The organism is Myxococcus sp. AM011 (assembly GCF_013372595.1).
GTDB lineage: Bacteria > Myxococcota > Myxococcia > Myxococcales > Myxococcaceae > Myxococcus > Myxococcus eversor.
Genome location: NZ_JABXEM010000059.1, coordinates 1 through 44,196 on the forward strand (window position 1 = coordinate 1; position 44,196 = coordinate 44,196).

Below are 44,196 nucleotides of genomic sequence, written 5' to 3' on the forward strand. Positions count from 1 at the left end.
CACCAGGTCTTCCCGCGCCCGCCCCCTTCTCACCCGAGGCCGCATCCAGAAGGGCTCCGGCGCGACGCCAATCACGAGGAGACCTGTCATCCAGTACACATCGGATGAACCATGTGCGACAGCCCGCACCCATGTATTGGATTGAAAGCAAGCCGTTCTACGTATGTTCCACTACTTGGGGATGATGGATGTGACACAGCCGTGCTCACGGGAGGGGCCCGGCCTCCCGGAGGGCCCCCGTGTCGTGCCCTGTGTCCGTGGCGACGCGGACCGGGTGCTCACGCAAGAGCGTTCAACGCGTGCGGGGCATGGCTGACTTCAGCTCGGCCACGCTGCGCTTCAGCTCGGCCAGCTCCGCCTTCAGCGCGTCGACCTCCGCGTCACGGACGTGAAGCTCGCGCGTGCGGCGCTCCAGCGCCTGGATGGCGGCCATGTTCACCCCATCGATGTCGAGCATGCCGATGCTGGTGTCATCCGTCCCCAGGCCGAAGGCCGCCCGGAAGTCCTGGGCCACCGGCCCCAGGTGACGCACGCCCGAGGCCTCTTCCTTGTAGCGCCAGGTCTCCACGGGGAGCCGCGCCACCTTCGCCAGGAGCTGCTCGCCGTCGACGTGGCGGAAGTCCTCCTTCTGGTGACGGTCCGACGTGCAGCTGAACACACCGGAGCCCGCGGGCAGGTTGCAGCCCGTGGTCATCGCGGCATTCGTCCGCAGGAAGACGCCGCCCGCGGCGCGCACCATGAACTGGTTGTCCAGGGTGTTGCTGGCAACGGTGGTGGTCGACTCGTCTCCCCAGATGAACGAGCCCGTGCGGCCTCCCGACGTCACCCGGTACCCCAGGGCCGTGCTGTAGTCCGCGTTGGCCGAGACGCGGTATCCCACCGCGATGGAGCCCTGTCCCGTGGCGCTGTTGGTGTAGCCCATGGCCACGGAGCCGAAGCCGCTCGCGATGGTGCTGGCGCCACTCGCGAAGCTCGCGGTGCCAGACGCCTGGTTCTGCGAGCCGAAGCACACCGCCACCGTGCCGCTCGACAGACACTGGTCGCCGAAGGCGAAGCCCCCGTACGCGCTCGCCCGGGACTTCGTCCCACCTGCCCAGGAATACATCCCCAGGTTGGCGTCATTCCATTCGTCGTCCGCATAGCCCGCGCGAAACGCGGCACGCGAGGGAGCCCACATCAGCCGGTACCCCTTGCCGCTCATCGGGACCGCGCCGACGCCCAGCTCGCCACGCGCCAGCAGTCCGCCCGCCGAGTCCACGGTGAAGAGGGGAAACGCGTCCCACATGAGCGTGTCAGCGACGGTGTTCGTCACGCGCAGGAGTGGCGCGGGAGTGGTGACCGCCGCCGCCCCGTCAACGAACATGCCGGACTTCGCGGTGGCCGCGCCCGACAGGGACAGCGACGCGTCCTGGGGCTGCGTCCCATTCTGGATGTAGCTCCCATTGCCGGGCAGGGGTGCACGCGCATCCGTGAGCCGGGGGTCATTGCCCTCCGCCACCGTCCCAGGCCCCGAGCCGTACGCGACGCTGACGACGTTGTCATCAACCAGCCGGAGTCCCGAGCCCACCTCCCAGTTCTTGGCGGGGGGCGTGTCGGAGCCACAACCCACCGAGCCCAAGGCGATACATCCCAATGCGACGAACAGTGTCCCGGTCCTCATGCGTCTCCCGTTCCCGATGGCCTGCGCCGGGTGAACGCACTCAACCTCAAGCCTTCGCGGGTGGGGGGCATTTCCCACCCCGGGTCAACATGACACGCACCGCGCGATTCAGCGCGCGGGTGGGACGCAGCGGTTCAAGTCATACGGCCGGCTCCGCGCGCACCAGTCGGGCCGTCCCGAGGGCGCCCAGGAGAGGACGAGGTCCGGTGCGCCGCCACCCTCGATGGAGCCGGGCCAGGTCTCCACGAGTTGGAGTCCGTCCTTCTGGCTCCAGCGGTACAGCTCCGGCGGCCCGTCCCGCTTTTCGGCCTCCAGGGCGAACGCCATCGTATGTCCGGGCCCGCACAGGACGCGGGGCGCGGCGCGCAGTCCCTTGTAGACGACGACACGGCGGACCTCCGTGTCACTCTCGAACCACACCAACTCCAGGGTGGTGCCCTTGTAGCCCTCCCCCTCGAAGTGCGCCAAGGGCGAGATGACAATCAGCTCCGAGTCATCGCACCACTCCCTGTCCTGCGCGAACACGGGGAAGCGGCTGAGAATCGCTCCGGACCGGGTGTCGACAAGGATGTCGGTGCCGTCTCGCATGCCCACGAACGCCCGCTTTCCGGTGGGGCTGGGGGAGGCGTTGCCCACCTCCGGGATGCGCACCGAGCCGACCGTCAGGACGGAGTCCGTCCGACAGGAGCCGCTCTCCCAGTCGAGCACCTCGCAGGTCCGCACGTGGGTGATGACCGCGGAGCCCACCGTCTCACTGCGCACGGACTCGGTCCGTCTGCACCTGCATCCCGCGGCCATCAAGACGACGAGCAGGAAAGCCGCATGGCGCATGGCGCCGCTGGGACGACGAGACGAGGTGCGGGACATGGAGGAGACTCTAGCGCACGTCGAAGCAATAGAAGACCCGAGGGTGTCCAGAGCCCGTGAGCACGTCGGTGTGCAGCTCCAGCCGGTAGCAGGGTTGCTCTCCCTGCTCCGAAGTGGGCCAGGTCGTGCGCTCCACATGGAACGCGGTCAACAACTGCGGCGTGCCCGGCCGTCGCAACCGGAGGTGGCCGACATCGACGGAGTAGTCATGGACCTGGACCTGCTCCTCCAGGTCGATGCTCTCCAGCTCCCCTTCCCGATAGAACACCAGCCGGTCCGAGACGGGATACCAGTCGGGGTCCCTCACCCACGTGGCGAACGCCACACCCAGTCCCGCCGGGTCGAACAGCTCGCGCTCCGGGCGCTCGTCGTCCTCCACTCCCGTCCGGTCCTGCTCCAGTCGCGAGAGCGCCAGGCGAACTTCCGCGCGCACGTCGCGCCGCGGCTCCGTGGCCTCCAGCGCGAGCAGGTCGGAACGCGCCTCCGACACCAGTCGTCGGCCCAGCGCGCGCACCGCCTTCAACCGCACCTCGGGCTCGGGGTCCGAGAGCGCCTTCACCAGCGCCGCGTCCACCTCCACGCCGGCCCTGTCCGCGAGCACCCCCGCCGCCGCCGAGCGCACCCTCGGGTCCACGTCTCGCGTGAGCGCCACGGCCAGGTCCTCATCAGCCGCCGACGCCGCGCCGGTGAGCGCGAGCGCCGCCTGGGAGCGCACCTGCCAGTCCGGGTCGCCGCGCAGCAATCCGCGCAGCGGGGCGAGCGCCCGCGATGCGCCGACAATCCGAGGCCACGCCACCACCGCCGAGGTTCGCACGCGCGCGGACGCGTCCTGGAGCGCCGCCTGGAGGACCGGTTCCCCGTCTCGTGCGCCCAGGGCCCCGAGCGCGGTGACGAGGGAGGCGCGCTCCTCCGCGTCGGTGGCGCGCCGCGCTTCGTCGATGAGTCGCGGAATCGCCGCGCCACAGCCGAGTTCACCGATGGCGAGGATGGCCATCTTCCGGAGCTGCGGAACCGGGTCCTCCAGCAGTGGAATCAGCGCCTCGAGCCCCGCCGTGGTTCCCCGGCGAAGCAGCGCCTGGAGCGCCCGCATCCGCACGGTGGGCGAGACATCCGCGAGCAGGGCCAGGAACGGCTCCTCGAAAAGCGTGTCGCGCGGGGTGAGGGCCTCGACGGCCGCGACGCGCACCTCCTCGTCCACGTCCTGGAGCGCCGCCACGAGCGCGCGGTCCGCGGACGGACCCTCCACCGCCGCCATCGCCGCGACGGCAGCGACTCGGATGGACGGCAGCTCATCCGCGAGCCCCTGACGCGCGAGGGACAGCCACTCCGGCGTCGCCTCCTCGCTCGCGACATCGAGCAGGGTCAACCGCTCGGACTCCGACACGTGGGCATAACGCTCCCCCAGCAGCGCGCCCGCGGCGGAGGTGTCGATTCGCGCGAGGGACTCCATGGCCTGGCGCCGCACCGTGCTGTCCACATCCGCCAGGACCTGGACCAGCCGCCCCCAGGCCACCTGTCGGGGCGCGAGGGCGAGCCCCCGTGCAGCCATGGCCCGGACTTGCGCGGACCCATCCCCCAGCGCGGAGAGCATGAGGTCCTGGGCCTCGCGAGCCTCCAGTCCCCGCATCGCGAGCAACACCAGGACCCGCTCCAGCTCCTGTCCGCCCGAGAGCGCCGCCCGCGCCGCATCGACCAGGTCCGTGCGAGCCCGCAGCCGCGCGATGCTCTCGGTGAAACCACCTGTCTTGGACTCCGCGAGCTGGCGCACCAACTCCGACGTCGTCAGGGGCTCGCTCATGGCCACCCTCGGATGAGACCACCGGCGGACGCTGGCCCGCACTCTCGCCCCGGAGCTGTTCGCGCTCGTGCCACGTACTCCCCCCTGGCTCCGTGCCCTCGGAGCGAGAGTGTAACCCCTCGCTCCCTCGGCGGGACTCAGGGGTTTCCACGAGGCGGGCCGCCTCCCCCTGGCTCTGGCGCCCCGCACCCACCCAGGCACCGGGAGGGAGACAGTCCGTCGTCCTCCCTGTCAGCAAGGAGGCGAGCGCACACAGCCCCGCCCGGATGCGGGAAGGGCCTCGCGCCCGTGAGAAGGCACCCCAGTCAAAGAATGATGAGTGAGGGCACCGCTGTTCCTCTTCACATGGCCGCCGATGACAGCACCCTCGCAGGTCCGCCACCGCTCGCGTCGGCGGCCCAGCCCGTCGGCTTCACCGCGGACGTCCAGGCCATCACGCGCATCGATGCCGTGAAGACGGTGCTGCGCGTGCTGCTGCAGACCACGGGGCTGCGTCTGGCCGTGGTGGCGCGCGTCACGGCCCAGGAGTGGCGGTGTTGCGCCGTGCTGGATGAGATGAACTTCGGCCTCAATCCGGGCGACACGCTGGCCATCACCACGACCTTCTGCGACACGGTCCGCACCTCGGCGACGCCGCTGCTCGTCAATCACGCGAGCGAGGACCCCCGCTTCTCCGACCACCCCGCGCCCAAGCTCTATGGCGTGGAGAGCTACATCGCCGTGCCCCTCTACCGCAGGGACGGCTCCTTCTTCGGCGTGATGTGCGCGCTGGACGCGAACCCCGCCCTGCTCGCCGACGACAAGCTCGAGGTCTTCCGCCACCTCGGAGAGCTCATCGGCCATCAGCTCGAGAACCAGGACGAGTTGGAGCGCAGGGATGCGCAGCTCTTCAGCGCGAAGGAAGCGGCGATTCTTCGCGAACAATTGATTGGCATCGTCAGCCACGACCTCCGCAACCCACTCAACGCCATCCTCCTCTCCGCCTCCACGCTGGTGCGGCGAACGGACCTGGACGAGCGGGCGCGCAAGGCCATCCGACGCATCGTGGACTCGGCGGACCGCGCGCAGCGCCTCATCCGGGACCTGCTGGACTTCACCCAGACGCGCATGGGCCAGGTGCTGCCCGTCAATCGCCAGCCCATGGACCTGCACGAATTGACCCGGCAAGCGGTGGACGAGGTGCAGTCCGTCATGCCGGAGCGGATGGTGGAGGTCGAGACACGGGGCGATGGGAATGGCGCCTGGGACTCGGACCGCATCGCCCAGGTGATTCACAACCTGCTCTCCAACGCCGTGCAGTACAGCCCGCCCGACGCGCGCATCCAGGTGCTGTGCGAGGGAGTCTCCCAGGAGCTGGTGCTGCGAGTGAGCAACGCCGGGCCACCCATTCCCATGGACGTGATTCCCACCCTCTTCGAGCCCATGCGGCGCGGCACGGAGCACGGAGCGGAGCGGCGCAGCATCGGCCTGGGCCTCTTCATCGTGGACCAGATTGCCCGGGCCCATGGAGGCCGCGTCGAGGTGGACTCCACGCAGGCGCGCGGGACGACGTTCAGCATCCACCTTCCGCGCCGCGACTGACCGCCACGCCCGAGCCCTCGCAATCGGGAATCGCGTCCAGGCGTGTGGGCTATAAGGCGCGCCATGGAGTCAACGCCGGCCCACCTCGCGCCCTCACCCACGGACCCCTGGCGGCTGCCTGTCTTCTGTCTGGCGGCGGCCTCGGTGCTGGCCCTGACGCTCCAGCTCACCAATGGCACGCTCCGCGAGGACTCCCTTCGAGGCCTCACCCTGTGCCTGGGCTTGAGCCTCTTCGCGGTGGTCGGCCCGGGCCTGCGCCGTCCCTGGACGTGGGCGGAGCCGGTGCTCGCGCTGCTCGTGGGCGTCGCGCTGCTGTTGCAACTCCAGGCCCTGCTGTCGGACTACCCCGCGGCCTCGCTGCGGCTCAACGGCCCCTGGCCCTTCGCCCCCTTCCATGAGCGCCTGGCCACCGCGGCGCTCGTCTCGGGAGCGCTGCTGGTGGGCCCGGAGCGACTGCGCCAGGTGGGAGTGCCCGTGCTGTTGGGGGTGTACCTGCTGCTGGGAGGATGGATTCTCCGGCATGCCCCGGCGCCTCACATCGACGTCTTCGTGTTCCAGGTCCAGGGCGCGGACGAACTGCTGCGCGGCGGCAACCCGTTCGCGATGACCTTCCCCAACATCTACGGCCATTCGCTCTGGTACGGGGACGGGCTGGTGAAGGACGGGCGCCTGTTGTTCGGCTTTCCCTATCCGCCCCTGAGCCTGCTGTTCGCGACACTCGGCCGCGCGCTGGCGGGAGACCCGCGCTACGCGCAGCTCATGGCCACGGCGCTGGCGGCGGGCTTCATGGCCTATGCGCGCGGCGGACGGCTGGGCGCTGGCGCCGCGGCGCTCTACCTGCTCACCCCGCGCGGCTTCTTCGTGCTGGAGCAGTCCTGGACGGAGCCGTTCCTGGTGATGCTCCTGTCGGCGAGCATCTTCTGCGCCCTGCGATTCCCTCGCGCCCTCCCCTACGTCTTCGGGCTGATGCTCGCCGTCAAGCAGCACACCGTGTTCCTGGTGCCGCTGGCCTTCCTCCTGGTGCCCGAGCCCCGTCGACTCTGGGGCCTGCTCTGGCGCGCGGGAGCCACCGCCCTGCTCGTGAGCCTTCCGTTCGCCCTGCCAGACGTGAAGGCGTTCTTCCACAGCGTGGTGGCGCTGCACGTACACCAGCCGTTTCGCACGGAGTCGCTGAGCTACCTGGCGGCGTGGGTGGTCCGGGGCCATCCGCCCCCTCCGCTCTGGATTCCGTTCGTCGCGGTAGCCGTCGTCCTGGGCCTGAGCCTGTGGCGCGCACCCCGGTCCCCCTCGGGCTTCGCCGCCGCCGCGGCGCTCACGTACGCCACCTTCTTCGCCTTCAACAAGCAGGCGTTCTGCAATTACTACTACTTCGTCGTGGCGACGCTGTGCGTGGCGGTGGCCTCCGCGCGGCTGCCCTCATCGGAAGTCGCGGGCCGGTGACAGTTTCTCGCGGGCGCGGTGTTCCATCCGCGGCGCGTGAGCGCACGAGACTCTCAACGGAGGCAGGATATGTGGATGCGCATGGCCGCGTGTGTACTCGCGGCGGGGTGGCTTGCGGGGTGCAGTGACTTCGACGTGCACGGCAACGGTGACACCGTCACCGAGGAGCGCCAGGTGGAGGCGTTCCAGTCAGTGGTGCATGAAGGCTCGCTGAACGTCGTGGTGCGCGAAGGAGAGACGGCCAGCCTCAAGGTGACGCTGGACTCCAACCTCCAGGACAACGTGCGCGTGTTCAAGGGCCCGGATGCGTCCCTCGTCATCACCACGGACGGCAACCTCCACCCCAAGGGCACCGCGCGGGTGGAAATCACCGTGCCGCGGCTGGTGGGCGCGACGCTGGAGGGCTCGGGCTCGATGACGGTGGAGGGCTTCATCGGACAGTCCGGAGAGCACGTGCGGCTCGAGTCGACGGGCTCGGGAAGCGTGCGCTACTGCGGCGGAGCCCGCACCGTGGAGGCGAAGGTGGAGGGCTCCGGCCGGGTGGTGATGTGCATGCCGGACTCCGTGCTCGTGGAGCGGGCGGATTTCTCCCTGTCGGGCTCCGGAGAGCTGAGCTGGCTGGGCGCCGCGAGCGACGTGCACGTGACCAGCGAGGGCTCCGGTCTGGTGAGGCTGCGGGGCACCGCCTCCCGGTTGAGCGCGAGGATGGACGGCAGCGGCGACCTGGAGGCCCGCGAACTGCGCACGGTGGACCTGGACCTGGTCTCCGAGGGCTCCGGCGACGCGAGCGCCACCGTCGAGGGAGGCACGGTGAATGTCGCCCTGGACGCATCGGGCAACGTGGACCTGTGGGGCTCCGCTTCCGTGCGCTCCATCCGCGTCAATGGCAGCGGCCGGGTCAACTGGCACTGACCGCCCCGGGCGTGACGGCGGTCCACCCGTCCGGGCCGCCGCGCCTCGGGCGGCCCGCTCGCTGACCAGGCCCCTCGCCCCCCTCCGACGTCGAGGTCGCCAATGGAGGGCCGCCGGAGAGGCGGTGGAGCCCCGCGCCGCGCCCAGGATGGTGGCCCCAGGTCCCGGGGAGGCCCGCTCGCCTCCTCTCCGGGCGGGCCCTCCGCCACCGTCGGCCTTTCTTCGCGGGCGCCTCCGGGATATTCACCGCGAGAATGAAGGACGCAGAGACCTCGTCGCCCGCACTCCCCGCTGATACCGAACCCACGGAACTGCCCTCGCTCTCGGTGGAGGAGGTCCGTCGCTGCACCCAGCTCCTCGAGGCCGCGGCGCAGGACCGCATCCTGCTCACCCGGCTCCCCGAGGAGGACAAGCTCGCCCTCCTGGTCGCCGCCGGCCGCCTGGTGCACCCGGACCGTGGGGCGAAGACGCGGTTGGAGAAGGCCTTGCGGCGTGAGCGCCGGATGGAGAAGGAGACCAAGGACCGCGAGGTCCGGGCGTCCACCCGCATCCGACTGATGCGCCGGGCGCCCGTCCTCAACGTGCCCCTGCTGCCGCCCCCGCCCGAGGAGAACCCGGGACAACTGCTCGAGACGCCGCGCAAGTGCTACGTGTGCAAGGCCGAGTTCCGGCAGCTGCACTTCTTCTATGACTCCATGTGCCTGGAGTGCGCGCACTTCAACTACGCGAAGCGGACCCAGCGCGCGTCCCTGGAGGGCAAGGTCGCGCTCATCACCGGCGCGCGAGTGAAGATTGGCTTCCAGGCCTCGCTGATGCTGCTGCGCTCGGGCGCCACCGTCATCGCGACGACGCGCTTCCCCCAGGATGCGGCGCGGCGCTACGTGCTGGAGCCGGACTTCGCGAACTGGTCCCACCGGCTGCACATCCACGGGTTGGACCTGCGGCACGCGCCCAGCGTGGAGCTGTTCGCCACCTACGTGGAGCAGACGCACCAGCGGCTGGACATCCTCATCAACAACGCGGCGCAGACGGTCCGCCGTCCTCCGGGCTTCTACGCGCACCTGCTCGAGGGTGAGCAACTGCGCATGGACCAGTTGCCGGAAGCCGCTCGCCCGCTGCTCGCCGGACACCAGGCCTGCATCGCGACGGTGGCGCCCGCGCTCGGCGCCGGCACGACGGATGCGTCTTCTCTCGCGACGAACTGGCGCAGCAGCGACCCCGCGCTGGGCATCCACTCGTCCGCCGCGCTGTCGCTCCTCCCCTACGCCATGGAGCAGGAGGGCGACACGCGCGCCCTCTTCCCCCAGGGCCGGCTGGACGCGGACGAGCAGCAGGTGGACCTGCGCCACATGAACTCGTGGCGGATGAAGCTGGCGGACGTGACGACGGCGGAGATGCTGGAGGTCCACCTCATCAACGCGGTGGCGCCCTTCATCCTCTGCGGCAAGCTCAAGCCGCTGATGGCGCGCGAGCGCTCCTCGCCCGGCCACATCGTCAATGTGTCCGCCATGGAGGGCAGCTTCTCGCGCGGGACGAAGACGGACCGGCACCCGCACACCAACATGGCGAAGGCCGCGCTGAACATGATGACGCTGACGTCCGCGGCGGACTACGCCAAGGACCGCATCTACATGAACGCCGTGGACACCGGCTGGGTCACCGACGAGGACCCGGTGCAGTTCTCCGAGCGCAAGGTGCAGGACCTCGACTTCCAGCCGCCGCTGGACATCGTTGACGGCGCGGCCCGCATCGTGGACCCGGTCATCTTCGCGGAGAACACCGGCGAGTACGCCTGGGGCAACTTCTTCAAGGACTACCGCCCCACCGCGTGGTGAGCCAGTAACCGCTTCGCCCGGGAGCAGGGCCCTTACCCCGCGAGCAGGGTACGCCGAGCCCGCTCCCTGGGCCTCGCGGGAAGTACGTAGCCTCCACACCGGCATACCGCCCGCCGGGGCGACGGATTGGGGGTAACACCTGTTACCGTGCTACGCCTCCGCGGTTCCCGGCGAAGGCGCGCGCAGGTGCGACCCGCCGGACGAAGCGCGGGGTGAGCACACATTGATGTCGGCACGACGAGGCATCATCCCATCACGCCTGGCGTCCAATGGCTCTCAAGCCCGGCGTCCACCTCCACTGACGTCACAAACACCCATGCCGATGACTCGCGTGCATTCACGGCCGCTGAGCGCCCTGCTCGCCGCCCTGTTCCTCACTCTCTCCGCGTGCGGAGACGACGACCCTCCCCCCAGAGAGGACGCAGGTCCCTCCCTCCCGGATGCGTCCAATCCAGACAGCGGCACGCCCGACAGCGGTGGCGATGCGGGCACTCCGGACTCCGGAGAGGACTCGGGCACGCCCTCGGATGGAGGCCCTGGTGACGGCGGCGGCTGCCCTGGCGGCACCTTCTCCTTGGACTCCTGCCCTCCCGACGATGGAGGCCCTGGGCCCCAGCCTGAACCCGATGCGGGTCCTGTCGACGCGGGAAGCCCCGGCTGCGGCGATGGCACGCGCGAGCCTCCCGAAGCCTGTGACGACGGCAACACGACGAACAACGACGGCTGCGCTTCGAGCTGCGCCCTGGAGCCCGGATGGGTTTGCCCGGTGGACGGGCGCGCCTGTCTGGCCGCGGGGTGTGGCGACAACATCATCGCCGGCGACGAGGAGTGCGAGGACGGCAACATCGTCCGGGGGGATGGCTGCGACAACGCCTGCCGCCTGGAGCAGGGCTACAAGTGCCCTGTCATTGGCCAGCCTTGCAGCCCCACCACCTGCGGCGACCAGGTCGTCGAGGGCACCGAGCAGTGCGACGACGGCAACAACAACACGGGTGACGGGTGCTCGCCGCTGTGCGTGAGGGAGCCTCGCTGCACCGGCGGCGTCTGTGAGGCCACGTGCGGTGACGGAGTGATGCTGCCCGGCAGCACCGCCGAGGAGTGCGACGATGGAAACACGCGCGCCCATGACGGCTGCTCGCCGACGTGCAGCCTGGAGCCGGGCTTCCGCTGCCAGTCCATCGAACAGGAGCCGCCCGAGGTGGTGGAGCTCCCCATCGTCTACCGCGACTTCCGAGGCTACGACCTGCAGGCCACGGGCCCCCTGCCGCGAGGGCACATCGACTTCCAGAACAAGAACGGCCAGGAGACGGGCATCGTGAAGAACCTCCTGAATGCGGCAGGCAAGCCCGACTACGCGAAGGAGGGCGTGCCCTCCACCACGACTCACGGCGCCACGGCCTTCGCCCAGTGGTTCGTCGACACGAACCTCGTGAACAGGCCGGTGGTCGCGAAGCTGTTGCTCCACCGGCAGCCGAATGGCTCGTACCTCTACGACCAGTCGGGGTTCTTCCCGCTAGACGGCCTGGGCTGGGTGGCCGCCGGGCTCGAGCCGCTGCGCAACGACTCCGGCACGCCCGTCCGGCCGCGGAACTTCAGCTTCACCAGCGAGACGCGCTACTGGTTCGAGTACAAGGGCACCGAGGTCCTCGACTTCCGGGGCGACGACGACATCTGGGTGTTCGTCAATCGCATCCTGGCGCTCGACATGGGCGGGGTCCACACGGCCCAGGAGGGCACCGTCTCCCTGTCGAACCACGCCGCGCGGCTCGGGCTCAGTCCCGGCGGTATCTACGAGGTCGCGGTGTTCCAGGCCGAGCGCTACACCACCGGGTCCTCGTACCGGCTCACCCTCAACAACTTCGCCACCCGCCGTACCGCGTGCATCAGGCTTTGCGGCAACGGCATCCTCGACGTGGGCGAGCAGTGCGACGACGGAGTGAATAACGGCGGCTACGGCCAATGCGGACGGAGCTGCGTGCTGGGGCCTCGCTGTGGGGACGGCACTGTCCAGGTCGTGTCCAGCGAGCAATGCGATGACGGCAACGTCCAGAACGACGACGGCTGCAGCGCCACCTGCAGGGTGGAGTTCGGCTGAAGCGTGAATGCCGCCGGCTCCGGGGCCTTCGGGCTCCGGAGCCGGGCGTGCCTCACGCGCGGATGCGCCGGTACATCAGGTCCGTGCGCAGCACGTACTTCAGGCCCGCCGTGACTTCCGCCCCCTCGTGGTACAGGTGGTGGTTGAAGAGCAGCGCGGCGCCCGTGCGCGGCGTCACGGAGCGCCCGAGGTAGAGGAAGTTCGTCGCGCCTCCATGCGCGCCGTCGTTCAGGTAGACCATGAAGGTGAGCAGGCTTCGCTCATCGCGATGCCGCACGAAGGCCCCGTCGAAATGCGGGGCGAAGTACTGCCCCGCCTCGTAGCGGTAGCAGCGCAGCCGCTCGTTCGTCCCACACAGCTCCCACTCGTGCTCCAGGCGCGGTGGGACGTGGGGTTTGATTCGCTGGAACAACAGGTCCGCCAGCTCATGGTCGTCGAACATCACCCGGGTGTTGTTCCGGATGTCGGGCCGCATCACGAAGCCAGCGGCCGTGGTGATGGGCGCCGCCGTCGGCCCGGCCCCCTCGATTCGTGCCACCAGCGCCCCGCACTCGTCGCCGTTGAGCAGGTCATCGACGGTGATGACCAGCGGGTTGCGCTCGTCCAGCTCTTCATCAGGGTCCGGAAGCAGGGGCGTCATGGGCGTGGATGTGATTCCAGGCGCCGTGAAATGTAAACGGGTCCTCGCCTCCTACATCCTGCCGGTGTCGTAGCTGGACGGCGCATCCACGTGGAAGGCGAGGTCCACGGTGCGCGCCTGCCCGGCCTCCAGCGTCACCCGGCAGAGGGTGATGCCGTCGGCATCGGCGGGTGCGCAGTCCTTCGAGGACTCTGGCTCCACCTCCACCTTCACGTCCTCCAGCTCGGAGACGGGAAGGTGCTCGGACAGCTCCACCGTCTCCGTCCCCGTGCCCAGATTGGAAAGCAGGAAGCGGTAGGCGTAGCGGAAGCGATGCTTGCCACCGAAGAGGCCCGCCCGTCCCACCTCCTGCATCGCGGTTCGCTTCACTCGCAGGCCTTCCGCCAGACCGAAGGTCAGGTCGAAGGGCATCCCCCCCGCGACGCCCTCCACCCTCTGGCGCCCCAGATAGCCCGTGTCACGGAAGAGGCTGACCTCGCCCGGCAACAGGGGGAAGTTCGTGGTGTTGGAGAGCCGCGCCACTCGAAACACCACCGGATGCAGCTTGGGCACCGTGCGCCAGGAGAACCTCGCCGGGAGCGAGTGACGCCCCAGCATCACCCGCACCGCGCTGCCGTCCCCCGGCACCCGCGTCGCCTCCAGCGCCTCCCACTGCACGGACACGCCTTGAGACTTCACGGTCAAACCCGACAGGGACTCCGAAGTGCTCGTCTCGCCAGCCGTCTCCACGTGCCGGACCTGCTCCTCGCGCGGCACCAGCACCTTGCGCTCCTTCGGCTGCTTCGTGGCGTGCACGAGCAAGGGTGACACCTCCGGCGGCGTGGCGTCCTGTCGCGGCAGCGCCGTGGAGAGGAAGAGCTTCGCGCCCGTCCACCCCTCCCCCGTCCACTGCCGCACCGTGGCCAGTGACGTCAGCTCCACGAGCCCCTCCGCCTCGTTCGCCCGGGCCTCGTAGCTCGGCACCCAGGACACGCCGCCCACCAGGTAGGTCAGCTCCACGCGCGTGTGCTTCCCCTGGGGGCAGGACAGGCGCACCTCCACGTGATGCTCGTCACGAGCCCCCTGTTCGCGCAGGCGAGCGAGCTCCACGTCCACCTCGGCGCGGCGCTGCTCCAGCTCGCGCCTCCGCTCCGCCAGGTCCCCTGCCTCCTTCACCGCGCGCAGCCGCACGGCCAGCGCCGCGTCGAAGGCGGCGGCCCAGGTGCTCGTGTCTGGCCTGGGCCCGGTCAGCTCACGGGTGACTCGCGCCACGGCCACGTCCGTGTAGCCCTGCGACAGTCGCGACAGCTCCCGCGCCTGGGCCTCCGCCGCGTCCAATACCGCCTGCTCGCGCCCGAGCGCGATTCCCCGCGCCTCCCATTTCTCCCGCTCGGGCGCGAGCTCCCTCTCGAGCGTCCGGCGCTCGGCGGTGAGGCCCTCCAAGGTGGCCCCCGTCGCGCGAGCACGAAAGCTCTCCCGGGATGCGGACCCGGGCGCCCGCTCGAAGACGACGGTGGTGGCTCCCTGACAGGCCACCTCCGTCGAGCGGGTCACCTGGGCACGGTCTCGATAGATGACGACGGAGGACACCTGGGACACGGAAGCGAGCGCCAGGAACGCCCAGGGAAGCAAGGTCATCGGTGGCTCCGGTGGGACTGCGTCAGGCGCCAGTGCTGCGGACGGCGCAGGGAGTATTCGAAGGTGACGGTCTTCTTGCCGCCGGGCGGGACGACGACTCGCCAGCGCAGCTCTCCCGTCTTCGACTGCGGCTGTGCCACGGGGTCGGTGCGAACCAGCTTCACCTCCAGCTCGCTGCTCCCGCTCACCGACAGCTGGTCCACCACCTGCGTCTGGAGAGGGAATGGATAGGGATTGGGAATCTCCAGGGTGACTTCATAGGTGTTGATTTCATCCTTGGAGATGAAGCCCTCCTTCGACTGCACCAGCCGGACGTTGCGCGCGGTCCGCACCGCCGGGTCCACCCCGAGCGGCAGCGTGAAGGGCTCACCCGGGACAATCACCCTCAGCATCGCGGTGCCCACCGAATCGTTCCCCACGAAGAGGTTCGCCGCGCCTCCGGGCAGCGCGCTGGACGACGGGCTCGTGAGCTGAGCCACCAGGAACGCCTCCGACGCGAGCGCCGGGTAGACATGGCGCTCCACCTGGACCGGCCACGACTCGATGAGCAGGGGAATGCTCCGCTCGCCCCGCGCGCTGGGCACCGACTCCAGGCGCGGCGCGGTGAAGGCCAGGTCATGGCCTCCGGCGAGCGACGCAGGCAGGTCCGCGGACAGGGTCGGCGGCACATAGCCCTGGGGCGGAGCGAGCCCCACGTAACTGTCGACGACGGGCTCTTCCACATAGGGCCGGCTGAAGGTCGGCGGGCCGTTGAGCGAAATTCCCATGCCCGTGGAGGAACTCCCCACGTCGACCTCGGACGGCGCACCGACGATTTCGACCACCTCTCCCAGCGACTCGGGCAGCAGCTCCACCGCGACGCGGAGGGCTCTTCCGGGCCCGAGCCGGATATCGCCGCGGGCGTAGGGCTTGAACATCTCCTTTTCGAACCGCAACGTGTAGGTGCCGGGTGGCAGCCGCGTGAAGCGGTAGTCACCCCGAGCGTCCGTGACGGCGACGCTCTCTTCCCCCAGCACCGGTGAGGTCGCCGTGACGACGACGTCTGGAACGACCATTCGAGACTGGGCGTCGATGACGGTGCCATGGAGGGTGCCCGAACCGAACAGACGCGCACCTCCACCCGTCCTCGACTCCGCCTCTGAAGGCGGCGGCGAAGGAGCGGGCACCGGGGAGGTCTGTGCGACGACGGCCGGATTCGGGCTCGACGACGCGGCCGGCACACCCACCTTCGCCTGGAGTTGTCGACGCAGCGCCTGCTCCACATCCCGGGCGGCGTGCTCGGACGGCAGCGGAGGCGGCGGGCTGGGGGACTCGTCGTTCCTCACCGGCGTCGGGATGAAGCGCTCGACCTCGCCCAGCTTCCACGTGCTCAGCTTCGGCAGCGCGGTGGCGTGGGAAGGAAGGGCGGTGCTGAGCGTCAGCCGGGCGTGGGACCAGTCCTCCCCTGTCTCCTGGCTGACCCGGCCGGAGAGCGCCACCTGGACGCGTTGCTGTTCGGGCTGCAGTTGCAACTCGTAGCGCGGATACCAGCGCACGGCCTGGGTGACGAGATAGGAGACACGCACCCGGACGGGCCCGGAGCCCGTGAGCAGGACGCCCACGGCGACGCCAGCACCCGGGGCCGGCGCGGCGAGCCGCTCCGCCTCGCCGAGCCGCTGCCGACGCTCCTCCCTCAGCACCCGGGCGCGCGCCTCCAGCTCCCGCATGCGCCCCTCCAGCTTCGCGGCCATGTCGATGAGAAACGACGTGGCGGTGGCCCAGCTCGCCGGGGACACGGGCCGGCCCCCGGCACCCTCCTCGTCCTGCGCCGTCGGCTGGATGCGGCGAAGCGCGGTGATTTGGAGCACGTGGGCGGCGCGCTCGGCCTCCGTCCGCGAGATGTCATCATCCAGCCGGTCCAGGGCCGCGAGCAGCTTTCGCGCCTCCCGCGCGGGAAAAGTCAGCGTCTCGGTCGGCTTCACCTCCACGGAGGCAATCCGGGCGCCCTCTGCCTCCACCTGGACGGAGGCCGGGTCCACGAAGCCTGGCAGAGAGGGCAGCTCCAGCCGCCGGGTGCCGGAGACATCGATGGAGGCGGTCCGCACCACCCGGGCCCTGTCGCTGTAGACGGTGACCCCGGTGATGGGCGCCTCGACGGAGGCATGCAGGAGGTGGCTCGCGGCCCATCCGAGTCCAAGAAGGAGCATGGGAGCCAAGGTACCCAGCCCACTGTGCTCACATCTTCACGGAGTCATCACGGCACGGGCATGAATGGTTCAGCCCGGGCCCGTTCCAGGGGATACCGGAGAGTGGTTGGAGCGATGCCCCCAGCCTCCATCACCCAGGTCCCCTCCGGGACTGACGGAAAGGAAGCCATGCTACACATCACCAGCGCGAGTCAGGGAGCCCGGGTGCGGTTGGAGAACATCCCCACGACGCCGCCGAAGAAGGCCCTCAAGGCCGACGCGAAGACGGAGTTCGACGCGCTCGGCGAAGAGCTGTTCGACCTCCAGGACCTGCTCTGGGGCGCGCGCATGAACTCCGTGCTCATCGTCCTGCAAGGCCGCGACACGGCGGGCAAGGACGGCACCATCAAACACGTGGTGGGCAGCCTCAATCCCCGCGGTGTCAGCGTCGCCTCCTTCGCCGCGCCCAGCACGGAGGAGAGCGAGCACGACTTCCTCTGGCGCATCCACCGCCACACGCCCCGGCAGGGCGAGTTCGCCATCTTCAACCGCTCCCACTACGAGGACGTGCTCGCCGTGCGCGTCCATGACCTGGCGCCCCGCTCGCTCTGGAAGGAGCGCTACGGGCACATCCGCGACTTCGAGGAGATGCTCTCCGAGCACGGCACCATCGTCCTGAAGTTCTTCCTCCACATCAGCCAGAAGGAACAGGAGCAGCGCCTGCTGGCCCGGGAGGAGGAGCCGCGCAAGGCCTGGAAGATCAGCGCCGGAGACTGGGAGGACCGACGCCACTGGGCGGACTACACCCGCGCCTACCATGACGTCTTCGCGCGCACGTCGACGAAGACCGCGCCGTGGACCATCGTCCCCTCGGATGCGAAGTGGTACCGCAACCTCGTCGTCGCGCGCGCGGTCGCCACCGCCCTGCGGCCCTACCGCAAGCGCTGGCAGGAGCGGCTGGACGAGGTGGGCGCGACGAAGAAGGTGGAGCTGCGCGCCTGGCGCAAGAAGCAGTAGCGCGACGTCGCCCGCAACGCGGCCCGCAGCCCCGACACCCGGGCGTGCCTCCAGGGGCGCCCCGGTGTCACGTGCGACGCGCTCACTCGATACCCAACTCCTTTCCTGTCGATTGGCGCACGTCCCCTCCCGCCCTGAAACACGACGCGGGAGCGGAACAAGTACTCCGTGCATTCCATGGATTCCGACAGCTCTCCGACAGGCCAAACCGGCCTCGGGGGCTGTCGGCCTGTTGCATGGAATGGAGCGAAACATGGAGTTCAATCGAAGGGCCGCGCCGTGGCGCGTCTTGAGCGCTGTCTGTTTGGCTACCGTCCTGGGTGCCTGTGGAATCAATTCCGAGACACCCGCCCCCACCGAAGAGGAAGTGACGGAGAAGCTGGAGAAGGACCCGGCGGACGAGGTCTCCGAGTTCGCGGTGGACCCCTACGCGGACGCGGTGGCACCGGGCGGTGTCATCGCGGTCCTCAACCCGAACAATGCCGTGGGCGCGCCGGATGGTCAGGTCGCCAGCTTCATCGCGGCGCTGGGCGGCTCGCTGAACCTGGACATGGGTGAAGGAGAGGAAGGCAGCGGCCCGCTGCGCATCTACTACCGCGGACTGACGATTGCGGTGGTGGCGCAGGTGGAGTTCCTGCGCGCCGACATGTCGCTCATCACCACGGGGCAGGTGCGGCTGGTGGAGCTGGGGCTCGGCACCTATACGGCCCTGGTCCCCTACACGAATGCCACGCCGTATCGCTACGTGAAGCTGCGGGGCGGGCTGGCCGCCATCTACCAGGTGGACGCGGTGGAGGCGACGGGGCCCCTCTGCGGCGACGGCAGGGTGACGACGGGCGAGGGATGTGACGACGGCGGCCGCGCGGGGGGCGACGGCTGTAGCGCCACCTGTCAGGTGGAGCCGGGCTACGCCTGCCAAGGCCAGCCCAGCGTCTGCACCGACGTCAACGAGTGCACCAACGGCACCTCGCAGTGCTCCCCCAACGCCACCTGCACCAACACGCCGGGCAGCTACACCTGTGTCTGCAAGGCGGGCTACTCGGGCAACGGCAGGACATGCAACGACGTCAACGAGTGCACCAACGGCACCTCGCAGTGCTCCCCCAACGCCAACTGCAGCAACACGCAGGGCAGCTACAACTGCTCCTGCAAGACGGGTTACTCGGGCAACGGCAGGACATGCACGGACGTCAACGAGTGCACCAACGGCACCTCGCAATGCTCCACCAACGCCACCTGCTCCAACACGCAGGGCAGCTACACCTGTGCGTGCAAGGCGGGTTACTCGGGCGATGGCAGGACGTGCACGGACGTCAACGAGTGCACCAACGGCACGTCACAGTGCTCCGTCAATGCCACCTGCAGCAACACGCAGGGCAGCTACACCTGTGCCTGCAAGGGCGGCTACACGGGCAATGGCCGGACGTGCGACGACATCAACGAGTGCACCAACGGCACCGCGCAGTGCTCCGTCAACGCCACTTGCACCAACACCCGGGGCAGCTTCACCTGCACGTGCAAGGCGGGTTACTCGGGCAATGGCAAGACGTGCAATGACATCAACGAGTGCACCAACGGGACGAACACCTGCACCCCTGGCCAGCGGTGCGTGAACCAGCCCGGCGGCTTCGACTGCGTGCCCGGGAGCTGCCCGCCGCCGCAGGTCAAATGCGGGGGGCTGTGCGTGGATGCGAACACGGACGAGTCCAACTGCGGCTGCTGCGGCAACACCTGCGCCAGCGGGAAGACCTGCACGTCGGGCGCCTGCGGAGGCAGCATCGCGCCGTTCCAGCTCACCGCCACCTGGGAGCAGGAGCAGGACACCCAGCTCATCATCCGGACGCCCTCCGGCGAGTTCGTCAGCTACGAGGCCGGCCTCACCGGCGCGCGGGCGGCGGGCGGCGAGGACGCGGCACCCCAGCGTGGCACCTATGACGTCTGCCTGAGGACCACGAGCTTCGAGACGAAGCACGGCGACGACAGCCCGGTGCCCTACACCCTCACGGTGAAGCGGCCGGGCCAGCCGAGCCGCGTCCTGCGCGGCACCATCGTCGCTGCCGACGCGGAGGCCGCGTGCCACCCGGGCCACCCGTCCTTCATCGAGTCCATCTCCTACCCTTGATGGCCTGAGTCGCTGATGGCCTGAGTCGCTGAAAACCGGGCGCGCGGGGAGCCATCTCCCCGCGCGTCACGGGCGCCACGCGAATGACAGCCGCCTCGCAGGCGCGCGCGGATGACTGCTTCAGGACCTCGCGCATTCAATGCGCTGGCCTGCGCGGCAGCCACACGTTGAAGCGGGTGCCCTCCTCGGATGAGGACACGTCGATGCTGCCGCCATGGCCCAGGACAATCAGCCGGGAGATGTAGAGCCCCAGGCCGATGCTGCCCCTGCCCCTGCGCGCCTCGGGGCCGCGACGGTAGGGCTCGAAGAGGGTGGACTGCAGCGACGCGGGAATGGGAGCGCCCTGGTTGTGGACCTCCAGGCACATGCCCCCCTCGTCCTCGCGGAGCACCACCCGCACACGGGAGCCCGGCTCGCTGTGCTGAAGCGCGTTGCCCACCAGGTTGGTCACCACCTGCGCCAGCCGGTCCTCGTCCGCCTCCAGATGACCGTCTCCCCGCAGGTCCAGTTGGACGTGCCGGTGGGGATACATGAGCAACACCTCGTCCACGACCTGCCTTGTCAGCGCATGCAGGTCCATGGGACGGGGCCGGATGGGGATGCTCTCGCTGACCCGCGCCTGGGTGAAGTCCAGCAGGTCGCGAATCATCCGCGTGGCCCGCTGGGTCGCATCGCGGATGCGGTCGATTCCCTTCACTCCGTCCTCGGACAGCCCGGCGCGTCGGAGCAGCGCGGCGGCCGTCAGGAGGATGGCATTGAGGGGATTGCGCAGGTCATGGCTCACGATGGCCACGACGTCCTCGCGCACCCGCACCGCCTCGCGCGCCTCCCGGTACAGCCGCGCGTTCTCGATGGCCACCGCCGCGCGGTCCGCCGCGCCGCGCGCCAGCTCCACCAGCGCCTCCATCTCCGCGGGCTCGTGAGGCTGGGTCCACACCAGGTTGATGAGGCCCAGCACGCGCCCGCGTGACACCAGCGGGACCAGGGCGGACGACCGGGGCTCCAGTTCCTTCAGCAGCGCGCGGTGTGCCGCGTTGCTCGCCACCGTGTCCAACCACTCCGGCGTCGCCTGCGGCACGGCGACGGACTCGGCCCTCGCCAGCGCCCGGGCCATGGGCGTGTCGCCATCCACGCGCGGGGCGAAGGGCATGATGCGTCGAATCAGCTCCCGGCGCGACGGGTCCTTCGCGGCCGCCTCCAGCCGGACGAGCTGCCCCTCCCCGTCCAGCAGATCGACCATGCAGTAGTCGGACAGGTGCGTCACCACCAGGCCCGCGAGGCTCCGGAGGGTGGCCTCCAGCTCCAGCGAGCCCGACAGCACCCTCCCCGCTTCCAGCAGGAAGTCCCGGGCCGCGTTCGTGCGGCGGATGTCGGTGATATCGGTGGAGATGCCGCAGACGATGGGGCCCTCCCCCTGCGCGCCGGGCAGGGGGAACTTCATGGCGAACCACGTGCGCAGGCCCTTCACCCCCGGAACCTGCTCGTCCGCCATCAAGGGCGCATGAGTCTCACGCACCCGCTCGTCGTTCTCGCGGTTGCGCTCCGCCACCGAAGCGGGAAGGAGCTCATAGTCCGTCCTCCCGAGGATGGCCGAGCGCGGCAACCCCATCGCCTCCTCGAAGCTCCGGTTGACGAGGACGAAGCGGCCCTGTGCGTCCTTCGCGAAGATGACGGGGGGCGCCTGGTCGATGATGGCCTGGAGCCACGACTCGTCCTCGCGCGTCCGGACCGTCACCGAGTGCCGGCTCACCGCGTCCACCGCGGCCTCCGCCAGCACCGCGCCCAGGATTCGCAGCTCGCGGAGGGACACGTCCGCCCCGACCTCATCGAGCAGCTCCAGCAGGCAATCGTGGAACAGGGCGTACTCCCGCGTGAGCAGGCCCGTGTCCGAGTCCTGGCGGGCACGCCAACGCTCCGCCTGCCTGGCGCGCAGGTCCTGGAGCACGCGGGGAGCGGGAGGAACCCGCGCCTCCTGGAGCGCTCGGCCCAAGGCGTCCAGGAGCACGGGGACCAGGTCCACCAGCCTGCTCTCGGCGAGGCCCTGCGGTCCGCGCTCCCGCTCCAGCCGGAGCGCATAGCGGGCCCTCAGCTCGCGCTCCAGACCGAGCAGCAAGTCTCCCATCCGACCCGCGGAAGCTTCCCCCTCCTGCACCAACGCGCGGCTCCTTCCTGACCGACTGGCGAGCGGCCTTGCGCCTCGATGGGCGCCCCATCAGGACACCCTCCCGCCTTCCCCCACACGAACCCCGTCGCCCACCTGGACCTTCCGACGCGAGCACAGGACAACTCTACGCATCGCCTCCCCAGGGGCTCATGCGGCCAGCCAACCAGGATGCCCTCCTCGAAGCGGCGTTCGGGAATCGACAGGCCCTGACCTCAGGCCTCGCGCCGGATGAAGTGCGCCACGAAGTGCATGCGGCGAATCATCTCCAGGCTGGGCGTGAAGGGCGTCACCCAGGTCTCCAGCCCCCGCAGCCTGCCGCCCATGAGGTAGGGGCAGCATGACAGGCCCGTGCGCCGCTCCACGGGCCCCGCGTCGGTGTACTCCAGCAGGTGGAACTCTCGCGGCCGGACGCGCTCCTGGAGGATCCACAGCTCCTCGGGAGCCGCGCCGCCGTCCCCGGACCTCCGCCCCCGGGACTCCAGCAGCGACGACCACTCGTCCTGGGAGAGGTTGCAGCCGAAGAAGACATCCTTCGCCTGGTGCGAGTCCGTCTTCTTCAGGATGAAGTCGCCCCGGTTGCGCAGCACCCGCTCCCGCGCGTCTCCATCCAGCAGCGTCAGCACCCGCGTCCACGGCACCAGCGTGTCCACCGCGCCATGCTCCTCCGCCGTCAGCGTCGCGGGCCGGGCGGCGGAGTCGCTCAGCCACGCCATGAACAGCTTGGACTCCAAGAGCGACAGCATCAGCGGCACGGTGCAGCCGCGCACCACCGGCACCAGGTGCGCCAGCAGCACGGCGAACCGCTCCCTGTCCCGGTTCACCGAATAGATGGAGCAGGCCCGATGCAGCCACGACGGCACATCCGTGCGCAGCGGCGCCAACGGGTCCCCCGCGTAGTGGACCCGGTGCTCGACGCCGTGAGGGTTGTCGTTGAGCGTGGCGATGAGCGGCGCCAGCTCCCCGCGAACCGTGTCGTCGTTCTTCATGGGCCAATGGACCTGACACGGCGAACCCTCCGCCAGCTCCGTGAAGTAGTCCCGCATCCCCGCCAGGGGACGCCCCGTCGCCAGGAAGTCCGGGGACGGCGTGAACAGCTCCGCCGCCATCCTCCAGATATCGTCGGGCCGCTCCTGCCCCCCAATCGCGGTGTCGAAGTTCGTCTCCACCACCTTGGGACCGTCCGCCCCCAGCACGATGTCCGGACGACCGAAGAGCAGCCGGGCGGCCTCGTCCGACAAGAGCAGCGACGGCTCCAGCGCGACGTCCTCGCCCAACACCGGCCAGTCCAGGGACTTCGCGCCCCCACCGCGCTGCAAGCGCACGTACTCCTCCCACGGCCCGCCCTGGGAGGTCCCCACCAGCAACGCATGGAGCACCTTGCAGTGCGCGCGGAAGAGCGCCACCAGCCGCGCCTCGAAGCGCGCCACCGACGAGGCCGAGGACCACACCGGCGCCACCAGCGTGTCCGGCGTCTCGCGCGCCCAGGCCGTCCTCCCCAGCCGGGCGCGGTACGCGTCCAGCAACGCGCGCGCGTCGACGCCCGGCGCCACCGTCAACGGCTGGAGGACGGGGTCCATGGGACATCCTCGATGAGCAAGGGGGGCTGCATGAAGCCGCGCCGGCCCACGTTCGTCGTCTCCTCCACCGAGGTGCGGACGATGAGACCGGAGGGCTCGCCCCGGAAGAGGAAGCACGCCAGGGACGTGAAGACGCGCGTGGGAGTGGCACCCTCCAGGCGCCGGGTGACGCTCGGCTCGGCGAGCGCCAGCTCCTGGACGACATAGTCATCCCCCGCGGGTTCCAGGCGCGCGTCGGCCACCAGCCGCGCCCAGGCGTCCGCCTCCGCGCCCTGGCCGATGACGACGCTGCGGCCCCGCGTGTCCAGCGAGCGCTTGAGCACGTACCGCTCGCGCTTCGCGATGACCTCCACCAGCTCCGCCGCGCTCAGGTGCCGCACCAGCCGCGTGCGCGGAACAATCTCCTCCAGCAGCGCCAGCTCCTCCTTCCCCAGGTGCTTGCGCAGGAGCGGGTTCCACAGGAAGGCCAGCGTGCTCTTCTGCTCCGTCAGGTACATGCTCGGGAAGGAGTTGACCGCGAGCATCGCCCCCGCCTGATAGGCGTCCAGGTACGCCTGGACCTCCGCGGTGGTGCGGCTGAAGGCACACTCGTACGCCTCCGGCCCCCGGGAGTCGTCGTACTTGTTGTACACCAGCGACACCGGCACGCCCTCCAGCGTCAGCCGGCCGCCCTCGAAGCGCAGGTCCTCCACGTGGCCGCGCACCGCGGTGCAGCCCTCCATGCGGAACTGCTCCGCGATGGAGTCCAGCTCCGTGGTCATCGTCAGGTAGCGGCTGTTGAGCACCGCCACGTTGCGGTGGCTTCGCAAGTAACCGGACTGCTCCGCCGAGGCCAGCATGGCCCGGGCGAACGCCCCTGGCTTCTCCAGCGGCGCCTGGAGGGGCCGCAGCCCCAGCTCCCGAAGCCGCGCCAGCGTCTGGCTTCTCGCCAGCGTTTGTCCGAAGTGGAAGGCGTATGTCGCCGCCGCGGGCGCATGGGTGTTGAGCTCGTAGATGCGCGGCGTGCCGTCTGGCGCCAGCGTGAAGTCATAGCGGCAGTACTGGATGCGAGGCCGATATGCCGCTCCCATCCGGATGAGCCGCTCGTGCCGGGACTCGAACCGGAAGAACTCCCGCACCGCCGGGTCCTCCAGGTACAAATCGATGACGCGCTCCAGCACGCCAAAGAGCTGCTGGAACCGCTGCGTCATCCGCTCGAAGGCCGCCTGCGTCAGCACATACGGCAATCCCAGGAAGGGAATGGGCTTCTGCTCCTGACGGATGCCCCGCGCATCCAGATACGCGGTGTGTCGAGCCTGGTCTTCCCGCAGCATCGCCTCGGGAATCAGCGCATCCACCTCTTCCGCCAGCACGTTGTAGCTGCCTTTGCGCCGCAACGCGTCCAGCAGCGGCTGCATGCCGTTGTCAGCCGATTCACTCACATTCACCCCCGCTCGGAGCCGGTAGCGCAAAGCCTCTCTATCCACTACTGTTTTGTCAATTCCTACAGAACAAACACATCCGGCGGAAATATACACATGGGAACCATCCAGATTCTCCAGGGCGAAGGCGCTGCCTTTCGGAAGGGAGCGGAGGACGTCGCCATGTTCGAGCCGCGTCACCGGACGCGGGGCCCTTTCGGCGGCAAGCACCTGGACCTGAGAGATGGGCGCGCGGTGGACCTGTCGGGTCTGGATTACCTGGCACTGGGCTCGGACCCCCGGGTGAAGCAGTTGATGGTGGAAAGCCTGACGCAGCACGACTGCGGCATCCCTGGCAGCGAGGCCATCATCCAGATGGAGCAGACGCACGCGCTGGAGGAGGCGCTGTCGCGCTACCACCTGGGTGGGGGCGCGGCGTTGACGTTCAGCGCCGGCTACGGCACCAACTTCTCCGTCATGGAGGCGCTGGGACTGAGGACGCGCAGCCACTTCATCCGGCTGCACGAGGACGTCGCGCCCATGCGCGCCACCGCGGATGTGCCCACGCTCTTCTTCATGGACGGAGACCTGCACTTCTCCGCGCGGCATGGCATCCGCTTCGCGCGCAAGCTCCAGCCGGAGGCCTGCGCGGCGTACACGTACCGCACCGGCGACGCGGAGCATCTGGAGTTGCTGCTGCGCCAGTCACTGGAGTCGCACGGGGACCGGGCGGTGCGCATCATCCTCACGGACACGGTGGAGTCCGCCACGGGCCGCGAGTTCGACATGGCCACGCTGTGCCGGCTGGCGGAGTCCTACGACTGCATGCTCTACGCGGACGAGGCGCACGCGGTGGGCGCGCTGGGTCCCCAGGGACGCGGCATCACCGCCAAGGTGAAGGACTTCGAGCGCTACCGGGAGCGGCTGATGCTGATGGGCACGCTCACCAAGGTCTTCTGCCAGCCGGGCGGCTACGTGGTGATGCGCGACACGGGGCTGGCCCGCCTCCTGAAGTTCTGCAGTCCGCAGCACGTCTTCTCCGCGCCCATCGCCCCGTGGGTGGCGGCCGCGACGGTGAAGGTGCTGGACCTGGTGGCCGGAGAGCACGGCGAGCGCCGCCGCGAACAGGTGCGCCGCGTGTCAAGGCGGGTGCGCGAGCGGCTGGAGCAGGCGGACTTCGAGCTGGTGAGCCACACCGACACGCCCATCCTCGCCATTCCCCTGCGCAACGCGCGGGTGGGCACCCAGGTGCTGGAGTTCATGCGGCGCGAGGGCTTCATCATCTCCGTCTTCCAGGCCCCGCTGATGCCCGTGGGGCGCGAGGTGCTGCGGCTGGCCATGCGCGCGGACCTGGATGACGAGGACGTGGAGCACCTCCTCCAGGCCTTGATACACTGCCGTGAGACACTGCGCTTCACCGCCCCCGCCTGATTCTCCTCGAGCCCGCGCCATGAACACTCCCGACACCTCCGTCTGCCCCGTCAGCTCGTTCAACGAGTGGGACCCCCTGGAAGAAGTGATTGTCGGCATCGTGGACGGCGCCACCGTCCCGCCCTCCCACATCGCCCTGAAGGCGACGCTGCCCGAGGACCAGCACGACTTCTTCCGCAAGCACGCCGGCCAGCCCTTCCCCGCCGAGCGCATCGCCGCCGCGAAGCGGGAGCTGGACGGGCTGGTGCAGCTCCTGGAGGCCGAGGGCGTGAAGGTGCGCCGGCCGGTGGCGGTGGACCAGCTCAAGCCCTTCGGCGCGCCGGGCTGGACGAGCACCGGCCTGTACGCGGCCATGCCCCGGGACGTGTTGCTGGTGGTGGGCGATGACCTCATCGAGTGCCCCATGGCGTGGCGCTCGCGCTACCACGAGACGACCTCGTACCGGCCGCTGCTCAAGGAGTACTTCCGGGGCGGCGCCCGCTGGAGCGCGGGGCCCAAGCCGGAGCTGCGCGACGAGCTGTATGACTATGACTGGACGGAGGCCCACGACGGCGGCCCGTTCCGCTCGGTCATCACCGAGTTCGAGCCCACCTTCGACGCCGCGGACTTCATGCGGTGTGGCCGAGACATCTTCGCCCAGCGCAGCAACGTCACCAACGACTTCGGCATCGAGTGGCTGCGCCGCCACCTGGGCCCGGAGTACCGCATCCACGTCTTCGAGTTCGATGACCCGCATCCCATGCACATCGACGCCACGCTGGTGCCGCTCGCCCCCGGCAAGCTGCTCATCAACCCGGAGCGCGTGACGAAGGTGCCGGAGCTGTTCAAGGGCTGGGACGTCTTCCGCGCGCCCACGCCCAGCATCCCCGCCGAGCACACGCTCTACATGACGAGCAAGTGGCTCAACATGAACATCCTCATGCTCGACGAGGAGCGCGTCGTGGTGGAGCGCCAGGACGAGCCGATGATCGCCGCCTTCAAGAAGTGGGGCTTCAAACCACTGCTCTGCGACTTCCGGAACTTCAACTCCTTCGGCGGCTCGTTCCACTGCGCCACGCTGGACGTCCGGCGTCGGGGGGGCCTCCAGTCCTACTTCTAGGGACACCGGAAGGCGTGCCAGTCCGCGAGGGGTCCGTTAAAAAGGGCCCCCATGACGGCACTCGCTGACCTCTTCCCGACCGACGAGCAGATTCCCTCCGGCGTGCGTCTCCCCGCCTATCTGGAGCAGCGCGAATACCTCGTCGGCGGTGAGCTGAGGACCTGGGCGGGAGACCTCAGTCCCGTGCGCAGCCCCGTCTTCGTGAAGACGGCCGAGGGCCTGAAGCAGAAGGTGATGGGCGCCACGCCGCTGTTGACCTCCCGCGAGTCGCTGGACGCGCTCGCGGCGGCCGTGAAGGCGTACGACTTGGGCCGGGGCGTCTGGCCCACCATGAAGGTCGCCGAGCGAATCGAGGCTGTCGAACGCTTCGTGGTGGCGATGCGCGCGCAGCGCACGGCGGTGGTGAACCTCCTGATGTGGGAGATTGGCAAGACGCAGCCGGACTCCGAGAAGGAGTTCGACCGCACCATCGACCTCATCGTGGAGACCATCCGCTCGCTGAAGGAGCTGGACCGGACCTCGTCCCGCTTCGTGCAGGAGCAGGGCATCATGGCGCAGATTCGCCGGGCCCCCATGGGCGTGGCGCTGTGCATGGGGCCCTACAACTACCCGCTCAACGAGACGTTCAGCACGCTCTTCCCCGCGCTGCTGATGGGCAACACGGTGGTCTTCAAGCCGGCGAAGTTCGGCGTGCTGCTCATCCGGCCCCTCTTGGAGTCGTTCCGCGACTGCTTCCCGCCCGGCGTCATCAACATCATCTACGGCAAGGGCCGCGAGACGGTGGGCGCGCTGATGGAGAGCGGCCAGGTGGACCTCTTCGCCTTCATCGGCACCAACAAGGGCGCCAGCGAGCTGAAGAAGATGCACCCCCGGCCCCACCGCCTGAAGTCCGTGCTGGGCCTGGACGCGAAGAACCCGGCCATCATCCTCCCGGACGCGAACCTGGATGAGGCGGTGAAGGAGTGCATCACCGGCACGCTGTCCTTCAACGGCCAGCGGTGCACGGCGCTCAAGCTGCTGGTGGTGCACCGGAGCATCGTCGACGCCTTCCTGAAGAAGTTCACCGCCGCGGTGGACCAGCTCAAGCCCGGCATGCCGTGGGAGCCGGGCGTCTCCGTCACGCCCCTGCCGGAGCCGGGCAAGGCGGACTACCTCCAGGGCCTCGTGAATGACGCGGTGTCCAAGGGCGCGCGCGTGGTGAACGCGACGGGGGGCCAGTCGGCGCACTCGTTCTACGCGCCCACGGTGGTGTACCCGGTGACGCAGGACATGCGGCTGGCGAGCGAGGAGCAGTTCGGCCCCGTCGTCCCGGTGATGGTGTTCGACGAGGACGAGGAGGTGGTGCGGCTGGTGGTGAACTCCCAGTTCGGCCAGCAGCTCAGCCTCTTCGGCCAGGACTCGGCGCGCATCGGCCGCTTCATCGACGCGTTCTCCAACCAGGTCGGCCGCATCAACCTCAACTGCCAGTGCCAGCGCGGCCCCGACACCTTCCCCTTCAACGGGCGGAAGGACTCCGCCGAGGGCACGCTGTCCGTCGCGGATGCGCTGCGCGTGTTCTCCATCCGCACGCTCGTCGCCACGAAGACGACGCCCGCCAACACCACGCTCGTCCAATCCATCCTGACCCGACGGGAGTCGGACTTCCTCACCACCGACTTCCTCTTCTGACGAGACGCGCCTCGATGAGACACACCGGCGCGTGCGGCCCCCCGCATGCGCCGTGGACACGCTCAGTCGAACTCGAGCGCCCGCTGGAAGTCGGCGGGATTGGAGGCGGCGCTCTGGGCGGTCTCCAGGGTGATGAGCCCCTCGCGGTAGAGCTGCGTCAGGTGCTGGTCGAAGGACTGCATGCCGAACATGTCGCGGCCCTTCTCGATGACGTCCTTCAGCTCGCTGGCGCGGTCATCCCGGATGTACTGCTCCACCGTCTTGGTCTGCACCATGATTTCCAGCGCCACCGTGCGGCCCTTGCCGCTGGCCCGGGGTAGCAGCCGCTGGGACACCGTGGCCTTCAGACAGTCCGCCAGGCGCATGCGCACCATCGTCTGTTCCTCTGCGGGGAACACCGACACCAGGCGGTTGATGGTGCGCGAGGCATCCGTCGTGTGCACCGTGGAGAGCACCAGGTGGCCCGTCTCCGCCGCCTTGAGGGCGATGTCGATGGTCTCCGTGTCGCGCATCTCGCCCACCAGGATGACGTCCGGGTCCTGGCGCAGCGCCCCTCGGAGCGCCACCGCGAAGTTGTTCGTGTCCGAGCCAATCTCTCGCTGGGAGATGGATGACTTGATGTTCTTGTAGATGAACTCGATGGGGTCCTCGATGGTGAGGATGTGCAGGTTCTCCGAGCGGTTGATGTGGTCAATCATCGACGCCAGCGTGGAGCTCTTCCCGGAGCCGGTGGCGCCCGTCACCAGCACCAGCCCGCGCTCGTTGCTCGCAATCGTCTTGAGCACCTTCGGCAGACCCAGTCCGTCGATGGTAGGGATTTCATCCGGGATGATGCGCAGGATGCACGCCAGCGAGCCCCGCTGACGGTAGATGTTGACGCGGAAGCGCGCGACGCCCGGCAGGCTGTAGGACGCATCGCACTCCTGAATCGTGTCCAGCTGCTTCTTGATGGAGGGGTCCGAGACGACGTGGAACGCCACCTGCTTGGTGTGGTCCGCGAGGAGCTTGTCCATCTTCAAGGGCCGCAACGCGCCGTTCACCCGGTAGATGGGCGGGTCACCCGGGCGGAAGTGGATGTCCGATGCGCCATTCTGCACGCCGACCGTGAGCAGCTTGTTGAGTGTTGCCAGATCCAGGAGCGGGCCTACCTTCAGCGAGGAGAGCCCCGGATTCTAGGCCAACGCCTCTCACCTGCCCACGGAGTGGGTAATGACCCTCGCGCCGCCCCCGGGTGGTGAGAACCCCGCCCAGGGACACGGCGCCTCACAAGCATCTCGACAAGCTGCACGGCAGAAATCCTGGCACGCGGTACGCGTCACTCGACGGCGAGGACGGCGGGCGGAATGGGCGCCAGGGGAGTCAGGACGAAGTGCTGCACGGAGTTCGTCGTCATCACGCCCTTGGAGACCGTGGACATCTGCCCCGCGAGGCGCCGCCAGCGTCCTTCTTCGACGAGGAACTCGCCGCGCGCCACGTAGGAGAACTCCATCATCCCGGGTATCGACTTGTCCGGCTCGGGGTGCGCGAACTTGCCGTCGTGGCGCTCCGCGAGGGTGAAGTCGATGACGGCCACCGTGCGGCCCGCGGCCTCGTGCTCCAGCGCCACCAGCTCCACGCGGTTGAGGACCTCGTGCTCGCCCTGCCAACTGGCGCCCATCTTCAACAGGTCCGCGCTGTGGGTCCACACGTCCCCGACTGAAACGGGCTTCGACGGCAGCTCCACCATGAAGGCCACCAGGTTGCGCTGCTCTCGCTTGAGGTCGCTCGTCACCAGCCCCGAAGGCGTCAGGCTCGCGCGAAGCTGCACCGTGCCCTCCATGGCCTTCATCGCCTTCGCCATCGCCTGCTCCTGCTTGGATGCGCCCTTCACCTTGGGCATGTCCATCCGCGTCACCACCACCTTGGCGGCCACATCGCCCGAGGGCTTCGGCGTGAGCACCAACACCATGGCGGACTGCGTCGGCTGGCGGAGCTCGAAAATCTGGCGGCGCTTGCTCGCGGGGACGCCCTTCAGCTTGAGGCTGGAGAGGTCCACGCGCATCGTGCTTCCCTTCGGGTCCGCGTTCGCCGTCGTGTACTCGTAGCCCATCGACTCCGGCGGAACCTTCCACCGGAGCGTCACCGGCGCGGGCGCGGCGCCCATCAGGAACGTGGACAGCAAGAGCAGCAGCGCGGTGGAGAGTACATGGCGGCGGGACATGCCCGCATCATCAAGGGCCCACCCGGCCGCGCGAAAGCCCCGCTGCGTAGTGAACACAAGCGCCTGCGTCCGCGCCACAAGCATGGAAAGGCGGACCCGGCGCGATGTCATTCTCTTTTCAGGTGGTTGCCACCACTCGCGACCAGGGGCCCTGGCCTTGCACGGGAGGCAGCCCCGTCGTCCCCTCCAACCCCTGGGTCGTCCATGAGCGTCTCTCACACTCTCCTGCGTCGTTTGACGGTGGGCGGTGTCCTCGCCGGAGCCGTCATCGTCGCCTGTGCCACCACGTCTCCCGCTCCGGTGGGCTCGACGGACAGCCCGGAGGCCCAGGCGCTTCCGCAAGGTTGCAACCCGAGCTCTCCCTGCGCGGGCTCGACGTGCGCCACCTCCATCACCCCCGCGCTGTCCGTGGTGCCAGTAGATGCCTGCCCCCGCGAAGGCGAGTTCCAGTCCGACGTGGACGTCTACTCCTGGAACACGTTCATCGCGCTCAACTGGCCGGCGACCACGACGACGTGCGCGCCGAATACACAGGTCAGCATCCTCAGTGGCCAGGGGCCCACCGTCTGGGAGACCTACCCGGAGGACTCCGACATCTTCGTGAAGCCAGGCACCAAGCCCGGCGCCTGGTGCACGTTCAGCACGCCCTCGGCCATGGAGGCGAAGCTGCGGCGGCTGACGCAGTTGACCGAACCCAATCGCCTCGCGGCCCTCGACGCGAACGTGGACAAGTTCCTGGTGAGTGACTCCAAGGCCTCGGCCGCCATCACCGAGCGATTTCCAGACATCGAGCAGGCCATCGGCGGGCCGCTGACGGACCAGAATGGCCGGTTCGTGCGCTACGAGAAGCGCCTCAACGAGGACGAGTACAACTACCTCATCACCAACAACCTCTGGAACGCGGCGGGGCAGACGAAGGCCACCATCTCCTTCCCCACCGGCCCCACCCAGAACCCGGGGCCCTGCAATGGTCAGCCGTGCGGTCCGGTGGGCGCCATGGAGGTCAAGGCGGCGTGGAAGGTGTTGTCCGCGCAGGAGGTCTCCGGCAAGCGCTTCTACACGCGCAAGGCGTGGGTCTTCAACAACGACTCCGGCGCCCCGAGCCCCGGGACCAACCCCGTCACCGTGGGCCTGGTGGGCATGCACATCATCCACAAGACAGACACCCAGTCGACGTGGTTCTGGTCCACCTTCGAGCAGGTGGACAACACGACGTCCTCCTTCTTCAACGCGCACTGCCCGAACTGCCAGCCCAACAAGCAGACGGCGAGCCAGCCCTACACGGAGCTGGCCCCGGACGGCGGGCCGCTCAATGCGCCGGTGCAGGTGACTCGCGCCACGCCCATCCAGGCCGACCCGACCCTGAACGCGTACTACCGGGGACTGCTCAAGGGCTCCGTCTGGGCGAACTACCAGCTCATCAGCACCCAGTGGGCCACGGGTGGCGCGCCCAAGGGGACGCCGCCGGTGCTCGCCAACACCACGATGGAGACCTTCATCCAGTCGAGCGCGTCCTGCATCGGCTGCCACTCCGGCGCCCCCAAGGCGAGCGGCAGCGGGACGGCGGACTTCAGCTTCCTGATGCTGGAGGCGCAGTAGCAGGGCCCGTGGCATTGACACCACCGCATCGCGACCGAACCCTCCCATCGAGGGCCCTGGTCGCGATACGGGCCGCTCGAGCGACGAGGCGAGCAACGCCTCGCCTCCCCACTCCGGACCGGAGGGCCGCCACGCATGGGCACGGCAGACGAGGCGGCCTTCATCTCCACCGGACACCTCCCCTCCCCCGAGCAGGTCCGGGAGCTGGTCGCCGAAGCGCACCGACGCTTTCGCGACAACACGGAAGGCCAGTGCTCGGAGGTCTACCCCGCGCTGGCGAGGGTGGAACCCCAGCTCTTCGGCGTGTGCGTGGCGGGCATCAACGGAAGCAGCCACGGCGCGGGAGACGTGGACCACCCCTTCACGCTCATGAGCGTCTCCAAGCCCTTCGTCTTCGCGCTCGTCTGTCAGGCGTTGGGCCCGGAGACGGCGCGGCGCAAGCTGGGCGTCAACGCCACCGGCCTGCCGTTCAATTCGGCCATGGCCATCGACCAGAGCCCGGATGGACGCACCAACCCCATGGTGAACTCGGGAGCACTCGCGACGACGAGCCTTGTCCCGGGCGAAAGTCCTGACGCCCGGTGGCGATTCATCCAGGAGGGGTTGTCGAGCTTCGCTGGCAGGCGGCTGGTGCTCGACGAGGAGGTGTATGACTCCGCGACCAAGACGCACCACCGCAACCAGGGGCTCGCCTGGCTGTTGCACGGCCTTGGCCGGCTGGAGACACCGCCGCCCCTGACGACGGAGCTCTACACCCGTCAGTGCTCGCTGGCGGTGACGGCCAGGGACCTGGCGGTGATGGGAGCCACCCTGGCGGACGGCGGCGTCAATCCCGTGACACGGCTTCGGGTGGTGGACGAGGAGGTCTGCCACCACGCGCTCGCGGTGATGGCCACGGCGGGGATGTATGAGACGTCGGGAGACTGGCTCTACGACGTGGGCATGCCCGGCAAAAGCGGCATCGCTGGCGGCATCGTCGCCGTCGCGCCAGGCAAGGGCGGTTTGGGCACCTTCGCTCCTCGGCTCGACTCCGCGGGCAACAGCATCAAGGGTCAGCGCGTCGCGCGGTTCTTGTCGCGGCGACTCGGATTGAGCCTGTTCAGCTCCAGCCCCGACACCTGAGGCAGGACGCTCCCTGGCGGCCAGTCGCTGAAGGGCTCGGCCTGGGCATGCGGTGTTGGGGTCCGAACGTCCGTGACTACATTTTCGCGAGTTCGACAGTCGGCGCCCTGCTGGCACAGCGCCCGAGGACACAGCCATGACGATGACGTTTCCCACGTTCCATGCGGAAGCCGTGTCTGACTTCCATCCCGCTCCCTCCGTGGAGGAGCTCGAGGCGACGAAGCTTCAGGTCTCACGGACTCCGCCCAAGGAGGCGGGAGTCCTGGGCATCCCCGTTGGAGTCGAGGGTGAAGTCCCTCGTGAGCTGGGGCTCAGCCGGGCCCAGCTCAAGGCGGCTGGCTTCGAGGGCAAGGTCGGCCAGTCCCTCGTCATTCCGCGCTCGGAGGGTCCCGCGTTCGTCGTCGTCGGCATCGGGGAGAAGGCGGACAGCGACCTGGCGTCCCTCCGGAACGCCGCCGCGGCCTTCGCACGGGCGGCGGGCCACTACGTCCACCTCGGCTTCACCCTGCCGGAGCTCGGCGGCATCGCGCCGGACGTCGCCGCGCAGGCGGTCGTCGAGGGCATCCTCCTGGCGCGCTACCGCTATCGCCCGCTCAAGCGCACGTCCCAGCAGGAGCCCGCGCTCGAGGGCCTCACCCTCCTGTCGTCGTCGCTGCCCATCGAAGAGGTGAAGCGCGGCGTGGAGCGCGGTCGAATCACGGCGCGGGCGGCTGAGCTGGCTCGGGATCTGGCCAACGCGCCGGCCACGCTCCTCACCGCCCGCCGCGTCGAGGAGATTGCTCGTGTGGTGGCGGCGTCGTCGGGGCTGGACATCGAGGTCTTCGACGAGAAGGCCCTCGCCAAGATGGGCTGCGGCGGCATGCTCGGCGTGAATGCCGGGAGCGCGGAGCCTCCACGCCTCATCAAGCTCTCCTACCGGCCCAAGGACGCGCGCGGGAAGGCCCTGGAGCCCGTCGGCCGCGTCTCGCTGATTGGCAAGGGCATCATGTATGACTCGGGAGGCCTTGGGCTGAAGCCGAATGATCTGGTCCACGCCGCGATGAAGACAGACATGTCCGGCGCGGGAGCCATCCTGGCCGCCATGTCGACCCTGTCCTCGCTCGGCGCCAGGTCCGCCGTCACCGGGTACCTCATGTGCACGGACAACATGCCGGGCGGCAAGGCGATGCGGCTGGGCGACGTCCTCACGGCCCGGGGAGGGAAGACGATTGAAGTCCTGAACACCGACGCCGAGGGCCGGCTGGTGATGATGGATGGCCTTGTCCTCGCGACGGAGGAGCAGCCGCCCCCCGACGCCATCCTCGACATCGCCACGCTCACCGGCGCCTGCGAGCGCGCGCTGGGCAACGACAACGCCGGAGTCATGGGCAACCACCAGGGCATCGTCGACCAGGTGCGCGCGGCGGCCGAGAAGTCCGACGAGACGGTGTGGCAGTTCCCGCTCGACAAGCGCCTGCGCTCGGAGCTCGATTCGGAGGTCGCCGACCTCAAGAACATCGGTGGGGTGAACGCGGGTCAAATCACCGCGGGCCTGTTCCTGGAGGAGTTCGTCAACGGCATCCCCTGGGCGCACATCGACATGGCGGGGACGTCGCGAGTCGAGAGCGACAAGGGCTGGCGCTCCAAGGGGGCGACGGGCTACGGCACGCGGCTGCTCATCGATTTCCTGCTCGCGTTCAGCGCGCCCAAGGAAACCCGCCACTGACCTTGCCAGCGGGCGCCTCCGGATGAGGCGCCCGCTCCCGGTGACTTGCCTGAGTCCTTGCCGAGGGCAACGTCACCCACCGCAAGTCGCTCCAGGGGCTGTCGGGCCTGGAGGACGGCGTCCTCCGCACGCTGACGACGTGGAGCTACGAGCCCGCCATTCTTGACGGCAAACCGGGGCCCGTGCTCAATCAGTTCAACATCGGGTTCACCAAGGAGCCCGGGGTGGCCGCGCCGCGGAGCAGCAGCTCGCCAGCGAGGACGGCTCCAGCCAGAGCGCCTGCATCCTCTGCGCGAGCATCTCGAGGCGCGGTGGGCGGGGACGACCTCCCCGCCGCCCCGACATGAGAGGCTGGAACCCGACGAGGGGTGACATGACGGACTCGGAGAGGCGGTACGACTCGACGCGGTACTACATCGTCGGCAGCCGCACCGTGAAGTGGGTGCCGCTCGAGAACGGGGGCCTCGAGGTCCTCAAGCTGGACTGGGTCACGGGCCTGTTCATCCCCGGGCTGGACTACATGCACAAGTGTATGTTCGCAGACGACTCCGAGTATGTGAGCGAGGACGAGTTCATCCAGCAGACCGAGGCCGTGCGCCGGGAGATCTTCACCGGCGACAACAAGGTCTTCGCGCTCTACGGGCTCCTGGACACCATCGAAGCGACGGCCAAGGCCGAGGGCCGGCCCTTGACGGAGCAGGAGCTGGCCATCGTCATCCTCACCCAGCGCAAGACTCACGCGATGTTCGAGAGCATCTGTCGCCTGGGCGAGAACTACACCCGGAAGAAGCCGTACTGAGCCTTCGCCCGGGGCCCGGGCCGAGTTCGAAAGAGCAGCGGCGCAGTCAACCTGTCCATCGAACCGGAGCACGCCCACTTTCACGAAGCCAGGGGGTGCGCCGCGCTCACGGACTCGGTGCGCGGCCCCCGCGCGGAGAGGGCGATGCTGAGCTGCGCGGCCCAGTACAACAGCATGATGGCGTAGCTGGCGCCCGGCAGGGGGCGCACGAAGAGCTTGATGGCGAGCAGCCCGTCACTCGCGGCGAACAACAGCGCACCGGCGAACGCGGCCCGCTGCTCGAAGTGGGACAGGCCAGAGGCTCCCAGCAACGCCGTCGCACGCCAGGACATCGTGCAGATGACGACGACGTAGGCCGTCACCGGAAGCGCCATGGCGCCCAGGCTCGGCCACAGGAGCACGCTGGCGCTCATGGCCAGCAGCAGGAAGGGAAGCGCCCTCACCGCCTGGAGCCCGCGCGTCACGGTGAGGTACGCGGCGATGTAGCTCACATGGGCCAGCAGGAAGGCGCCCAGCCCGGGAAGGAACATCCCTGGCCCTCCCTCCAGCAGCACGTCGCCCGAGAGCGACAACCCCAACCCGGCGAACACCCACCAGGCATACCGCTCCCGAGGCGGCCACTGCCACAGCAGCAGGCAAAGCATGGGCAGCGCCTTGGTGACGAGCCGGAGCTCGGGGCGCCCCGTGTCCAGCACGAGGAGGAAGCCCACCGCGCCCGCGACTCCGACTCCCGCGAGAATCCTCGTCCCAACACCCGTCAGCATGGGCGGCACCTTAGCGCGGCGCCGTCCCAGGCCGGTATGCGCGCTCACCCCGTGGCGAGGGGCTCCATGCGGAACCACCGATAGCCATACCCCTCCAGCGTCACCCGGTGCCGTCCCGCCTTGCCCGGCGTGGAGTGCGCCTCCGACAGCAGATGCACCAGCCTCGCCGGAGGTCCGCCGGGAGAGAAGCCCACCTCACAGGCCTTGCCAGACAGGTTGTGCAGCACCACCAGCGTCTCGTCCTTCCAGTCGTAGCGCAGCGCGAGGACGTTCGGTGGCTTCACGCGCAAGAGCTTCCACTCGCCCCAGCCCAGCTCCGGGCACTCCTTGCGCATGCGCACCATGCGCTCCATCCAGTTGAGCAGTGAAGTGGGGTCCCCGCGCTGGTGCTCGACATTCACCTGGGGAAAACCGAAGGGCGCCTTGGACACCACCGGCCGGAAGGGCTCGGGCGCCCGGGTGAAACCTCCGTGGGGCTCGTCTGACCACTGCATGGGCGTGCGCACGCTCTGCCGCTCATGCAGGGGCAGGTCCTCCCCCATGCCCAGCTCGTCCCCGTACCAGAGCACCGGCGTGCCGGGCAGCGAGAGCATCAGGCTGAAGGACAACTCCAGCCGGCGTCGGTCCCCCGCGAGCATGGGAGCCAGCCGCCTGCGCAGCCCCCGGCCATAGAGCTGCATCTTCGGCTCCGGGCCCAGCTCCGCGAACACGCGCTTTCGCGCCGCCGCGGGCAGCCGTCCCAGGTCCAGCTCGTCGTGGTTGCGCAGGAAGTTCGCCCACTGCGCCAGGTGGGGCAGCCAAGGCGAGGAACGCAGTGCCTCCGACAGCGGCGTCGCGTCCTCCGTCACCAGCGAGAGGAAGAAGTTCTGGTTGGCGGCGAAGTTGAAGACCATCTGCAGCGCCTGGGCGGCGCTGCGCAGCGGACAGTTGGTCAACGAAGGCGTGACAGGAGAGCCCTGGCCGGCCAAGGACCTGCGCAACGCGCGGCTGCGGGAGTGCGTGGAGGTGATGCGCGCCCTCTTCCGGGGGGAGACGGTGACGCACCGGGGGCTCGTCCGCGTGGAGGAAGCGAAGCTCTACTCACGGCCGGCCCGACCTCCCCTGCTGGTGGGCGCGGCCATCACTCCGCACACGGCGGAGTGGGTGGGGAGCTGGGCGGATGGTCTCATCACCGTGAGCAAGCCTCCGGACGAGCTGCGGAAGAGGGTGGAGGCCTTTCGCCGCGGCAGCGGTGAAGGCAAGCCGATGTTCCTCAAGGTGCAGCTCTCCTGGGCCGAGGGCGAGCGGGCCGCGCTCCAGGGCGCGATGGAGCAGTGGGCGCCGAACATCTTCGCCAGCTCCGTGCTCACGGACCTGCGCCGCCCCTCCCATTTCGAGGAGCTGGCGCGCACGGTCCAACCCAAGGACCTGGAGGGCCATGTGCGCGTGTCCTCGAGCCTCCAGCGACACGTGGACTGGCTGGCCCGGGACGTCGAGCTGGGGTTCAGCCACCTGTACCTGCACAACGTCAATCGCTGGCAGGAGCCGTTCATCGACGCCTTCGCCGCGAAGATCCTCCCAGCACTTCGTCGAACCTCCGCCACCGCCGAGGCCGGGCCTCCTTCGCGCTGACACCCCTGTCTGAGATTCGCGACAGGAGTGTCAGGCACCCCACGATTTTCACCGCTCCCGAGGCCCTCGGGAGCCGTGGGCTTCAGCGAGGCGCTACCAGCGCATGCGCCAGCCGACGCCCAGCGTGACGTACTGCTGCTGCTCGTCCGTTTCGCGAGTGTAGTTGTAGAGGTTCCGGTGGACCCGCACGTCGGCGGACAGCGGCAGCCACTCCACGGGGCGCACTTCCAGCTCGGCGCCCACGGAGTAGCCCAGGTTGACGACGGAGCCATGGTTGTAGCTCACGCCGAACAGGGCCGCGGGCCGGAAGCCGCCAAGGTCGATGCCCAGTCGCGCCAGCCCACCGACCTGGAACAGGGGCTTGTTCACCAGGTTGTAGGAGTGCTGCCCGCCGTCGAACGTCACATCCATCTCGGAGCCCGCCTTCGCGTAGATGGCGGCCTCCGGCCCCACGGAGAAGTAGCGGCCCAGGTGCTTGAGCAGGTGCAGCCGCGCGCCCACGCCGCGATGCGACTCCCCCTCCACGTCCTTGCCACTGAACGCCGCGCCCACGCTCACACCCAGCTCCATGTCCGGGGGACGCGGTGCCTCCTGCGCCCATGCACTCCCGGCCACCAGCAGCCCCCCTGCGAATAACGCCTTCATTTCGAATCCTTCCACGAGACCCGGCCCAACCGTGGAAGGCCCTGTACAAGTTCCAGGCCACCCTCACTCCGGCTTGGGTCCGCCCTGGGCTCCTCGCGCTCCGGGGCCACTGCCTCGGGGCGAGGGATGCGAACCCGCATGCGCGGGCTGTCCGTGGGAGGGGGGCTTGTTGCCTCGCCGTCGCCGACGACGTCGCTTCTGCGCGGCGCCTGGGCCCGCTGCGCCCCCCAGCTCCCGGAGGACCGCGGCACGCGCGCCTGCGTCCAGCCGCAGCTCCTGGAAGAGCGCCTGCGCCCGGGGCCCGCCCTGCGGATGACGCAGTGCTTCGCAGAGCCGCTCGACGACATCGATTCGCAGCGCCACGGAGCCCAGTACCTCGTACCCGAAGGCTCGCGCCTCCCGTGGTCCGAATGCGGCGGCCTCCAGCGTGACGTCTCGCGGCACGCCCTTGGGCAGGGGCTTCTGGAGGAACAGCGCCGTCAGCATGCTGCGTCGCTCCATCGCTGGTGGGGCGAGCGCGTCGACCACGTAGAAGTAGCGGCGGCCCTCGCGGACGCCCAGCGACCTCAGGCGCTCTTTCGACTCCTCATCCATCAGGCCCCACTGCTCCCAGGCCTCCGCCCGGGTAATCACCCCCACCCCCTCCGCCAGGCGGTAGGAGAGGCCCCGCGTCACGGGAGAGCGCCCGGCGCCGGTGAGCGACTCGGCGGGAAAGCCTCCCATCGCCTCGGTGACCAGATCTCGCGCCAACGCCTGCAGCCGTCGTTCGAGCCGCCGTCGCGCGCCGCCCGTCCAGACCTCCGGCTCCGCCAGCGCGAGCTGCGGCGAGCGACGGTCCGTGCCACGCACCAGTCGCGCCAGGGGCTGCCCCTCGAAGGAGATGCCGCCCAGCGCATCCACCTCGAACGTCTCGTGCGTGGCGTCGACGACGCGCTGGACGAACTGCTCCTCCGTCATCGCCCCACCGTCCGCGCCCGACACCTCGCCCAACAGCAGCCCCAGCTTGGCGAAGGGACTGTCGGAGCCGCTCGCCCCGGGCGTCGTCGTGGCCCGCACGAAGCGACGGGCGCTCCTGCGCGCGGCCCGCTGCACGAAGCGCTCGACGAGGCGCTCATGCAGCGCGTCCCCCAGCGCGTCCTCGATGTGGCGCGTGCGCTCCTGCCACTGCTCGGCGTCATGCAGCCAGGACGAGCGCTGACTGATGTACGTCCAGATGCGGATGGCGGCCAGCCGGTCCATCAACGTGTGGAGGTCTCCCGACACGTCGTCGAGCGGCGACACCTGCTTGCCGAGCCACGTCGGGTCCAACGTCCCGTCTCCGGCGGAGAGCTGGAGGAACGTCTCCCGCAGCAGGCCGACGTGCTGCCCGAACAGGCCCTTGCGGAAGTCGGGAATCTGGCAGACCTGCCACAGCAGTTCGACGGCCGCCCGGTCCGTCACCAAATCTCGGACGGCGGGAATCTGGGAGAGGTCCTTGAGCGCGTCGAAGTCATCCGCGCGCTCCACCCGGATGAAGGCATTGTGGCGGGGCGCCCGGCACAGCGAGTCGAGCAGGGCCTCGGGGCTTTCGAAGTCCAGCTCGGCGTTGCGCCAGATGAGGCTGCGCACCGCGGGGAACTGATGGGACTCGATGGCGGTGACCACCCGGGGAGACAGCTCCGGCAGCGTGTTCAGCGTGCCGAAGCTGCCGTCGTTCAGGTGACGACCCGCGCGGCCGGCGATTTGGGCCAGCTCATCCGAGAAGAGGTCTCGCTGCTCGGCGCCGTCGTACTTGGACAGCGCGGCGAAGGCCACGTGGTTGAGGTCCAGGTTCAACCCCATGCCAATGGCATCCGTGGCCACCAGGTATTGCACTTCGCCAGATTGATACATCGCCACCTGGGCATTGCGGGTCCGGGGCGAGAGCGCGCCCAGCACCACGGCCACGCCGCCGCGCAGCCGGCGGAGCGATTCGGCCAGCTCATACACGCGGTCCGCGGAGAAGGCGACGACGGCCGAGCGCGGCGGCAGGCTCTTCAGGGAGCGGCGCCCGGCATAGCGGAGCTGCGACAGGCGGGTGGCGCGCTTCACCGACGCGTGGGGGATGAGCGACTGGAGCATCGGCCGCATCGTGTCCGCGCCGAGGAACCAGGTCTCCTTGCGTCCGCGCGCATGAAGCAGCCGGTCGGTGAAGACATGTCCCCGCTCACGGTGGGCGGCGAGCTGGATTTCATCCACGGCGAGGAAGTCGACCTTGCGGTCCAGCGGCATCGCCTCGACGGTGCAAATCCAGTAGTCGGGGCGCGGAGGCAGCCGCTTCTCCTCGCCTGTCATCAAGGCCACCCGCCCCTCGCCTACCCGGGCGGTCACCCGGTCGTAGACCTCACGGGCGAGCAGGCGCAGCGGCAACCCCATCATCCCCGAGTCGTGTTCGAGCATCCGCTCGATGGCCCGGTGGGTCTTCCCCGTGTTCGTGGGCCCCAGCTCCGCCACGACGATGGCGGCCGAGCGGCTGGGCGGGCTGGAGTTCATTGGGGGCAGTCTAACCTCAGGCGGAGCCCTGCGCCGCAGGCCGCGCAAGCGCCATGGACGTCACCCGAGGAAGCCTCCTGGCTTGCGGCCCATGACCCATCCCGTCAGGGACACACTCCTCGGGCAGCTCGATATCGCGTGGGCGCTCGCCCAGTACCATCTCGAGGGATTGACCACGGAGGAATGCCTGCGCCGCCCGGGCCGGGTGGGCCTCCACGTTCAGCAAGGCGCGGACGGACGGTGGCGCGCGGAGTGGCCCGAGCACGAGGGCTATGACCTGGGGCCCGCGAGCGTGGCGTGGCTGACGTGGCACCTGGGCTTCTGGTGGTCCATGGTGCTCAACCACTCGTTCGGTGATGCGACGCTGACGCGGGAGGCCGTGTACTGGCCCGGCACCGCCGACGAGGTCCGCGCCTGGATTGCGCGGCTGCACGGCGAATGGCGGGGACACATTGAACGGCTCGGCGACGAGGACCTGCGCTCCACGGAGCGAACCCTCTGGCCGCTTCAGGGCAAACCCTTCGGCGACATCGTCGGCTGGGCCTCGCTCGAATTGATGAAGAACGTGGCGGAGCTGGGCTACGCGCGCTTCGTCCTCGCGGCCTCGAAGGTGCCCTAGCGACTGACCTTGTCTCTGGCTGCCATTGAGCCAGCCAACCTGATGACAGACGCTCTCGCGTCCCGGCCCTCCGCTCGGCGGGGGCCGGGGCGAGCGAAAATCCGGGGCGCCCTATTTGTCGTCCCGCCGCAGCACGAAGAAGTACGGCGCGGCCATCCCCCGGGCGTCCATCAGTCCCAGCACCGTGTTCGCGTCCACCTTCCTGAACACGTCATGGGTGGGCCAGTCGTCGTAGATCATCGTCGCGCTGACCTGGCCCCGGTACACCGTCAGGCGCAGGCGCGCCTTGAACTTCCCGGTCTCCACGTCCGCCCGATGCGGCCCCACGAGGCCGCGAATCGCCGGCGACGGCCACTTCCTCGGGTCGACTGGAAACACCGACGCACCGTCCTCCGTGTAGAACAGCAGCGGGTGCACGCTCTCGTCGTCGATGAACCGCTTGCCGTACCAGCCCGTCGCGCCGAGCATCCCATCCATCGGGTGCCCCGTGAGGAGCTCACTGCCCTTCCAGGTGCCACGCATGAACTCCAGCTCCACCGTGGGCAGGCTGTCGAACAACGCGAGCGCCGCTTGCGCTTCCAGTCGCCCCGCGCTCACCGCTTCATCGAAGGTCATCGCGTGCTTCCTCCGTGCATGCGCAGCACGGGCTTGATGACCGTGCGCGCTTCCATGTCGTGAACCGCGTCGTTGATGGCCTCGAAGTCGTAGGAGCGGCTCAGCTTCTCCAGCGGGAACCGCCCCTCCGCGTGCAATGCCACCATCCGGGGGATGAAGGTCTTCGGGTCCGCGTCCCCTTCGATGATGCCCACCAGCCGCTTGCCGTAGAGCAGCCGGGTCATCGAGAGCGTCACTTCCGACGCCTCGGGGCTGGGAAGGCCCAGGAGGCCGCACGTGCCCAAGGGGCGCGTCACCTCGAACGCCTGGCGCAGCACCTGAGGAATGCCGACACACTCCAGCGCGAAGTCCACCCCGCCCCGGGTGCGCTTGAGCATCGTCTTCGTCAGCTCGGGCTCCGCCGCCAGGTACGTGTCGGTGGCGCCCAGCTCGCGCGCCAGCTCCAGCCGGCCCGCGTCCAGGTCCACCGCGAGGATGCTCGCCGCGCCTGCGACCCGCGCCGCCATGACCGCCGCGAGCCCCACCGCGCCCACGCCGAAGACGGCGAGCTGCTGTCCTGCTTGGAGCTTGAACGCCTCCAGCACCGCCCCAGCGCCCGTCTGGAATCCACAGCCCAGCGGCGCGAGCAGCTCGAGCGGCGCCTTCCGGTCCACCTTCACCGCGTTGTGTTGGTGCGCCAGCACGTGGGTGGCGAATGAGGACTGGTGGAAGAACCCCGAGCGGATGGGCGCACCGCGCCACCGCATGGGGAAGGAGCCATCCGGCCGCGCGCCGGAGAAGTTCCCCGCATACCCGCGCTCACAGTAGGCGGGATGCCCCCGCTCACACGTGCCACAGACTCGGCAGGAGTAGTAGCTGAGCACCACCGCGTCCCCAGGCTCGAAGCCCGTCACGCCCTCCCCCATCGCCTCCACCACC

At 69.2% G+C, this 44,196-nt stretch carries 33 protein-coding genes; 16 read left to right on the top strand and 17 right to left on the bottom strand.

Features of this window, described 5'->3' with window-relative positions; all coding sequences use genetic code 11:
* Positions 1-292: 292 nt before the first annotated feature.
* From HUW62_RS14835 to HUW62_RS14845, 3 genes are all read right to left on the bottom strand, one after another.
* Complete coding sequence (locus tag HUW62_RS14835; protein WP_176434822.1) at positions 293-1,660, bottom strand: tail fiber domain-containing protein; 1,368 nt, start codon at positions 1,658-1,660, stop codon at positions 293-295.
* A 108-nt stretch (positions 1,661-1,768) separates the two neighbouring features.
* Entirely contained in the window at positions 1,769-2,527 is a 759-nt protein-coding gene (locus tag HUW62_RS14840) for a hypothetical protein (protein ID WP_176434823.1), read from the bottom strand.
* 10 nt (positions 2,528-2,537) lie between these two features.
* Positions 2,538-4,325 carry a HEAT repeat domain-containing protein gene (locus tag HUW62_RS14845; protein ID WP_176434824.1) on the bottom strand — a complete coding sequence of 596 codons (1,788 nt, stop codon included), beginning with the start codon at positions 4,323-4,325 and terminating at the stop codon, positions 2,538-2,540.
* Between the two features lie 345 nt (positions 4,326-4,670).
* Between HUW62_RS14845 and HUW62_RS14850 the strand changes: the two genes are divergently transcribed.
* From HUW62_RS14850 to HUW62_RS14870, 5 genes are all read left to right on the top strand, one after another.
* On the top strand, positions 4,671-5,906 hold the full coding sequence (locus HUW62_RS14850) for a GAF domain-containing sensor histidine kinase (protein WP_176434825.1): 1,236 nt from the start codon (positions 4,671-4,673) through the stop codon (positions 5,904-5,906).
* A gap of 63 nt (positions 5,907-5,969) precedes the next feature.
* Positions 5,970-7,346 carry a hypothetical protein gene (locus HUW62_RS14855; RefSeq protein WP_176434826.1) on the top strand — a complete coding sequence of 459 codons (1,377 nt, stop codon included), beginning with the start codon at positions 5,970-5,972 and terminating at the stop codon, positions 7,344-7,346.
* A gap of 75 nt (positions 7,347-7,421) precedes the next feature.
* The gene (locus HUW62_RS14860; RefSeq protein WP_176434827.1) at positions 7,422-8,258 is read left to right on the top strand and encodes a DUF2807 domain-containing protein; all 837 of its coding nucleotides are present in this window, start codon (positions 7,422-7,424) and stop codon (positions 8,256-8,258) included.
* Positions 8,259-8,512: 254 nt separating this feature from the next.
* Complete coding sequence (locus HUW62_RS14865; RefSeq protein WP_163867537.1) at positions 8,513-10,093, top strand: SDR family NAD(P)-dependent oxidoreductase; 1,581 nt, start codon at positions 8,513-8,515, stop codon at positions 10,091-10,093.
* Between the two features lie 316 nt (positions 10,094-10,409).
* Entirely contained in the window at positions 10,410-12,188 is a 1,779-nt protein-coding gene (locus tag HUW62_RS14870) for a DUF4215 domain-containing protein (RefSeq protein WP_176434828.1), read from the top strand.
* Positions 12,189-12,240: 52 nt separating this feature from the next.
* On the opposite strand, the gene HUW62_RS14875 is transcribed toward HUW62_RS14870, so the two are convergent.
* From HUW62_RS14875 to HUW62_RS14885, 3 genes are read right to left on the bottom strand one after another with little or no spacing between them, the layout of a single operon-like run.
* Complete coding sequence (locus tag HUW62_RS14875; RefSeq protein WP_176434829.1) at positions 12,241-12,828, bottom strand: 2OG-Fe(II) oxygenase; 588 nt, start codon at positions 12,826-12,828, stop codon at positions 12,241-12,243.
* Positions 12,829-12,879: 51 nt separating this feature from the next.
* On the bottom strand, positions 12,880-14,445 hold the full coding sequence (locus HUW62_RS14880; protein ID WP_176434830.1) for a mucoidy inhibitor MuiA family protein: 1,566 nt from the start codon (positions 14,443-14,445) through the stop codon (positions 12,880-12,882).
* Entirely contained in the window at positions 14,442-16,631 is a 2,190-nt protein-coding gene (locus HUW62_RS14885; RefSeq protein WP_176434831.1) for a mucoidy inhibitor MuiA family protein, read from the bottom strand. Before HUW62_RS14885 ends, HUW62_RS14880 begins: the two co-directional genes overlap by 4 nt.
* Positions 16,632-16,799: 168 nt before the next feature.
* On the opposite strand from HUW62_RS14885, the gene HUW62_RS14890 reads away from it, so the two are divergent.
* Positions 16,800-17,627 carry a polyphosphate kinase 2 family protein gene (locus HUW62_RS14890; RefSeq protein WP_163867532.1) on the top strand — a complete coding sequence of 276 codons (828 nt, stop codon included), beginning with the start codon at positions 16,800-16,802 and terminating at the stop codon, positions 17,625-17,627.
* A gap of 304 nt (positions 17,628-17,931) precedes the next feature.
* Positions 17,932-19,749: an EGF domain-containing protein gene (locus HUW62_RS14895; protein ID WP_176434832.1), complete on the top strand. Its 1,818-nt coding sequence runs from the start codon at positions 17,932-17,934 to the stop codon at positions 19,747-19,749.
* A 136-nt stretch (positions 19,750-19,885) separates the two neighbouring features.
* Here the strand turns inward: HUW62_RS14895 and HUW62_RS14900 are convergent, their stop codons facing one another.
* The 3 genes from HUW62_RS14900 to HUW62_RS14910 all read right to left on the bottom strand — a co-directional run bounded on the left by HUW62_RS14900 (position 19,886) and on the right by HUW62_RS14910 (position 24,911).
* Positions 19,886-21,871, bottom strand: coding sequence for an ATP-binding protein (locus HUW62_RS14900; protein WP_176434833.1), 1,986 nt, complete (start codon positions 21,869-21,871; stop codon positions 19,886-19,888).
* A 254-nt stretch (positions 21,872-22,125) separates the two neighbouring features.
* Positions 22,126-23,490, bottom strand: a complete 1,365-nt coding sequence (locus HUW62_RS14905; protein WP_176434834.1) for a hypothetical protein — start codon at positions 23,488-23,490, stop codon at positions 22,126-22,128.
* Positions 23,466-24,911 carry a circularly permuted type 2 ATP-grasp protein gene (locus tag HUW62_RS14910; protein ID WP_176434835.1) on the bottom strand — a complete coding sequence of 482 codons (1,446 nt, stop codon included), beginning with the start codon at positions 24,909-24,911 and terminating at the stop codon, positions 23,466-23,468. The genes HUW62_RS14905 and HUW62_RS14910 overlap by 25 nt, the downstream gene beginning before the upstream one ends.
* A gap of 96 nt (positions 24,912-25,007) precedes the next feature.
* Here HUW62_RS14910 and HUW62_RS14915 point away from each other — a divergent pair, with 96 nt between their 5' ends.
* The 3 genes from HUW62_RS14915 to HUW62_RS14925 are packed head-to-tail and all read left to right on the top strand — an operon-like array spanning position 25,008 to position 29,088.
* Positions 25,008-26,321: an aminotransferase class I/II-fold pyridoxal phosphate-dependent enzyme gene (locus tag HUW62_RS14915; RefSeq protein WP_176434836.1), complete on the top strand. Its 1,314-nt coding sequence runs from the start codon at positions 25,008-25,010 to the stop codon at positions 26,319-26,321.
* A gap of 19 nt (positions 26,322-26,340) precedes the next feature.
* A complete protein-coding gene (locus HUW62_RS14920; RefSeq protein WP_163867526.1) occupies positions 26,341-27,420 on the top strand; it encodes an amidinotransferase in 1,080 nt (359 codons plus the stop codon).
* Between the two features lie 51 nt (positions 27,421-27,471).
* Positions 27,472-29,088, top strand: coding sequence for an NADP-dependent glyceraldehyde-3-phosphate dehydrogenase (locus HUW62_RS14925; RefSeq protein ID WP_176434837.1), 1,617 nt, complete (start codon positions 27,472-27,474; stop codon positions 29,086-29,088).
* Between the two features lie 62 nt (positions 29,089-29,150).
* Here the strand turns inward: HUW62_RS14925 and HUW62_RS14930 are convergent, their stop codons facing one another.
* Both HUW62_RS14930 and HUW62_RS14935 read right to left on the bottom strand, forming a co-directional pair.
* A complete protein-coding gene (locus HUW62_RS14930) occupies positions 29,151-30,224 on the bottom strand; it encodes a type IV pilus twitching motility protein PilT (RefSeq protein WP_338041945.1) in 1,074 nt (357 codons plus the stop codon).
* A gap of 179 nt (positions 30,225-30,403) precedes the next feature.
* Positions 30,404-31,288, bottom strand: a complete 885-nt coding sequence (locus HUW62_RS14935; RefSeq protein ID WP_176434838.1) for a hypothetical protein — start codon at positions 31,286-31,288, stop codon at positions 30,404-30,406.
* Between the two features lie 204 nt (positions 31,289-31,492).
* On the opposite strand from HUW62_RS14935, the gene HUW62_RS14940 reads away from it, so the two are divergent.
* The 4 genes from HUW62_RS14940 (at position 31,493) to HUW62_RS14955 (ending at position 36,513) form a co-directional block, all read left to right on the top strand.
* On the top strand, positions 31,493-32,887 hold the full coding sequence (locus tag HUW62_RS14940; protein WP_176434839.1) for a hypothetical protein: 1,395 nt from the start codon (positions 31,493-31,495) through the stop codon (positions 32,885-32,887).
* A gap of 135 nt (positions 32,888-33,022) precedes the next feature.
* Positions 33,023-34,009, top strand: coding sequence for a glutaminase A (glsA, locus tag HUW62_RS14945; protein ID WP_176434840.1), 987 nt, complete (start codon positions 33,023-33,025; stop codon positions 34,007-34,009).
* A gap of 136 nt (positions 34,010-34,145) precedes the next feature.
* Positions 34,146-35,714 carry a leucyl aminopeptidase gene (locus HUW62_RS14950; protein WP_255203442.1) on the top strand — a complete coding sequence of 523 codons (1,569 nt, stop codon included), beginning with the start codon at positions 34,146-34,148 and terminating at the stop codon, positions 35,712-35,714.
* 373 nt (positions 35,715-36,087) lie between these two features.
* Positions 36,088-36,513, top strand: a complete 426-nt coding sequence (locus HUW62_RS14955; RefSeq protein WP_176434841.1) for a hypothetical protein — start codon at positions 36,088-36,090, stop codon at positions 36,511-36,513.
* An 80-nt stretch (positions 36,514-36,593) separates the two neighbouring features.
* Here the strand turns inward: HUW62_RS14955 and HUW62_RS14960 are convergent, their stop codons facing one another.
* On the bottom strand, positions 36,594-37,277 hold the full coding sequence (locus HUW62_RS14960; protein ID WP_176434842.1) for a lysoplasmalogenase: 684 nt from the start codon (positions 37,275-37,277) through the stop codon (positions 36,594-36,596).
* A gap of 44 nt (positions 37,278-37,321) precedes the next feature.
* On the bottom strand, positions 37,322-38,170 hold the full coding sequence (locus HUW62_RS14965) for an alpha-glucosidase C-terminal domain-containing protein (protein WP_176434843.1): 849 nt from the start codon (positions 38,168-38,170) through the stop codon (positions 37,322-37,324).
* Here HUW62_RS14965 and HUW62_RS14970 point away from each other — a divergent pair.
* Entirely contained in the window at positions 38,148-38,888 is a 741-nt protein-coding gene (locus tag HUW62_RS14970) for an LLM class flavin-dependent oxidoreductase (protein WP_176434844.1), read from the top strand. The two genes, HUW62_RS14965 and HUW62_RS14970, sit on opposite strands and share 23 nt — an antisense overlap.
* A gap of 93 nt (positions 38,889-38,981) precedes the next feature.
* Here HUW62_RS14970 and HUW62_RS14975 read toward each other — a convergent pair whose 3' ends face one another.
* Both HUW62_RS14975 and HUW62_RS14980 read right to left on the bottom strand, forming a co-directional pair.
* Positions 38,982-39,533: an outer membrane beta-barrel protein gene (locus HUW62_RS14975; RefSeq protein WP_163867519.1), complete on the bottom strand. Its 552-nt coding sequence runs from the start codon at positions 39,531-39,533 to the stop codon at positions 38,982-38,984.
* A 63-nt stretch (positions 39,534-39,596) separates the two neighbouring features.
* Positions 39,597-42,044: a helicase-related protein gene (locus HUW62_RS14980; protein ID WP_176434845.1), complete on the bottom strand. Its 2,448-nt coding sequence runs from the start codon at positions 42,042-42,044 to the stop codon at positions 39,597-39,599.
* A 91-nt stretch (positions 42,045-42,135) separates the two neighbouring features.
* Here HUW62_RS14980 and HUW62_RS14985 point away from each other — a divergent pair, with 91 nt between their 5' ends.
* Complete coding sequence (locus HUW62_RS14985) at positions 42,136-42,663, top strand: DinB family protein (protein WP_176434846.1); 528 nt, start codon at positions 42,136-42,138, stop codon at positions 42,661-42,663.
* A 111-nt stretch (positions 42,664-42,774) separates the two neighbouring features.
* On the opposite strand, the gene HUW62_RS14990 is transcribed toward HUW62_RS14985, so the two are convergent.
* Entirely contained in the window at positions 42,775-43,278 is a 504-nt protein-coding gene (locus HUW62_RS14990) for a DUF4334 domain-containing protein (RefSeq protein WP_176434847.1), read from the bottom strand.
* On the bottom strand, positions 43,275-44,196 hold a 922-nt coding region (locus HUW62_RS14995), incomplete at its 5' end, for an NAD(P)-dependent alcohol dehydrogenase (RefSeq protein WP_176434848.1). The genes HUW62_RS14990 and HUW62_RS14995, both read right to left, overlap by 4 nt.

Bases quoted from the DNA above. Each gene is read 5' to 3' on its own strand.
- HUW62_RS14835 (WP_176434822.1), bottom strand. From the start codon at position 1,660: ATGAGGACCGGGACACTGTTCGTCGCATTGGGATGTATCGCCTTGGGC.
- HUW62_RS14840 (WP_176434823.1), bottom strand. From the start codon at position 2,527: ATGTCCCGCACCTCGTCTCGTCGTCCCAGCGGCGCCATGCGCCATGCG.
- HUW62_RS14845 (WP_176434824.1), bottom strand. From the start codon at position 4,325: ATGAGCGAGCCCCTGACGACGTCGGAGTTGGTGCGCCAGCTCGCGGAG.
- HUW62_RS14850 (WP_176434825.1), top strand. From the start codon at position 4,671: ATGGCCGCCGATGACAGCACCCTCGCAGGTCCGCCACCGCTCGCGTCG.
- HUW62_RS14855 (WP_176434826.1), top strand. From the start codon at position 5,970: ATGGAGTCAACGCCGGCCCACCTCGCGCCCTCACCCACGGACCCCTGG.
- HUW62_RS14860 (WP_176434827.1), top strand. From the start codon at position 7,422: ATGCGCATGGCCGCGTGTGTACTCGCGGCGGGGTGGCTTGCGGGGTGC.
- HUW62_RS14865 (WP_163867537.1), top strand. From the start codon at position 8,513: ATGAAGGACGCAGAGACCTCGTCGCCCGCACTCCCCGCTGATACCGAA.
- HUW62_RS14870 (WP_176434828.1), top strand. From the start codon at position 10,410: ATGCCGATGACTCGCGTGCATTCACGGCCGCTGAGCGCCCTGCTCGCC.
- HUW62_RS14875 (WP_176434829.1), bottom strand. From the start codon at position 12,828: ATGACGCCCCTGCTTCCGGACCCTGATGAAGAGCTGGACGAGCGCAAC.
- HUW62_RS14880 (WP_176434830.1), bottom strand. From the start codon at position 14,445: ATGACCTTGCTTCCCTGGGCGTTCCTGGCGCTCGCTTCCGTGTCCCAG.
- HUW62_RS14885 (WP_176434831.1), bottom strand. From the start codon at position 16,631: ATGCTCCTTCTTGGACTCGGATGGGCCGCGAGCCACCTCCTGCATGCC.
- HUW62_RS14890 (WP_163867532.1), top strand. From the start codon at position 16,800: ATGCTACACATCACCAGCGCGAGTCAGGGAGCCCGGGTGCGGTTGGAG.
- HUW62_RS14900 (WP_176434833.1), bottom strand. From the start codon at position 21,871: ATGGGAGACTTGCTGCTCGGTCTGGAGCGCGAGCTGAGGGCCCGCTAT.
- HUW62_RS14905 (WP_176434834.1), bottom strand. From the start codon at position 23,490: ATGGACCCCGTCCTCCAGCCGTTGACGGTGGCGCCGGGCGTCGACGCG.
- HUW62_RS14915 (WP_176434836.1), top strand. From the start codon at position 25,008: ATGGGAACCATCCAGATTCTCCAGGGCGAAGGCGCTGCCTTTCGGAAG.
- HUW62_RS14920 (WP_163867526.1), top strand. From the start codon at position 26,341: ATGAACACTCCCGACACCTCCGTCTGCCCCGTCAGCTCGTTCAACGAG.
- HUW62_RS14925 (WP_176434837.1), top strand. From the start codon at position 27,472: ATGACGGCACTCGCTGACCTCTTCCCGACCGACGAGCAGATTCCCTCC.
- HUW62_RS14935 (WP_176434838.1), bottom strand. From the start codon at position 31,288: ATGTCCCGCCGCCATGTACTCTCCACCGCGCTGCTGCTCTTGCTGTCC.
- HUW62_RS14940 (WP_176434839.1), top strand. From the start codon at position 31,493: ATGAGCGTCTCTCACACTCTCCTGCGTCGTTTGACGGTGGGCGGTGTC.
- glsA (WP_176434840.1), top strand. From the start codon at position 33,023: ATGGGCACGGCAGACGAGGCGGCCTTCATCTCCACCGGACACCTCCCC.
- HUW62_RS14950 (WP_255203442.1), top strand. From the start codon at position 34,146: ATGACGATGACGTTTCCCACGTTCCATGCGGAAGCCGTGTCTGACTTC.
- HUW62_RS14955 (WP_176434841.1), top strand. From the start codon at position 36,088: ATGACGGACTCGGAGAGGCGGTACGACTCGACGCGGTACTACATCGTC.
- HUW62_RS14960 (WP_176434842.1), bottom strand. From the start codon at position 37,277: ATGCTGACGGGTGTTGGGACGAGGATTCTCGCGGGAGTCGGAGTCGCG.
- HUW62_RS14965 (WP_176434843.1), bottom strand. From the start codon at position 38,170: ATGGTCTTCAACTTCGCCGCCAACCAGAACTTCTTCCTCTCGCTGGTG.
- HUW62_RS14975 (WP_163867519.1), bottom strand. From the start codon at position 39,533: ATGAAGGCGTTATTCGCAGGGGGGCTGCTGGTGGCCGGGAGTGCATGG.
- HUW62_RS14980 (WP_176434845.1), bottom strand. From the start codon at position 42,044: ATGAACTCCAGCCCGCCCAGCCGCTCGGCCGCCATCGTCGTGGCGGAG.
- HUW62_RS14985 (WP_176434846.1), top strand. From the start codon at position 42,136: ATGACCCATCCCGTCAGGGACACACTCCTCGGGCAGCTCGATATCGCG.
- HUW62_RS14990 (WP_176434847.1), bottom strand. From the start codon at position 43,278: ATGACCTTCGATGAAGCGGTGAGCGCGGGGCGACTGGAAGCGCAAGCG.